Below are 55,154 nucleotides of genomic sequence, written 5' to 3' on the forward strand. Positions count from 1 at the left end.
AGCGGGCCATATTCGGGGATTTGTTCGAGATCGTGCGCCGGGACGGCGCAGCGGATATTGAGGTATTCCAGCACCTGTTCGACCGTATCAAGCCCCTTCAGGTGGCGGTGACGGTCGGCAAATTGTTGAAACTCTTCCTCATAAAATAGCTTTTTTAACAGTTTCTTTTGCCAGGGGGCGGGCCTCGCCTGAGGCCACAGGTCATCGAGTACGTTGTCGAGACTAAACATAGTGGCTCCTCCTCCGTCCTGCCCAGACAGTAGAAGGTGGAGATGTCGTTCAGATTACAGTTGGGTGAAGTTTCGGTCGCAGCAAGCGAGGTTCCCCGGATAGCGGCGCAAGCGCCTTATCCGGGCTACGGTTGGCGCCGATTTGTAGTCCCGGTAAGCGTCAGCGCCACCGGGGAGAGGCTATCGGCGTTCACCGCAGCTAAGATCAAAGCTATCGCCAGCCCAATTTGGGGGATATAGCCCGCGCTGGACATCGCGATGAAAGGTTGAAAATGGCCAATCGATCACCCGGGTGACCCAGCCATGCTTAAGTGGATTGATATGGATGTAATCAACGTGTCGGCGGTAATCATCTTCATCGCGTATGGCATGCTCCCAGAAGCGCGGTTGCCAGAGGGGTTGTCGTTTTAACGTTCTGCTAAAACAGCCTTTGATATCTCTCCAGCGTGAAGAAAAATCGTCATCATTATGAGGTAGTGTCCAGATGCAATGCAGATGTTCAGGCAACACCACCCAGGCATCAATAATAAAGGGGCGATGTTGTTTAACAACGGCGACAGAGTAGCGCAATAATTCTATGTTTTCAGTTAGGTGCATGCTTCTACGGTCTTTAAGGTTAACAGTGAAGAACCAGGTTCCCCCCTTAATGTAATAACGTCGATAAGCCACCACAGGATCTCCTGGAATTCGGTATTTATGATGTGGTTTAACACGTTAGAAGGCGAAATCCGGTACGCCAAGGAGAAGGCGCAGAAGGTGGAAAGCGGCGCGCAAAGTTTTAGCTACAGATATTGGTTAGCGCCTGTCCCCGGATAGCGGCGCAAGCGCCTTATCCGGGCTTCGGTGTGGTGGTCGCGATAAATACAGCGCACCGGAGATGAGGTTTGGTAGCCCCGGTAAGCGCAGCGCCACCGGGGAGGGGCGGGTTTAACGGAGGATCTTTTTCTCGGCCAGATCGAGGGCGAAATAGCTGAAGATCAGGTCGGCGCCTGCGCGTTTGATAGCGCCGAGGCTTTCCAGAACCACTTTCTCTTCATCGATAGCGCCCGCCTGGGCAGCAAATTTGATCATCGCGTACTCACCGCTGACCTGATAGGCGCCGAGCGGCAGATCGCTGCGTTCGCGGATATCGCGCAGAATATCCAGGTAGGCGCCAGCCGGTTTCACCATCAGGCAGTCGGCGCCCTGGGCTTCATCGAGCAGCGACTCGCGAATGGCCTCCCGGCGGTTCATCGGGCTCATCTGATAGGTTTTCCGATCGCCCTTCAGCGCGGTACCGGCCGCTTCGCGGAACGGACCGTAGAAGGAAGAAGCGAACTTGGTCGAGTAGGACATGATCGCCGTATTGGTGAAGCCGGCGGCGTCCAGCGAGCGGCGAATCGCCTGCACTTGACCGTCCATCGCGGCGGAAGGAGCGATGAAATCCGCCCCCGCGGCGGCGGCGACAACGGCCTGTTTGCCAAGGTTTTCCAGGGTCGCGTCGTTATCCACCCCGTGGTCGCACAGCACGCCGCAGTGGCCGTGGGAGGTATATTCGCAGAAGCAGGTATCGGACATGACGATCATCTCCGGCACCGTGGACTTACAAATCCGCGACATACGCGCCACCAGACCATTTTCATTCCAGGTATCGCTGCCGGTGGCATCGGTGTGATGAGAAATACCAAAGGTCATCACCGAGCGGATCCCGGCGTTGGCGATGCGTTCGATCTCGCGCGCCAGATATTTTTCCGGAATGCGCATCACGCCGGGCATGGCCTCTATCGCTTTGTAATCATCAATTTCTTCTTCAACAAAGATCGGCAACACCAGGTCGTTCAAACTCAGTGTTGTCTCTTCAAACAGGGCGCGCAGCGCAGCGGATTGACGCAGGCGGCGGGGGCGAGTGATTAAATCTGTCATGGTTTGCCTGATTTTGTGAAATGAAAGACGATAGTGTAACTGAAATGGCAGCGGGATGTTTCGCCAAAACGATCGTTATGGCGCATCGGCGAAACCTTCCCCGGGATTACTGGCTGGCCGTCTGCATGTTGGGCTGTGCGCCGCTCAGCTCGCTGACCAGGTCGTTGATGCCATCGCTCATATTGTTGAAGCGGGTTAACGGCGAGCGGGTTACCACCACAAAGGCGCCAACGTTAGCCTGCGGATTCATCGCCATATAGGTGATAAACCCGCCGCCGCCGCCGGTTTTCTGAATAATCCCCGGATGGCCGTTCTTCGGCTTCATATACACCCAGCCGAGGCCCAGCGCGTCTGCGCGGCCCGGCACGTCCATACCAATCACCCGGGTCAGCTGGTTACGCTGATAAATCAGCGTCTGCATCCGGTCGGCCTGCTGGCTGCGGGTATAGAAATCGGATGACAGGAACTGCTGCATCCAGCGCATCATATCCCCCGGCGTCGAGTAGACTCCGCCGCTGCCGATCGCCGCCAGGGTGTTGTTGCACGGGCTGGCGCCTTTTTCCGGGATCATCAGCCGCTGGCACTGATCCGGTGACGGGGTAAAGGTGGTGTCCTTCATCCCCAGCGGCCGGGTGATCTGCTCTTCAAACAGCTGCGGATACGGTTTGCCGGCGGCGGTGGCGAGCGCGTCCGCCAGTAAATCGAAGGCCAGGTTGGAGTAGGCCGCCTGCGAGCCCGGCGCGGTCTTCAGGGTCGCGGTAGAGAGCCAGTTCCAGCGCTGCTGGCGGGTCGGCCAGACAAACACCGGACGATGAGCGGCGCCGCCAGGCTGCTCGCGCGGCAGGGCGCTGGTATGGGTCGCGAGGTTAACCAGGGTGATTGGTTTTCCCTGCCAGTCAGGCACCCGGGCGCCTGGCGGGGCGTATTTGCTCAGCGGATCGTTGAGTTTCACCACCCCCTGGTCGAGCAGCTTCACCAGCATCTCGCTGGTCATCAGTTTGCTGAGGGAGGCGATACGGATCACCGAGTCGAGCTGCGGGTGCTGATTATTCCCCGGGCGGGTTTCGCCAAAGCTGCGAAAAACACGCTGATTGCCATCGATAACCACCAGCGCCATGCCGGTGGCGCCGCTGCCGTAGTAGATATGATTGGCGTAACGATCGACCACATCCGAGGCGAAAACCGGGTCAACGGTAGGCTGTGCGGCCTGCACCGAGGTCCACGACGCCGCGCACAGCGCAGCAAAAATGAGCAAACTACGTTTCAACGGAGATCATCCATTAAATAAATAAAAAGAAGAGGGTATTTATACTACGAAGTGGCGCAGAACAAAGCGGGATTCACGACATTCCTGCAGGAAAAAGGTAACGGTGCGTAAAAAAGACTTTTTTACGCTTTCGGATACCGGCTTTTTTCGCCGGCGCGTATGATGACCGTTTGGCTGAAGGTTCGTGGGAGAGAACAATGACGGCTCAACGGGTAGTGATGGTCGTGGATATGCAAAACGGCGTGTTCGCCACGCCGCGTCTGGCGCGCGAGCGCTGCGTCGCGCAAATTAATCGTCTGGTGCGCGCGGCGGACAAGGTTATTTTCATTCAGCATGATGAAGCCGACGGCCTCGAAGCCGGCAGCGAAGGCTTCGCCCTGCTTCCTGAGCTGGAGCAGCCGGCTGGCGCGCTGTATGTCACCAAAACCGCCTGCGATGCCTTCTATCACACCTCGCTGGCGCAGGTGCTGGACGAACACGACATTCAGCAGTTCGTCATCTGCGGCTGCGCCACCGATTACTGCCTCGATACCACCATTAAAAATGGCGCCAGCCGCGGGTACGGTATTGTTATCGCGGAAGATGCCCACACCACCGCCGACCGCCCCGCCGCGCAGGCCGCGACGCTTATCGCCCACTACAATGAGGTGTGGCGTACGCTGACCATTCCTGGCAATCCTTTACAGGTGAAACCCACAGAAACAATTCTGCACGCATGGCAGCAGAACTAAGCTGTTGATATCCGGTCTTATCATTCGTCTGTCCCGCGAGGGCTCATCCACGCGGCGGCCGACGTATGCGTCGTACACAGCAATAGCAGAACGATAAGAAGTTAGCAGGAGACAATGATGTTTAAATCTTTTTTCCCCAAACCGGGGCCGTTTTTTATTTCTGCCTTTATCTGGTCGTTGCTGGCCGTGATCTTTTGGCAGGCGGGCGGCGGCGACTGGCTGCTGCGGGTCACCGGGGCATCGCAAAATGTGGCGATCAGCGCGGCGCGCTTCTGGTCGCTCAACTATCTGGTGTTCTACGCTTACTATCTGTTTTGCGTCGGCGTGTTCGCGCTGTTCTGGTTTGTCTACTGCCCGCACCGCTGGCAGTACTGGTCGATTCTCGGCACCTCGCTCATCATCTTCGTCACCTGGTTTCTGGTGGAAGTCGGGGTGGCGATCAACGCCTGGTATGCGCCGTTCTACGACCTGATCCAGAGCGCGCTGGCCACCCCGCATAAGGTCAGCATCAACCAGTTTTATCAGGAAATCGGCGTCTTTCTCGGCATCGCGATCATCGCGGTGATTATTGGCGTGATGAACAACTTCTTCGTCAGCCACTACGTCTTCCGCTGGCGCACGGCGATGAACGAGCACTATATGGCCCACTGGCAGCATCTGCGCCATATCGAAGGCGCCGCGCAGCGTGTGCAGGAAGATACCATGCGTTTTGCTTCCACCCTCGAAGATATGGGCGTGAGCTTTATCAACGCGGTGATGACCCTGATCGCCTTCCTGCCGGTGCTGGTGACGCTCTCCGAACATGTTCCCGACCTGCCTATCGTCGGCCATCTACCGTATGGCCTGGTGATTGCCGCTATCGTCTGGTCGCTGATGGGTACCGGCCTGCTGGCGGTGGTGGGGATTAAGCTGCCGGGCCTGGAGTTTAAAAACCAGCGCGTGGAAGCGGCCTATCGTAAAGAGCTGGTTTACGGCGAGGACGATGAAACTCGCGCCACGCCGCCGACGGTGCGCGAGCTATTCCGCGCGGTGCGTCGCAACTATTTCCGTCTCTATTTCCACTATATGTATTTCAATATCGCCCGCATCCTCTATCTGCAGGTGGATAACGTTTTCGGCCTTTTCCTGCTGTTTCCGTCGATCGTTGCCGGTACGATTACCCTCGGGCTGATGACGCAAATTACTAACGTCTTCGGCCAGGTGCGCGGCTCGTTCCAGTACCTGATCAGCTCGTGGACAACGCTGGTGGAACTGATGTCCATCTACAAACGTCTGCGCAGTTTTGAACGCGAGCTGGACGGCAAACCGCTGCAGGAAGCGATCCCGACATTACGTTAATCAAGACAAGGAAGCATAATGGCCGCACGTTTATCGCGCATTATTCCCGTTTCATTGACGCTGCTGGCGGCCATGGCGCTGAGCGCCTGTACCAGCCAGCAGGCTCCGGCGCTGAAAGAGGGCGAGAAGCCTGTTGACGTGGCGTCGGTGGTGCGGCAGAAAATGCCGGCCAGCGTCAAGGATCGGGAGGCCTGGGCGCAAGCCATCGCCACCGCGTTTGACAGCCAGAAGCTGGCGCCGACGGAAGAAAACGTCTGCTCGGTGCTGGCGGTCGCGCAGCAAGAGTCTAACTATCAGTCCGATCCGGTGGTGCCGGGGCTGAATAAAATCGCCTGGCAGGAAATTGACCGCCGGGCGGAAAAAATGCACATTCCGCCGTTTCTGGTCCATACCGCGCTGAAGATCACCTCGCCAAACGGTAAAAGCTATAGCGACCGTCTGGACAATGTGAAGACGGAAAAGCAGTTGAGCGCCATTTTTGATGACTTTATCGGGATGGTGCCGATGGGGCAGAAGCTGTTCGGTTCCCTTAACCCGGTGCACACCGGGGGGCCGATGCAGGTCAGCATTGCTTTTGCCGAGCAGCACACCTCCGGCTACCCGTGGAAAATGAACGGCACGGTGCGCCAGGAGGTCTTCAGTCTGCGCGGTGGCCTGTGGTTTGGCACCTATCATCTGCTGAACTATCCGGCCAGTTATAGTGCGCCATTGTACCGCTTTGCCGACTTCAACGCCGGCTGGTACGCCAGCCGTAACGCCGCCTTCCAGAACGCGGTGGTGAAAGCCAGCGGGGTAAAACTGGCGCTCGACGGCGACCTTATCCGCTACGACAGCGAGGAGCCGGGCAGCACCGAGCTGGCGGTGCGTCGCCTGGCGAGCCAGCTGGGGATGAGCGACAGCGAGATCCATCGTCAGCTGAAAAAGGGCGACAGCCTGGCGTTTGAGAAGACCGATCTCTATCAGCAGGTTTTCCGTCTCGCCGAGAAAAAGGCGGGCAAAACCCTGCCACGGGAGATGTTGCCAGGGATCCAGCTGGAGAGTCCAAAAATCACCCGAAATCTGACGACGGCGTGGTTTGCGAAACGGGTTGATGAGCGGCGGGCAAACTGTATGGCGCGGCGTTAACGGCGCTGACGCCAGCGCACGATAAGCGCCAGTACCCCGATGAACGTGCAGCCGATAAGGAAAGGGATCAGACCAAAGAGGGTACCCACGGCGAGGCTGATGTCGACTTGCGGACGGCTGGCGTCCTGGGCTTGCATCAGGCGTTCAAATACCCCCGGGGCGTGGATCAGCATGCTGAGCATCTGCGCGCCGGCCCAGCAGCAGATCAACACGAACAGCCCGTAGGCGACATGGCTGCCGGTCAGCGCGCCCCTTTTTTTATTTCCCAAAAGCGATTTTGAAAAACTGAATTCAGCCATAGGCCCTCCCACATCTGCGCTGCTGGTTTTTTCTCCAGCTCTATGTCAGGTATTCTGGCAGTCAGGGGCCATCATCAGTATCAGATTGCTGGTAATTGCCGTCCAGGAATAATCCTGTTTTCGCCGTTGTGTTAACCGCGCCACAGGAGCACAAAAGGGAGAGCGGCGTCGTAATCCAGCAACATTCTCCATATCGCTACAGACCGCCGCGGGCGGCTATGCGAAGATGCGTTTTTTGCTGTTGGAGGCCGCATGAAGCTCACTGATAAAATTCGCCGCGATTGGCACTACTACGCCGTGGCGCTGGGGTTGATTTTTATTCTTAATGGCGTGGTGGGGCTGCTGGGGTTTGAAACTCAGGGGTGGCAATCCTACGCCGTCGGTCTGATCACCTGGGTCATTAGCTTCTGGATTGCGGGCTTTGTGATCCGCCGCCGCCCGGCAGAAGAGGCCTGAGGCCGCCGCTGCCAGGCGGGGTAAAACGCGTTTTAGTTCATGGAGGTTTTCAGCGCCCGGTCCGCGGCATGGCGCTCCAGCGCCAGCTCAATCAGGCGGGTGATCAGGCTGGTGTAGTCGAGACCGCTGGCCTGCCACAGCTTCGGATACATGCTGATGTTGGTAAAGCCCGGCAGGGTGTTGATCTCGTTGATCACCACCTCGTTGTCGGCGGTGAGGAACACGTCGACACGAGCCATGCCGCTGCAGCCCAGGGTCTGGTAGGCCTGCACCGCGATAGCGCGAATTTTGTCGTTGATCTCAGGGGCGATAGCGGCCGGGACTACCACCTGCGCGCCCTGATCGTCGATATACTTGGTGTCGTAGGCGTAAAACTCGCTGTTGAGGACGATTTCACCGCAGGTGCTGGCCTGCGGGTGGTCGTTACCCAGCACCGCACACTCAATTTCCCGCCCTTTAATGCCTTGCTCCACCACCACTTTATGGTCAAATTCGAAGGCCAGGGCCACCGCCTGATGGTACTGCTCTTCGTTTTTAACTTTGCTGACGCCAACCGACGAGCCCTGATTAGCCGGCTTAACGAACAGCGGCAGGCCAAGCTTCGCTTCGACATCGGCAAAGCTTAACTGCGCGCGGTTGGCGCGGGTGAGTGTGATAAACGGGGCGACGGCGAGCCCGGCGTCGCGCAGCAGACGTTTGGTCACGTCTTTGTCCATACAGGCCGCAGAGCCCAGCACATCGGAGCCGACGAACGGCAGATTCGCCATGCGCAGCATCCCCTGCAGGGAGCCATCTTCACCCAGCGTGCCGTGGACGATCGGGAAAATCACATCGATCGCCGCCAGCGGTTGGCCGCTTTCGGCGTTAATCAGCTGCTGCGCTTCGCGGCCCGGGATCTGCGCCAGAGTCACCGTGGAAGGGCGCAGGGCAATGCGGGCAGGATCCTGTGCGTTGAGCAGGTAGTTGCCGGCATCGTTGATATGCCACAGCCCCTGTTTATCAATACCCAACAGAACCACATCGAAGCGCGATTTATCAATCGCTTCCACGATATTCTTCGCTGACTGCAGCGACACTTCATGCTCCGCCGACTTGCCGCCAAAAACGATCCCAACCCTCATCTTTGCCATTTCAACTTCCATCCAGATAACATCAAAGGGCATAACATACCATGTGAAACCGCTGCCTGGCTGCCATAATATTTACCTGATCAATTGACGGGAGTGGGCGTGAGAGGAAAGACGCTGCTGGTGCTGGCCGGGCTGCTCGGCGCGGGCCTGTTGGGATACCGCAATCTGCCGCCGCACCTGGATCCGCTGGCGCCGCTGGCGCTGGACGATCCCCCAGGCTGGCTGACGTCGTTTAAGCTGCGCAGGCTGACGGCAGACCAGTGCGCCTCCCTGCTGGCGGAAGCCAATCGCCGGCGGCTTATCGCCAGCCGGCCGGTGGCCGACAGCGAGGGAAGCTGCCCTCTGCGTAACGTGGTGCGGGTGGCGAATTTTGGCTCGGTGCAGCTGAGCAGTAGTTTTCTCGCCAGCTGCCCGCTGGCGCTGAGCAGCGCGCTGTACATCGAGCAGCAGGCGAAGCCGCTGACCCGGCAGCTGATGGCGAGCGATCTGCGCCAGATCGATCATCTCGGCAGCTTCGCCTGTCGCAATATTTACCATCGTCAACAGGCGCGGCGCAGTGAACACGCCACGGCGGACGCGCTGGACGTCAGCGGTTTCCGCCTGGCGGACGGCCGACGCGTCAGCGTCCTGCAGGGCTGGCGGAGCGAGACCTCGCATCCCTGGCTGGCGGCGCTGTTGAACAACAGCTGCCATTACTTCGGTAACGCGCTGGGGCCAGAGTACAACGCGGCTCACGCCAACCATTTTCATTTCGGCATGCGCGGGCAGGGCTTCTGCTTTTGAGCATAAAGCGCTATGAGCAGCCTAAATGACCAGAAAATGCTTCGTCAGGCTCTCATCCGCAGCCATAAAACACCAAACTCACCGCCAGCGCATCTATGGTAGTACACCAGTGGGATGAAATTGCTAAGCTAGATAATAATTGGCAAATCATTAATGAATACGCGTAGTTATGGAATCCTGGAAGGTTAATCTCATCTCCGTCTGGTTTGGTTGCTTTTTTACCGGCCTGGCGATCAGTCAAATTCTCCCCTTTTTACCCCTCTACGTCTCCCAGCTCGGCGTCACCTCGCATGAAGCGCTATCGATGTGGTCGGGGCTGACCTTCAGCGTCACTTTTCTTGTCTCGGCGATCGTCTCGCCAATGTGGGGAAGCCTGGCGGACCGTAAAGGCCGCAAGCTCATGCTGCTGCGCGCCTCGTTGGGGATGGCGATTGCCATTTTACTGCAGGCCTTCGCCACCAACGTCTGGCAGCTGTTTATCCTGCGGGCGATCATGGGCTTAACCTCCGGTTATATTCCCAACGCCATGGCGCTGGTGGCCTCCCAGGTGCCGCGCGAGCGCAGCGGCTGGGCGCTAAGCACGCTGTCGACGGCGCAAATTAGCGGGGTGATCGGTGGTCCGCTGCTGGGCGGTTTCCTGGCGGACCACGTCGGGCTGCGGATGGTCTTTTTTATTACGGCGATCCTGCTGACCATCAGTTTTCTGGTGACCCTGTTTCTGATTAAAGAGGGCGTTCGCCCGCAGGTCAGCAAAAGCGAGCGTCTCACCGGGAAACAAGTCTTTGCCTCTTTGCCCTATCCGGGGCTGGTGATCAGCCTGTTCTTCACCACCCTGGTGATCCAATTGTGCAACGGCTCAATCGGCCCGATTCTGGCGCTGTTTATTAAGTCGATGGCGCCGGACAGCAACAATATCGCTTTTCTGGCCGGGATGATCGCCGCGGTGCCCGGCGTGTCGGCACTGATTTCTGCGCCACGGTTGGGTAAGCTTGGCGACCGCATCGGCACCTCGCGGATCCTGCTGGCGACGCTCTGCTGCGCGGTGGTGATGTTCTTCGCCATGTCCTTTGTCACCACCCCGCTGCAATTGGGTACGCTGCGTTTTCTGCTCGGCTTTGCCGATGGCGCGATGCTCCCGGCGGTGCAGACCTTATTGCTGAAGTACAGCAGCGACAGCGTCACCGGGCGTATCTTTGGCTATAACCAGTCGTTTATGTATCTGGGCAACGTCGCCGGGCCGCTAATTGGCGCCTCTGTGTCAGCCATGGCCGGCTTCCGCTGGGTGTTTATTGCCACCGCCATTATCGTTTTCATTAACCTCTGGCAGCTGGCGTGGATGCTGCGCCAAACCCGCCGGGCTAACGCCTGAACCTCTGCTGACGGTATTTATTGCGATACCGTCAGCATTATTCGCCTCAGCGGATTTACTATTACTTTTTGTTATCGTCATGGCGTGAACGCTATTCCATTTTATTATTTTCCAGGCAATCTGGTTATAAGCAACCCCGGTCATGATTAAACAATACTATTTATAGTGGTATTTTATTGTGGTAAAACGTTTCGCTGTATATTGGGTGTTGCGATGATTCTTAATTTAAGTAATTCTGAGGTCCGTCATCGCGTATGACATCCCAATCAAAACAGGCCTCGCATAAGGAACTGGTGCTATGAAGAATCTCATTGCTGAGTTACTGGTTAAACTGGCGCAAAAGGAAGAAGAAGCAAAGGAACTGACGGTGCAGGTTGAAGCGCTGGAGATCGTGGTCACCGCATTATTGCGCCATATGGAGCATGATGCCCAGCAGGCATTGATTCAGGATATTGAACAGGCGATTGACCAGGTGACGCCCTGTCCTCCGGTCAACGACCATGATGCGATGCTGCTGCAGCAATATCTAAAGAAGCTGTTGCGGCATCCTCGTAGCTAGTCTTTGTGACACGACAAGGATGCCGTCATTTTTCTGTCATCTCCCTTTTATAAAGTCTCCCTCGTTTTGTTTTTTTAAGTATTTTTTACATGGAGATGACAAAAGTGAAATTAAGCGCCCTGTTTATTGCCCTGATTCCTCTACTGGGCTCGCCGGTTATTCATGCAGAAACTACTGCTGCGCCGGTTCTGGAAAATCGCGCTGCGCAGGGAGATATCACCACTCCTGGCGGCGCGCGTCGTTTAACAGGCGATCAAACCGAAGCGCTGCGCGCCTCGCTAATCAATAAGCCAGCTAAAAACGTTATTCTGCTGATTGGCGATGGCATGGGTGATTCGGAAATTACCGCTGCGCGAAACTATGCCGAGGGGGCGGGCGGTTTCTTTAAAGGAATTGATGCTCTGCCGTTAACCGGGCAGTACACGCATTATTCGCTGGATAAAAAAACCGGGAAACCGGACTACGTGACCGACTCGGCGGCCTCCGCCACCGCCTGGACCACCGGCGTGAAGACTTATAACGGCGCGCTGGGCGTCGATATTCATGAGAATGCGCATCAGACCATCCTCGAGCTGGCGAAAGCGGCGGGGCTGGCCACCGGCAACGTTTCCACCGCCGAGCTGCAGGACGCCACCCCCGCGGCGTTGGTGGCGCATGTGACATCGCGTAAATGCTATGGCCCGACGGTCACCAGCGAAAAATGCCCCAGCAATGCGCTGGAAAAAGGGGGCAAAGGCTCCATTACCGAACAGCTGCTGAACGCCCGACCGGATGTCACCCTGGGCGGCGGCGCGAAGACCTTTGCCGAAACGGCGACGGCGGGCGAGTGGCAGGGCAAAACCCTGCGCGAGCAGGCGCAAGCGCGCGGCTACCAGATTGTGACCGACGCGGCTTCTCTTGCCGCCGCGACGGAAGCCAGTCAGGATAAACCGCTGCTGGGACTCTTTGCCGATGGCAATATGCCGGTACGCTGGGAAGGGCCGAAGGCGTCTTATCACGGTAATATCGATAAGCCGCCGGTGACCTGTACGCCAAACCCGAAGCGTGACGCCTCGGTGCCGACGCTGGCGCAGATGACGGAGAAAGCGATTGACCTGCTGAGTCGCAACGAGAAAGGTTTCTTCCTGCAAGTCGAAGGCGCTTCCATCGATAAGCAGGACCATGCGGCCAATCCGTGCGGCCAGATCGGCGAAACGGTTGATCTTGACGAAGCGGTGCAGAAGGCGCTGGAATTCGCGCGAAAAGACGGTAATACCCTGGTGATCGTCACCGCCGACCATGCGCATGCCAGCCAGATCATCCCGGCGGATAGCAAAGCCCCGGGGCTGACCCAGGCTCTGAACACGCACGATGGCGCGGTGATGGTGATGAGTTACGGCAACTCTGAGGAAGAGTCGATGGAGCACACCGGCACCCAACTGCGCATTGCGGCCTACGGTCCGCATGCGGCTAACGTCGTCGGCCTGACCGATCAGACCGACCTGTTCACGACCATGAAAGCTGCCCTGAGTCTCAAATAAGTCGCTGCCGGTGGCGAAATTGCGTCACCGGCTGGTTTTTTTTCTATCTGCGTCCAGACTTACAACGTTCCACTCACAGAAGGATGGTGCGATGAAAATAACTTTATTGATGACCCTACTATTTGGCTTGATCTTTATCAGCGCGGTTGGCGCGGCAGAAAAAACGCCCACTCCTCAGCAGCAAAGGATGACAGACTGCAATCAGCAAGCGTCAGCCAAAATGCTGAAAGGTGAGGAGCGCAAAACCTTTATGAGCCAGTGTCTGAAAAAAGAGACCACGACCTCGCAGGGAAAGGCGCTCACCCCTCAGCAGCAGAAAATGAGCGACTGCAGCAAAGCGGCCACGGCGAAATCACTGAAGGGTGATGAACGCAGTACCTTCATGAGTAGCTGCCTGAAGAAAGCCTGAAAAAAAGGGAGCGCACGCGCTCCCTTGTTCTTTAACCTATCAGGGCTTGAAGCCCGCCAGCTCAGCTTCAGGAGCGGCTCAATTTCTCTGATTTTTCCATACACTGGGTGATGGCTTCGATTACCGCCGAGCGGAACCCTTTCTCTTCCAGCACGCGCACGGCTTCGATGGTGGTCCCGCCAGGGGAACAGACCATATCTTTCAGCGCCCCTGGGTGTTCTCCGCTCTCCAGCACCATTTTGGCGGAACCCATCACCGCCTGGGCGGCGAATTTATAGGCCTGAGCGCGCGGCATTCCGCCGAGGACGGCGGCATCAGCCATCGCTTCGATAAACATAAAGACATAGGCCGGCGCCGAACCGCTTACCCCCACCACCGGATGGATCATCGGCTCGGCAATTTGCTCCGCCTGGCCAAAGCAACGGAAAATAGTCAGCACTTCGGCAACATCTTCGCTGCTCACCAGGGCGTTAGGCGTGACGGAGGTCATACCGGCGTTAACCAGCGACGGCGTATTCGGCATCGCGCGAATGATTTTGCGATCGTGGCCAAGGGCGCGCGCCAGCTGCTCAAGCGTAACGCCGGCGGCGATAGAGACCACCAGCGACTCTTTATTCAGGCTGGAGGCGATATCGCCCAGCACTTTGGTCATGATCCCTGGTTTAACCGCGCCGAAGACGATATCGGCAATCTGCGCCACTTCCTGGGCGCTGCCGGCAGCGTTGATGCCATACTGGTCGCGCAGAGCTGCAACCTTGTCCGGCGACGGGGTGTAGACCCAGATTTGTCCCGGCTGTACCTGACCGCTGGCGATCAGTCCGCCCAGAATGGCCTTACCCATATTGCCGCAGCCGATAAAGCCAATTTTCTTATCCATCACCATTCCCCTCTGCTTTTTTCGTTACGATCTGATTAGCTTACCATCCTGGCGCTTTCCTGGGGGAGAAAAGCAGGTAACATTGGCGTCACTTATTGCAGGTAACAGGAGCTGGCATGGCCATTTGGGTGGATGCGGACGCGTGTCCGAACGTGATTAAAGAGGTTTTGTTCCGCGCGGCAGAGCGGACCCAGACTCCGCTGACGCTGGTGGCGAACCAGCCGCTGCGCGTGCCGCCGTCGCGTTTCATCCGCACCCTGCGGGTTGAGCAGGGTTTTGACGTGGCGGATAACGAAATCGTTCGTCAGTGCGCGGCGGGAGATTTAGTGATCACCGCCGACATCCCGCTGGCGGCGGAGGTGCTGGCGAAGGGCGGGGCGGCGCTGAACCCGCGCGGGGAACGTTACAGCGAGGCGACGATCCGCGAGCGGCTGACGATGCGGGATTTTATGGAGACATTACGGGCCAGCGGCGTTCAGACCGGCGGCCCGGATAGTTTATCGCAGCGCGATCGGCAACAGTTTGCCGCCGAGCTGGAGAAGTGGTTGCTGGCGGTTAAGCGTCGCCAGGGTTAAACCCAGCTATCGTCATCGCTGCCAAAATCATCGTCGCCAAAGCCGGCGTCGAAGTCGTCGTTCCAGGTATTGTCGGCAAGGAACTGATCGTCTCCCTGGCGGAACGGATCGTCACCTGCGGTGGTGTCCTGCGCGATGCTGTCCTGCGCGGAGGCGGCATCAGGCTGCGGCTTCTCTTCGATGATATTGACGATCTCCTGCGGGTGCGAGCCGCTGAACATATTGGTCAGCATATTGCCCAGCACCACGCCGCCTGCCACGCCAGCGGCCGTTTGCAGCGCGCCCGCCATAAAGCCGCCGCCGCGTGCGGCAGCCTGCGGGGCATAGTTCTGCTGCGGTGGTGGCGTATACTGCGGCTGAGCGCTGGCCTGCGGGCGACCATATTGCTCCGCGCCCGGGATAGGGTCAGAACCGCGTGACGAGCCGCCACCGCCAAACAGGCCGGAGAGGAAGCCGCCGCTGCTGGGCTTTGCCGCCTGCAGTTGGCTGACCTGACTCTCCAGCGCCTGGATGCGATCGTTAAGCTGTTTAATCGCGGCTTCCTGGATAAGAATGGTTTGCGCCATATAGTAGGGGGCCGCCGGCTGCGCGCTCACGTGTTGGGCAATCCGCTCCTCGGCGCTGGCATCGCGCGATGCGCTGTGCGCCTCAGCCTCTTTCAGCCGGGAAAACAGTCCATCAATAAGGCGTTGTTCTTCAGATTGCATGTTACATTCCTCTGTCACACTGTCGAATAGGCATCAGGGTGCTTCTGAAACATGATGTTGTAAATATGTTGCTTCGTAAAGCTATGCATAAATGTGTTACCGTTTACGCCAGCGGTGGATAAAAAATAACGCCAAGCGGAAAGTAAAGCTGGTTAAACACTAAATGCAATGATAAGTTTACATTAATAGCCCCTCTTCTCACCGTGGTAATGGGGTGTAAAGAAGTTGTGTAATTTTTTCTTTACGTATGCATTGCGGGACAGACAGCGATAATACGTGCTTTCGTTTTCATTTTTTTGCGACAGACGGAACCAGGGGGTCTTCGGTTATGACACAGCCTATCTTTCTTATTGGGCCACGCGGCTGCGGTAAAACCACCGTCGGCCATGCGCTGGCGCGAGCGCGGCATTTTCAGTTCTCCGATACCGATCATCGGCTACAGGCCCATGAGCAGCGGACGGTGGCTGAGATCGTGCAGGCGGAAGGGTGGGCGCGTTTTCGCGAACTGGAGACCCTGTCGCTGAAGGCCGTGACCCTGCCGAATACGGTAATCGCCACCGGCGGCGGTATTGTGCTGGCGGAAGGTAACCGTCAGTTTATGCGGGAGAATGGCGTGGTGATTTATCTGCAGGCCTCGGTGTCGGCGCTGATTGACCGTCTGGAAGCCTACCCGAAAGCCGAACAGCGGCCGACGCTGACCGGAAAACCGGTGCGCGAGGAAGTGGGCGAGGTGCTGGCGCAGCGCGAAGCGTTATACCGGGACGCTGCCCACCATATTGTGGATGCCACGGCCTCGCCGGATCGGGTGGTGGAGCAGATTATGTCCATGCTGTGCAGCGCGACGGCAACCCCGGTAAGTTAAGAATTTACTTACATTAAGGCGGCGAGGGGCGCCTATACTTAATAGTTCTGCTACCAGAAGAAGGAAGAACTATGCCAAACAGGCCCCCATATCCGAGAGAAGCGCGCGTGGTTGCGGTAGAGAAAGGTCCTCAGGGTCAGACGGTGACCTGGTATCAGCTCCGTGCGGATTATCCTGAGCCTGATTCGCTTATCAGCGAACATCCTACCGAGCAGGAAGCCGTGGATGCCAAACGGCGTTATGAAGATCCTGACAAGTCGTAACCCCCTGAGCCCGAATTGCCCGCCATGCTGGCAATATCGGGCGTATCTCACATTTTTTATTTATCAGTCGTACTAATGAATATCTAACACACGGATTTTTCAGGCACGGCGCCGCCGCCCGGCAATCTTTACATTCAACCGCGGCGTGGAGCTGCTACGCTTCTCGACGGTTGATTTTTACTCACCAGGGGGGCGGATGCTGTGTGTGGAAAGCCTGTGTTGAAGCAGTGGTTGTGAAAAGGTACATGATATGAGTAGTGCAACGATGGCAATTTTGACCATCGGCGTTGTGCCGCTGGCGGGAGTATTGCCGCTCCTGACCGAACATATCAGGGAAGAACAGATCGCCCACATCAGCCTGCTGGGCGAGATGACGCCTGACGAGGTAATGGCCGAGTACGCCGTAGGTGACGGCGAGAAAGGACTCCTGACCTTGCTCAGTAATAACCAGTTGGTGATGGTGTCGCGACAGAAAATTGAACGCGATGTCCGCAGCGCGATCGCGATGCTGGATCGACAACATTATGATGTGATCCTGCTGCTCAGTTCCGAACAGCTGACCGGTTTTACCACCCACCACGCGATCCTCCTCGAGCCGCAGCGGATCATCCCGCCGCTGGTGGCATCGATCGTCGATGGGCACCAGGTAGGGGTGATCGTGCCGGTGGAAGAGATCATGCCCATGCAGCGGCAAAAGTGGCTCTCGCTGGAAAAGTCGCCATACTACGCGCTGGCCAATCCGTTTACCGGCAGCGACAGCGAGCTATTAACCGCCGGCAAAACGCTGCTGGAGCAGGGCGCCGACGTGCTGGTCCTCGACTGTCTCGGTTACTATCAGCATCATCGCGATGTGTTACAAAAAGCCCTCGATGTTCCGGTTTTGCTGTCGAATGTGCTGGTTTCCCGACTGGCGGCAGAACTATTGGTCTAATGTGTTAATTTCGCGTGACAGGGGCAAGGAGCGCCCCCTATATTGAGCCTTTAACCGACGATCAGAAGGGCTTGTTTATGCTTCAAAGCAATGAATACTTTGACGGAAAAGTGAAATCCATTGGCTTCACCAGCAGCAGTACCGGTCGCGCCAGCGTTGGCGTGATGGCGGAAGGGGAATACACCTTTGGTACGGCGCAGCCGGAAGAGATGACGGTAGTCAGCGGGGCGCTGAATGTCCTGCTGCCGGGTGAGACTGAGTGGAAAGTTTACGCTGCCGGCGAAGTTTTCAATGTGCCTGGCAACAGCGAATTTCATCTGCAGGTGGCTGAGCCAACCTCTTATCTGTGCCGCTATCTGTAAGCCAGCGTGACGCCCGGCGTCTGCCGCCGGGTTGTTTTTTCCTTCCTGCCCGGCAGGAAGGAAAGCGGCGCTTAGCGCTGCGCTTCGCCGCCGAGCCCTTCCACCAGGCTTTGGATCAGGGCAGCCAGCTCGCCGGTCATTAAGATAAAGTCGGCGTCAAAGCGCTGGGCGAAATCTTCCCGATCGATATCTTCGTTTTGGTCGCGCAGTTCATCGCAGAACTTGAGGCGCTTAATTGACGCGTCGTCGCAGATCACAAACTGAATACGCTGCTGCCAGTCCAGCGCCAGCTTGGTGACAACCTTCCCGGCCTCAATGTGTACAGCGATTTCGTCGCTAACCAGATCCTGCTTCTTGGCGCGGATCACGCCGCCATCTTCCAGCATCGCTTTCAGCTCGGCTTCGTCCAGCAGCTGGAAGCCCTGCGCCACGGTGCCGGAGCGGACCCACTCGGTCAGCGTTAGCTCAATCGGATTCTCCAGGGTCAGCGGCACCACCGGCAGCGAGCCGAGGGTTTTACGCAGCAGGGCCAGAGTATCTTCCGCTTTCTTCGCGCTGGCGCAGTCGACCATGATCAGGCCGTTGACGGTGTCGATCCACATCATTGTCTGGCTGAAGCGGCTGAAGGCGCGCGGCAGTAGCGAGTGCAGCACTTCATCTTTCAGGGAATCTTTCTCGGTCTTCTTCAGCTTGCGGCCCTGATCGGCTTCCAGCTTCTGGATCTTTGCCTCCAGCGCCTGCTTAATCACCGGCGACGGCAGGATCTTCTCTTCTTTACGCGCGCAGATAATGATCTGGCCGTTTGCCGTATGCGTCAGCGCGTCGCTGTGCGATCCCATCGGCGACACCCAACCGGTTTTCGCCATATCCTGGCTGCCACAAGGGGTAAATGTCAGCTCGGCCAGCTGTTTTTCCATCTCCTCGGCGCGCAATTCGATATCGCGGCTGAGACGGTAAACCATTAAATTTTTGAACCACAGCATGATAATTTCCACGGCTTTGTCGTTAAATCAGGCGGGCATGATAGCGAATTGTCGCTATGCTTGCATTGTTAATCGGGGTGAGGAGCTGAGCGTGCGTATTGGTATTGATTTAGGTGGAACAAAAACCGAAGTGATAGCCCTGAGCGATCAGGGAGAGCAGCTGTTTCGCCACCGGTTACCCACGCCGCGGGAGGACTACCGGCAAACCATCGAGACCATCGCCACTCTGGTGGAGATGGCCGAGCAGGCGACCGGACAGCAGGGTACCGTGGGGATGGGCATTCCTGGCTCAATTTCGCCTTATACCGGGGTGGTGAAAAACGCCAACTCGACCTGGCTCAACGGCCAGCCCTTTGATAAGGACCTCAGCCTGCGCCTTGAGCGGGAAGTCCGGCTGGCTAACGATGCCAACTGTCTGGCGGTGTCGGAAGCGGTGGACGGCGCGGCGGCGGGGGCGCAAACGGTATTCGCGGTGATTATCGGCACCGGCTGCGGCGCCGGGGTGGCGCTCAACGGGCGGGCGCATATCGGCGGCAATGGTAACGCTGGCGAATGGGGACATAACCCATTGCCGTGGATGAACGACGATGAGCTGCGCTACCGTGCGGAAGTCCCTTGCTACTGCGGCAAACAGGGGTGTATCGAAACCTTTATCTCCGGCACCGGTTTCGCCACCGACTATCAGCGGCTGAGCGGCCAAGGGTTAACCGGCAGCGAGATTATGCGCCTGGTGGGAGAAGGTGACGAAAAGGCTGAACTGGCGCTGAGCCGCTATGAACAGCGGCTGGCGAAATCGCTGGCCCACGTGGTGAATATCCTCGACCCGGACGTTATCGTGCTGGGCGGTGGGATGAGCAACGTCGAACGACTGTATCAGACGGTGCCGGACCTGGTGAAGCAGTGGGTCTTCGGCGGCGAGTGTGAAACGCCGATCCGCAAAGCGATGCACGGCGACTCCAGCGGGGTACGCGGCGCGGCCTGGCTGTGGCCGCTCCAGGGGACCTGAACCGCTTCCCCGCCCCCTAACCCTCTCCCTCGGGAGAGGGTTAGGGTGAGGGGACATCGCCATAATTCAGACCTCACTCCACCGCAAACGCTTTGTCCAGCCGGCTATAGCCCAGGCCGTTAATCTTCTTCACTTTGATCTGCACCGGAATGCGGTCTTTCATCGCCTCCACGTGGCTGATCACCCCGATAATCTTACCGCTAGCGTTAAGGGCATCCAGGGCGTCCAGCGCCGTGTCCAGCGTTTCGCTGTCGAGGGTGCCGAAGCCTTCATCAAGAAACAGGGAGTCAATCCGCGTCTTATGGCTCACCAGGTCTGACAGCGCCAGGGCCAGCGCCAGGCTGACGAGGAAACTTTCGCCGCCGGAGAGGGTGCGGGTGTCGCGCACGGCGTCGGCCTGCCAGGTATCGACAACCTCCAGCTCCAGCGCCTCGCTGGCCTTGCGCTGTAGCAGATAGCGGCCATGCAGGCGGTTGAGCTGCTGGTTTGCCAGCCAGACCAGATTATCCAGCGTCAGCCCCTGGGCGAATTTGCGGAACCGGTCGCCGGTGCTGGAGCCGATCAGCGAATTGAGATAGCCCCAGTCGTCCGCCAGCTGCGCCGCCTCTGCAATCTGCTGCCCCAGCGCCTGCTGCTGTTGACGGCTCTCTGCGTCCTGCCTGAGCTGCTGGCGGATCTCACCCTGGCGGGTAGTGTTATCCCGCAGCCGCTGGGCCAGGGCGTGCAGCTGGGTTTGCAGGGTGGGGACGTCAGCGTCCACCCCTTGCGGACGCAGCGCCAGGTGCGCCTCATGTTGCCGGGTCGCCTGCTCGCAGAGCGCGGCCGCCTGCTGAAGCTGCTGCTCCAGCGTCTGTTTTAACTGCGTCAGCCGCTGGGCGGTCTCGTCATCCAGCAGCGCGGCGAGGAACGCCTCCCGATCGCTAAAGCGGCTGGTGGCCAGGGCGGAGGTGAATTGCGCCTGCGACTGGTCCAGACGCGCCTTTTCCTGGGTTTCCTGCTGCTGCTGGGCGACAAGCTGGCTGTGCAGCGACAGGCATTCCTCGTGGATTTCGCGCCAGTTGTCCGGGATGGCCGACTCAGCTTCAACCTCTGTCTCGTCGCTGGTCGGCAGCGTCTCCAGCAGTGGCCGCAGAGCAGCGATTTGCTGCTGAATGGCATCATGTTGGGTCTGTTGCGCCTGCCACTGGGCAAATTCGCTTTCGCGAGCGTGCAGCCAGGCGGCTTCTGTCCCTTCTGCCGGCAGGCTCAGGGCCAGGGCCTGCAGGGCGCTCTCCAGTCCCTGGCGCGTGGCCGCCAGCTGCTGCTCGGCCTGGCGCTCCAGCGCCTGCTGATCGTTAAGCTGACTCTGCAACATCAGGCGCTGGCTGAGCTGATAGAGCTGCTGCTCGTAGCGCTCCTGCTCCTGCATCCAGTCGTTTATCTCTTGCGCAATATCCCGCGCGATGTGCAGAGAGGCGCAGGTCTCCTGCCACGCTTTAGTAAGCGCTTGCTCTTCCTCTGCGAGCCGCCCGGCCGCTTCGGTGTCACGCTGGAGCTGTTGCGTCAGGGCCTTGACCTGCCCGAGGATCAGCAGGCCTTCTTCTTTCAGCGCGGCGACCTCCTTTTCCAGCGCATCGCGGCGGCGCTGATTATCCGTGAGCGTCAACGAGGCGTATTGTTCAATCGCCGGGTGTTCACAGGCGCCGCACAGCGGACAGGGCTTACCCGCCTCGAGCCGGTCGCGGTAGCTTTCCAGGTCTTTAATCGTTTCTTCCCGTTGGCAGAGCGCCTTCAGGTCGAGATAGTGCTGGTTTTTGTCTTTATATTGTTCCCGGCGCAGCGTCAGGGTAGCGTTAAGTTTTACCTGCTCCGCTTGCGCCTGCTGGACGCTCTCGGCGTTCTGGCGCAGACGCTTGCGCAGCAGCTGATGCTGTTCATGCAGGGAGAGCAGGCGCTGGCGCAGCGGCCGCGATTGGGTTTGCTGTTCTATCGCTGCGGCGACGTCATCCGCGCTCAGGGTGAGAGGGCTGGCTGGCAGCGTGGCCAGCTTCTGGCGTAGCGCGGCCAGGCGGGTGCTCTGAGCCGTTAGCTGTTGTTTATCCCGCGTCAGTTGCGAGAATTGCGCTCGCCAGCCGGCGATCTCCTGACCCCATAAGCGGAAACGCTTATGGGCGGCCAGCCACTGCGCCAGATCGGCCAGTTCAGCCTGACGCTGCTGCTGAGCGCGCAAGGCGCCCTGGCGGATGCGCGCGCGCAGCGCCGTGCTGGCAAGTAAGCGAGCATTTACTTCACTGATCCGCTGCCGGGTTTGCGCCAGGCCTGCCGTCTGCTCCTGCTGGCGCTCCCACAGGGGACGCAGTTGGGCGGCGGGCTGGGCCAGCTCAAGCTTCGCCAGCGCCGGGGCGGCGTCCGCCAGTGCCTGGCGGGCCTGCTGCTGCCGGGTGGCGGCCTGCTGCTGCTGCTGCGCCAGCTCGTCGCGGCGGGTCAGCCACTGGAGCTGCTGCTGCTGGCTCTGCTGCTGGGCCAGCAGGGCTTTTTCTTCGTCAGTAAGTACCTGCAAACTTTCCTGCAGCGCCTGCTGCTGGGCCTCCGTCAACAGGACGATGCCCGCCGCCTGGGCTTCGAACTTCTCCAGCGCGTGGCGAGCGGCTTTGTGCTGTTCGTAGACCATGGCTGAAATCTGGCCGTAGATTTCCGTGCCGGTCAGCTCCTCCAGCAGCTCCGCGCGATCGCTCGGCTTCGCGTTCAGGAAGGCGGCAAATTGCCCCTGGGAAAGCAGCATCGAGCGGGTGAAGCGACCATAGTCGAGGCCGGTAAGCGTCGCGGTTTGCTCCAGCTTGTCCGAGACTTTATCGGCGAGGATTTTGCCGTCAGCGCAGCGCGCCAGCTCGACGCGGGGCGCCTGCAGATTGCCATCCGGCTGGTTACGGGCCCGGTTCTGGCTCCAGAAAGCGCGGTAGGCGATGCCTTTTACTTCAAACTCGACTTCCGCCAGACACTCGGCGGTATCGCGGGTCATCAGGTCGTTTTGCGACTGGGAGACCTTGTTCAGGCGCGGCGTTTCATGATAGAGCGCCAGGCAAATGGCATCGAGCAGCGTGGTTTTCCCGGCCCCGGTGGCGCCGGTAATGGCGAACAGGCCATTGCTGGCGAACGGCTCGGCGGTAAAGTCTATCTTCCATTCCCCTTTCAGGGAGTTGAGGTTTTTCAGACGCAGACTGAGGATTTTCATGCGTTTTCGTCCTCCGCGGTGAGCGTATGCACCGTATGGGCGAACAGCTCATGCAGCCGGGCGCGCTTCATATCGTCAATTTCGGTCAGCGCCAGCCGGCGCTCGAAAACCTCCTCCACCTTCAGTTCACTGAGCGTCTCCCGCTGGGCGTTGAGCAGTATTTTCTCGCGCTGCTCGCGGCTGCGGCGCACCAGCAGCACTTCCACCGGCAGATCCTCCGTCAGCGCCTGAATATGCCGCTGAATATCGTGCAGATAGTCCTCGGTGGTGATTTCGATATCCAGCCACACCGGCGGGTCCTGCTCGACGCCGCGCCACTGCTCCAGCTGGGCGGTGATGGCGGCCAGATCGCCTTTGATTACCGCCAGAGGCTGGGTCACGGGCACCTCCAGGGTTTCCACGGCGCTAAGTCGCCCCTCGCTAAAGCTCACCAGATGCACCGATTTCGCTTTGCCGGTTTCATCGAAGCTCAGCGGCAGCGGCGAGCCGCTGTAGCGGATATGCTCGCAGCCGCCGACCATCTGCGCCCGGTGAATATGGCCCAGCGCAATGTAGTCGGCAGGGGGGAAGTGTTGCGCCGGAAAGGCATCCAGTGTGCCGATGTAAATGTCGCGGACGGCATCGCTTTTGCTGGCGCCGACGGTGGTCAGATGGCCGCTGGCAATGATGGGCAGCGGCCGATCGCCGCGCAGCGCGCAGGCCTGCTGATACTGCTCCTGATAATAGTCGCTGATGGCGTGCAGCAGCAGCTGCTGTTTTTCCCGACCGGAGTGACCGGCCTGGCTGGTCACCAGCTCGCGCGGGCGTAAAAACGGCACCGGACAGAAGATGGCGCCCGGCGTGCCGTCGCGCAGCGGCAGCTCAATCGGCGCGTAGCCGGCGTTCGCCACCACGGTGGTGTGTAAAAAGGCGAGGATATCGCGGGATTCATTGAGCATCGCCACCGAGTCGTGGTTGCCCGCCAGCACCACCAGGCGACAGCCGGTCTGCTGCAACTGGACGACGAAACGGTTATACAGTTCGCGGGCGTAGCTCGGCGGCGAGCCGGTATCAAAAATATCGCCAGCCACGATAATGGCGTCGACTTCATGCTCCTGCGCGCGGTCCAGTAGCCAGGTAAGAAAAGCGTCGTGTTCGGCCGCGCGGCTTTTGCTGTAAAAATTCTGGCCCAGGTGCCAGTCGGAGGTGTGAAGGAGGCGCATAAATCTTCCCTAGCGAAAAAAGCATGGGCGGCAGTATACCACTTGTTAGTGAGGGGTAAGTCCGCGTCGTGCTTCAAAATACCCGATCATCAGACGGTCATTTTTTTCATAAATCTGTCACAAAAGTGACGCATAATGACGCCGCACTTCTATACTGATGGCTAAAAAACACAGGGTAAATAATGGCGAGAAGAATTCTGGTCGTTGAAGATGAAGCTCCAATCCGCGAAATGGTCTGCTTTGTTCTGGAGCAAAATGGCTTTCAGCCTGTCGAAGCGGAAGATTATGACAGCGCGGTGAATCAACTCAATGAACCCTGGCCTGATTTGATTCTCCTGGACTGGATGCTGCCGGGCGGTTCGGGGCTGCAGTTTATTAAACTGCTCAAGCGCGAGGCGATGACGCGGGATATTCCGGTAGTGATGCTGACCGCGCGTGGAGAAGAAGAGGATCGCGTTCGCGGCCTGGAGACCGGCGCGGATGACTACATCACCAAGCCTTTCTCTCCGAAAGAGCTGGTGGCGCGAATCAAAGCGGTGATGCGCCGTATTTCACCGATGGCGGTGGAAGAGGTGATCGAAATGCAGGGGCTGAGCCTCGACCCTTCATCGCACCGGGTAATGACCGGCGACAGTCCGCTGGATATGGGACCGACGGAATTTAAATTATTGCACTTCTTTATGACCCATCCGGAGCGGGTGTACAGCCGCGAACAGCTGCTGAACCACGTCTGGGGGACCAACGTTTATGTGGAAGACCGCACGGTGGACGTCCATATTCGCCGCCTGCGCAAAGCGCTGGAACACAGTGGCCATGATCGTATGGTGCAAACGGTTCGCGGCACGGGGTATCGTTTCTCCGCCCGTTTCTGAATTTTGACAGGAGTGTGACCCGTGCTGGAACGGCTGTCATGGAAAAGGCTGGCGCTGGAGCTCTTTTTAGCGTGTATTCCGGCCCTGATTCTGGGGGCGTTTGTGGGTCATCTGCCGTGGTTTTTACTGGCGGCAGTGACCGGTTTGCTGATCTGGCATTTCTGGAATTTGATGCGCCTGTCGTGGTGGCTGTGGGTGGACCGGAGCATGACTCCTCCGCCTGGCCGCGGCAGTTGGGAGCCGCTGCTGTATGGTCTGCACCAGATGCAGATGCGTAATAAAAAGCGTCGGCGCGAGCTGGGAAGCCTGATTAAACGCTTTCGCAGCGGGGCGGAATCGCTACCGGATGCGGTCGTCCTGACCACGGAAGAGGGGGCTATTTTCTGGTGTAATGGCCTGGCGCAGCAGATTCTAAACCTGCGCTGGCCGGACGACAGTGGCCAAAACATTCTTAACCTTCTGCGCTATCCCGAGTTCGCCAACTATCTGAAACAACGCGATTTTTCAAAGCCGCTCAATCTGGTGCTGAATAACGCCCGTCATCTGGAAATTCGCGTGATGCCCTACAGCGACAAGCAGTGGCTGATGGTGGCGCGCGACGTGACGCAGATGCATCAGCTGGAAGGGGCGCGGCGGAACTTTTTCGCCAACGTCAGCCATGAGTTGCGCACCCCACTGACGGTGCTGCAGGGCTATCTGGAGATGATGCAGGAGCAGGTGCTGGAGGGGGCGACCCGAGAAAAAGCCCTGCACACCATGCGGGAGCAAACTCAACGTATGGAAGGCCTGGTGAAGCAGCTGCTGACGCTGTCGCGTATTGAAGCCGCGCCGGCGCTGGCGATGAATGATCGCATCGACGTGCCGATGATGCTGCGGGTGGTGGAGCGCGAGGCGCAAACTCTCAGCCAGGAGAAACAGACGCTGATCTTCACCGTCGATGAGCAGCTCAAGGTGCTGGGTAATGAGGAGCAGCTGCGCAGCGCCATCTCCAACCTGGTCTATAACGCGGTGAACCACACCCCGCCGGGGACCGAAATTCGCGTCAGCTGGCAGCGGACCCCGCAGGGAGCGCTGTTCAGCGTCGAGGATAACGGGCCAGGCATTGCGCCAGAGCATATTCCCCGTCTGACCGAGCGTTTTTATCGGGTGGATAAAGCCCGTTCCCGGCAAACGGGGGGCAGTGGCCTGGGACTGGCGATCGTCAAACACGCGGTTAACCATCATGACAGCCGGCTGGAAATAGACAGCACGGTGGGCAAGGGAACCCGCTTTAGCTTCCTGCTCCCGGAACGATTAATTGCCAAAAATGACGCCTGATCGACGCGCTGTCAGTTTATCTTGCCAATGACCAGCTTCAGCTGGTCATTTTCATTGGCAGTCGTTTTTTCTCGCCTATTTAATGAGCGCGCGCTGCTTTTTTGTTCGCATGATAAGCCACGGGCTTTCTATCAATATGGTAAATGATACTGGTGTGAAAGACATAACCAGCATAATCATCTGCTTTTGCGATCGTGCCTTGCTTTAAAACGTTATAAGCGTTTAAATTGCGCCTGCGCAGTCGATGACAGACTGCTTTTGCGTGGTAATACCAAAAACAATTCTTTCCCACGCCGCTTCGGGAGCATATCTCGCTGAGTTTACCGGCAATGGCCGCTGTATCGTCCCTGAGAGGGGAGCGCGGTATTTTTCCATTTTTTTTACAACACCACATCCACAGGCAGTAATGAATTTATGACCCATCAGTTAAAATCTCGCGACATCATAGCGTTGGGCTTTATGACCTTCGCGTTGTTCGTTGGCGCAGGCAACATTATTTTCCCTCCGATGGTTGGCTTACAGGCGGGCGAGCACGTCTGGACGGCGGCGATCGGCTTCCTGATCACTGCGGTGGGTCTGCCGGTGCTGACGGTGGTGGCGCTGGCGAAAGTCGGCGGCGGCGTTGAAAGCCTGAGCACCCCGATTGGTAAAGTGGCCGGTATCCTGCTGGCGGTGGTGTGCTATCTCGCGGTAGGACCGCTGTTCGCGACGCCGCGTACCGCGACCGTCTCCTTTGAGGTCGGTATTGCGCCGCTGACCGGCGACGGCCCGCTGCCGCTGCTGATCTACAGCGTTATTTACTTCGCGCTGGTGATTCTGGTCTCCCTCTATCCGGGCAAACTGCTGGACACCGTGGGCAATTTCCTTGCGCCGCTGAAAATTATCGCCCTGATTGTGCTGGCGGTCGCCGCCATCATCTGGCCAGCGGGCCCGATCAGCGACGCGCTGGAAGCGTATCGTACGGCGCCATTCTCCAATGGCTTCGTCAACGGCTACCTGACCATGGATACCCTCGGCGCGATGGTGTTCGGCATCGTGATTGTTAATGCCGCTCGCTCACGCGGCGTCAGCGAAGCGCGTCTGTTGACCCGTTATACCGTCTGGGCTGGTCTGATGGCGGGCGTCGGCCTGACCCTGCTGTATCTGGCGCTGTTCCGTCTGGGCTCTGACAGCGCTACTCTCGTGGATCAGTCCGCCAACGGCGCGGCGATCCTCCATGCCTACGTGCAGCACACCTTCGGCGGGGCGGGCAGTTTCCTGCTGGCGGCGCTGATCTTCATCGCTTGCCTGGTGACGGCGGTGGGCCTGACCTGCGCCTGCGCTGAGTTCTTTGCCCAGTATCTGCCGTTCTCCTATCGCACGCTGGTCTTTGTTCTCGGCCTGTTCTCCATGGCGGTCTCCAATTTGGGCCTTAGCCATCTGATCCAGGTATCGATTCCGGTGCTGACCGCTATCTATCCGCCGTGTATCGCACTGGTTGTATTAAGCTTTACCCGCAGTTGGTGGCATAATTCGTCCCGCGTTATCGCGCCGGCCATGTTTATCAGCCTGATGTTTGGTATCATTGACGGGATTAAGTCATCGGCATTTGCCGCGATTCTGCCGGACTGGACCGCGCGTCTGCCGCTGGCGGAGCAGGGCCTGGCCTGGCTGATGCCCACCGCCGTGATGACCATTCTCGCGGTGATCTGGGATCGCGCAGCCGGACGTCAGGTGACTTCCAGCGCGCATTAACCGGCGGTGAGGACAAGCGTTTAACCACGGGACTTCGGGTTCCGTGGTTTTTTATTTTTTGTGTTAAACGGCATTGAAAAACCACGATGGAAAGTAGTAACAAGCTTAAGCGCGGGCTAAGCACCCGGCACATTCGCTTTATGGCCCTGGGTTCCGCCATCGGCACCGGGCTTTTTTACGGCTCGGCCGACGCCATTAAAATGGCCGGACCCAGCGTACTATTGGCCTACATTATCGGCGGCGTCGCGGCATATATCATTATGCGGGCGCTCGGTGAGATGTCGGTGCATAACCCTGCCGCCAGCTCATTCTCCCGCTATGCCCAGGAAAACCTCGGCGGACTGGCGGGCTATATCACCGGCTGGACCTACTGCTTTGAAATCCTGATCGTCGCCATCGCCGACGTTACCGCCTTCGGCATCTACATGGGCGTCTGGTTCCCGACGGTGCCGCACTGGATCTGGGTGCTCAGCGTGGTGCTGATCATCTGCGCCGTCAACCTGATGAGCGTCAAGGTGTTTGGCGAGCTGGAGTTCTGGTTCTCGTTCTTCAAAGTGGCCACCATTATCATCATGATCCTCGCCGGGTTCGGCATCATTATCTGGGGGATCGGCAACGGCGGCCAGCCGACGGGGATTCATAACCTGTGGAGCAACGGCGGCTTCTTCAGCAACGGCTGGCTGGGAATGGTGATGTCGCTGCAGATGGTGATGTTCGCTTACGGCGGCATCGAAATCATCGGCATTACCGCCGGTGAGGCGAAGGACCCGGAGAAATCCATTCCGCGCGCCATCAACTCGGTGCCGATGCGCATTCTGGTGTTCTACGTCGGCACGCTGTTCGTCATTATGTCCATCTACCCGTGGAATCAGGTGGGAACCGACGGCAGCCCCTTCGTCCTGACCTTCCAGCATCTGGGCATTACCTTCGCGGCCAGTATTCTTAACTTCGTGGTCCTGACGGCTTCGCTGTCGGCGATTAACTCCGACGTGTTCGGCGTGGGCCGTATGCTGCACGGCATGGCTGAGCAGGGCAGCGCGCCGAAGGTGTTCGCTAAAACGTCGCGTCGCGGTATTCCGTGGGTGACGGTGATGGTGATGACCATTGCGCTGCTGTTTGCGGTATACCTAAATTACATCATGCCGGAGAACGTTTTCCTGGTGATCGCCTCCCTGGCCACCTTCGCCACGGTGTGGGTGTGGATTATGATCCTGCTGTCACAGATAGCCTTCCGCCGCCGTCTGTCGCCCGAAGAGGTTAAGGCGCTGAAATTCAAAGTCCCTGGCGGGGTGGTGACCACGGTGATCGGCCTGCTGTTCCTGGCCTTTATTATCGCCCTTATCGGCTATCATCCGGACACCCGCATCTCGCTGTACGTCGGTATGGCGTGGATTGCGCTGTTGCTGCTCGGCTGGGTCTTTAAGACCCGCCGTGAGCGCCGCCTGGCGCAGGCTCAGTAATCGACATCGCCCCGGTCAGCATCGCGCGGCCGGGGCGGCTTGCGGTCCCGCGTCCTCCCCCGTTATCCTCCCCCAAAAAGTTCTGAGATGATGAGTTCTGCGCCCGGCGGCTATGGCAAGGTGTGCCCATTCTGCACAATGAGGATTCACGATGTTGAAGGCATGGCACCTTCCGGTTGCACCCTTTATTAAGGTGCAACAGGACCGACTGTTTATTACTCTGTGGTTAAGCGGTGAGTCGCTGCCGCAGCGGATCACGCTGCGCGCGGAAGAGGATAACGAAGAGCTGTCGCTGCCGATGCAGCGGCTCCGCCAGGCGCCGCAGCCAGGCGTGGTGGCATGGCGCGGCGAAATCTCTCTCGCCAGCGGCCAGCCGCGCCGCCGCTACAGCTTTAAGCTGCTGTGGGCCGACCATCAGCGCTGGTTTACGCCACAAGGCTTCACCCGATTCCCGCCGGCCCGACTGGAGCAGTTCGCCATTGACCTGCCGGACGCCGGCCCGCAGTGGGTGGCCGATCAGGTGTTCTATCAAATTTTCCCCGATCGCTTTGCCCGCAGCGCCGCGCGTGACGCCGACCAGGATGCGGTCTATTACCATCACGCGGCGGGACGGGAGATTGTGCGCAAGGCGTGGGACGACCCGCTTACCGGCGAGGCGGGCGGGTCGACGTTCTACGGCGGGGATCTCGACGGCATCAGCGAAAAACTTCCCTACCTGAAGCAGCTCGGCGTAACCGCTCTATATCTGAACCCGGTTTTCGCCGCCCCCAGCGTGCATAAATACGATACCGAGGATTATCGGCGCGTCGATCCGCAGTTTGGCGGCGACGCGGCGCTGCTCCGGCTGCGCCACAACACCCAGCGGGCGGGAATGCGCATGATCCTCGACGGCGTGTTCAACCATACCGGCGATTCCCATCCCTGGTTCGACCGTCACCAGCAGGGCAGCGGCGGCGCCGGCCACGATCCGGACTCCCCGTGGCGCGACTGGTTTACCTTCTCAGAGGAGGGGCAGGCGCACAACTGGCTGGGCTATGCCAGTCTGCCGAAGCTCGACTATCGGTCGACCAGCCTGGTCAACGAGATCTATGCCGGTGAAGACAGTATCGTACGCCACTGGCTGAAGGCGCCATGGAGCATGGACGGCTGGCGTCTTGACGTGGTGCATATGCTGGGCGAAGGCGGCGGGGCGCGGAATAACCTGCAGCATATCGCCGGCATTACCCAGGCGGCGAAGCAAGCGCAGCAGGAAGCTTTTGTCTTTGGCGAACATTTTGGCGACGCGCGCCAGTGGCTGCAGGCGGATGCCGAAGACGCGGCGATGAACTATCGCGGCTTCACCTTCCCGATCTGGGGATTCCTCGCCAATACCGATATCTCTTACGATCCGCAGAAAATAGACGCCCAGACCTGTATGGCGTGGATGGATAATTATCGTGCCGGGCTGTCGCATCAGCAGCAGCTGCGGATGTTCAACCAGCTCGACAGCCATGATACGGCGCGTTTTAAATCTCTTCTTGGCAAAGACGTAGCGCGCCTGCCGCTGGCGGTGGTGTGGCTGTTCAGCTGGCCGGGGGTACCGTGCATCTACTATGGCGACGAGGTGGGCGTGGATGGCAATAACGATCCGTTCTGCCGCAAACCGTTCCCGTGGGATCCGGCGCTGCAGGATACCCAGCTGCTGGCGCTGTATCAGCGGATGGCGAAACTGCGTAAGGCCCACCAGGCGCTGCGCTACGGCGGCTGTCAGGTGATTTACGCCGAGGATAACGTGGTGGTGTTTGTCCGCGTCTACAAACAGCAGCGGGTGCTGGTGGCGATTAACCGCGGGGAAGCCTGCGAGGTGGTTATCGAAGATTCCCCGCTGCTGAACGTGGCCGGGTGGACGCTGCAGGAGGGCGCCGGCGCCTTCCAGGACGGGGTGCTGACCCTCCCGGCCATCTCCGCCAACGTCTGGTCCGGCCGTTAATGGTAGAGCTGGCTCAGCAGGTCGCCGCGGAGGAGCGCCTCCCGCCACCAGCGCTGAGCCAGCCCATCATTCCCGCTGCGCCAGGCCATATAGGTAATATCCTTTTCCCGCCAGCAGGCGACGCTTTTCTCCACCAGACTGCCTTTTACCAGCCACGGGCGAGCGATATGGCGCGGCAGAAAGCCGCAGCCCAGCCCGGCGCACAATAGTTCGACTTTACTGGCGAAATCATCGACGCCGATTTGCGGCTGCTCGTCGAGGAGATTGCTGTTGAGCGGATGGCAATAGCGGGCGCTGTCGCGGATCACGATGGCCCGATGCTGGCTGAGCTGTTTATTGGCCAGTGGCTCCTTCGCCTGAGCCAGCGGGTGATGGGGGGCGACGACGAAGATGTTATCCAACGCGCCGAGGGTTTGCCATGACCACTCCGCGGAGGTGGGCGGCTCATTGATGGCGCCGAGGATAATATCCGCCCCATGATGGGTCAGCTCTTCCCACGAACCGGCGAGGGTGTGATGGCTGAAGTTCAGTCGCGTCTGTGGGTTTTGCGCGTAAAACTCGGCGATCAGCGGCAGCAGAGCCGAAAAGGGAAATGAGGCGTCAAGGGCGATGGCTAGCTCTCGCTCCCAGCCCGCGCTCAGCTGCTGGGCCTGCTTTTCCAGATCTCTGGCGGCACTTAAAAGCTGTCGCCCCTTCTCCAGCATCAGCCGGCCGGTATCGGTAAATTTTGCCCGATGGCCGGAACGATCCAACAGCACGATGTTCAGATCGCTCTCCAGCTTCTGGATCATATAGCTCAGAGCGGCGGGGGTTTTATACAGCGACTCCGCGGCGGTGGCGAAGGATCCGTGGCGGTCAAGGGCATCAAGGATCATCAAAACATCAAAGTTTACGCGCATATGAAGCTATCCATTAATTTGTTTTCTCTGTTGTACCTAAGCGCAATAATCAAAGCCAGTGAATAAATCAGAACAGTTTGGCGTAAAAATTTGATTAAAACAGGCGTGTATAAATCCTGGTCGCGGCAAAAAATATAAACCATAAAAAATCCTTAATAACTTGTTAGAAATAACTGGCTATACTCACCATGCTTTATCAGTCAGGATCCACACGACGCATTAATCATCATGTCATCTTTTTAACTAATTGATTAAGAAGGTATTTAATGTCTATTCGTGAACTGCTCGATCCCACTAATTCCGCGCTTATCTTTATTGACCATCAGCCGCAAATGTCCTTTGGCGTGGCGAATATCGATCGCCAGACCCTGAAAAATAACACCGTGGCGCTGGCGAAAGCGGGCAAAATTTTTAATGTACCGGTGATTTATACCTCCGTAGAGACCAAAAGCTTTAGCGGCTATATCTGGCCGGAATTATTGGCCGTGCATCCTGATGTCAAGCCGATTGAACGTACCTCCATGAACTCCTGGGAAGATGATGCGTTTGTGGCAGCGGTGAAAGCGACCGGCCGTAAAAAGCTGGTGATCTCCGCTCTGTGGACCGAAGTCTGCCTGACCTTCCCGGCGTTGATGGCGCTGGAGGCGGGCTACGAGGTCTATGTAGTGACGGATACCTCCGGCGGCACCTCTGTCGACGCCCATGAGCGGTCTATTGACCGGATGGTGCAGGCGGGGGCGGTGCCGGTGACCTGGCAGCAGGTGCTGCTGGAGTACCAGCGCGACTGGTCGCGCAAAGCGACCTACGATGCGGTAATGGACCTGGTGCGCGAACACAGCGGCGCCTACGGGATGGGCGTGGATTACGCTTATACCATGGTGCATGGCGCGCCGGAGCGTAAAGCGTAAATCACTCCATCCTTCAGGCTGCTGCGTTGTTGGCTGCGTTTGTCCGTCCCCAGCTACTGAATTTATTCAAGTTCACGGGGACATGCCCGCCTGCCGCTTCAACGCAGCATGAAGGATGTTGTGTCAGATCATTTATGGAGAGTGGCAGGAGAAAACCGGCCATTTCCCTGAAGCAAGGAACTCGTCATGGCGCAGCAAAAATCGGTGACCCTGGTTATCAGCCATCTGCTCGATCCGCAACACAGCCAGCGCTACGAAGAGTGGCTCGGTAAAATTATGCCCATTGCGGCAGAATTTCCCGGCCATCTTGGGGCGAATGTGATCCGGCCCGCCGCAGGGCAGAATCTGTGGAGCGTCATAATCCGCTTCGATACCCTGGAGCACCTCTACGCCTGGACGCAGTCGGAAACCCGTCGGCAACTGGTGGCTGAGATTGCCCCACTGCTGACGGAAGGCGATCGGACTGAGGTGCGGACTGAACCGGCCTTCTGGTTTACCCCGCCGACGGTGAACGTACGCCAGCCGCGGCGCTGGAAACAGTTTCTGATCACCCTGCTGGTGATTTTCCCCAGCACCAACCTGGTGCCTGCGGTGACCGGCATGCTGCTGCCGTCGCTTAAGGGGAGCCTGCTGCTGCACCTCATCAATGATGCCTGCGTGGTTGCGCTGGTGGTCTGGTTCTGGATGCCCATCGTGACCCGCCTGTTTGCTGGCTGGTTGAAGAAAAACTGAGTCAGCCTCCTCAAGGAGTGCGTTATGTCGCAAACTGCCACACTGATTCTGACCCACGGTCAGATTCATACCCTCGATCGTGCGAATCCCCTGGCGGAAGCCGTGGCCATCGCCGACGGAAAAATTGTTGCCACCGGAAGTCACGATCGGATCATGAGCTTTGCCGCCGAGGGGACGCAAATCGTCGATCTCAAAGGGCATACGGTGATCCCGGGCCTCAACGATTCTCACCTGCACCTGATCCGCGGTGGGTTGAACTACAACCTTGAGCTCCGCTGGGAGGGCGTCCCCTCGCTGGCGGATGCCCTGCGAATGCTGAAGGATCAGGCGGATCGCACGCCGTCCCCGCAGTGGGTGCGGGTGGTCGGCGGCTGGAGCGAATTTCAATTCGCCGAGCGGCGGATGCCGACCCTGGAAGAGCTGAACGAGGCGGCGCCTGATACGCCGGTGTTTGTGCTCCATCTCTACGATCGCGCGCTGTTGAACCGTGCGGCGCTGAAAGCCGTGGGGTATAGCAAAGAGACGCCGGATCCGGCGGGCGGCGAGATCGTCCGCGATAGCCACGGCAACCCGACCGGGATGCTGATCGCTAAACCGAACGCCATGATCCTTTACGCTACGCTGGCCAAGGGGCCGAAGCTGCCGCTGGATCTGCAGGTGAACTCCACCCGTCAATTTATGCGCGAGCTGAACCGACTGGGGCTGACCAGCGCCATCGACGCCGGCGGCGGCTTCCAGAACTATCCGGAAGATTACGAAATTATCGAACAGCTGCACGCGAAAGATCAGATGACCGTGCGCATCGCCTACAACCTGTTTACTCAGCGGCCGAAGCAGGAGCTGGAGGATTTCGAACGCTGGACCGACATGCTGAAGCCGGGGCAGGGGACTGACTTCTATCGCGCCAACGGCGCCGGCGAGATGCTGGTATTTTCGGCGGCGGATTTTGAAGATTTCCTGCAGCCGCGGCCGGATCTGCCGCAAGGCATGGAGGATGAGCTGGAGCGGGTGGTACGCCATCTGGTGGAGCATCGCTGGCCGTTCCGCCTGCATGCCACCTACGATGAGTCCATCAGCCGGATGCTGGACGTGTTTGAGAAGGTGAACCGCGATATCCCGTTTAATGGCCTGCACTGGTTCTTCGATCATGCCGAGACCATTACCGAGCGTAATATTGAGCGGGTGAAGGCGCTGGGGGGCGGTATTGCGGTGCAGCATCGGATGGCCTTCCAGGGCGAATATTTTGTCGATCGCTACGGCAAAGAGGCGGTGAAACATACCCCGCCGGTAGCAAAGATGCTGGCGCTGGACGTGCCGGTGGGGCTGGGCACCGATGCGACCCGCGTCGCCAGCTATAACCCGTGGACCGCGCTGTACTGGCTGGTCTCCGGGCGCACCGTTGGCGGGATGGCGATGTATGACGACGCCAACCGCCTGCCGCGCGATGTCGCGCTGGAGCTGTGGACGGCGGGCAGCGCCTGGTTCTCCAGCGAGCAGGGCAAGAAAGGCCGTCTGGCCGCCGGTCAGCTTGCCGATCTGGTGGTGCTGTCGAAAGACTACTTCAGCGTCGCGGAAGAGGAGATCAAAGGCATTGAGTCGGTGCTGACGGTGGTTGACGGCAAAGTGGTCTACGCCGCTGGTCACTTCTCGCCGCTGGCGCCGCCGCCTATTCCGGTGCTGCCGGAGTGGTCGCCGGTGGTGAAGGTCCCGGGCCATTACCGTTCCGCTCCGCCGGCGACGGCTAAAATCGGCGCCATAGTGCAGATGCACCAGTGCTGCGGTAGCTGTGGCGTCCACGGCCATCAGCATGATATTGCGCGTAAGTCGTCGATTCCGGTCTCTGACGAGCAGGCCTTCTGGGGCGTGCTGGGCTGTTCCTGCTTTGCCTTTTGATACCTGACGCCACCGCCCCGGCAGCGTCGGGGCGGTGGTTTCAGCCGCAGGCCCGGCGTCAATAGCGCTGTTCTGAGCCAAAGAGCGCTATGCGGCGGGCAATCATCTCGCGTACCGGCTGCAGTCCCTGGGCGATGACTTTCCGCGGATCGTTCACATCGTGCCCGGTGTCGGCGGCGAAAATTGCTTTCACCTGTTGGCACCAGGCGTACATATTTTCGGTATTAACGTTAATCTTGGCGGTGCCGCAGGCAATCGCCCGGCGCATATCCTCATCGGCAATTCCGGTGCCGCCATGCAGCACCAGCGGAACCTTCACCTGCTCGGCAATGGCTTTCATCTCGGTAAATCCCAGCCGGGCTTTACCTTTATACAGACCATGGGTGGAGCCCAGCGCGGCGGCGAGGCAATCCACCTGGGTTTCTGTCACCAGGGTGTAGCACTCCTGCGGATCGGCGTAGATGACTTCGGAATTGACAATGCCGTCTTCACTGCCGGCGATGGTCCCCAGTTCGGCCTCCACAGAGATACCTTTGCTGTGGGCCAGCGTCACCAGGTGGCGGGTAATGGCCAGGTTTTCCCTGAACGGCAGATGCGAGCCATCAAACATAATGGAACTGAAGCCGGCGGCGATCGCCGCTTCGCAGGCCTCCTGGGTAGTGCCGTGATCCAGATGCAGCGCCACCGGAACATCAATATGCAAATACTCCATGGCGTTAACCACGATGTCATGAATACATTTTAACCCGAGCATATGCTTAACCGTGCCGCCGGACACCCCCAAAATAACCGGTGAGCGGCACTGCTGGGCGGTGCTTAATACGGCGCCGACCCATTCCAGATTATTAATGTTGAACTGACCGACGGCGTAGCCGTCCCGCAGGGCATGCTGAAGCATGTCCTTCATCGACACTAACATATTCACCTCTTGATATTTATTAAATGCAGTTATTCTTCAAAATATTGCGTTAAGTTTCTCTCGTAGCTATTTAACGAGTGGTGGACGACCGCCAGGTCCGGCATCGATTCCCGAACCCCTTTTTTCTCAATAGAAATGGCGGCGGTCAGGCTGGCAAATAAAATAATGTTATCGATATGCCATGAGTAATGGACGCCATAGGTGAAGGCGCCGTGAAATACATCCCCGGCGCCGGTGGTATCAACGGCATTGCACAGCCAGGACGGGACGATCTGCAGCATACCGCTTTTTAAAAAAGCGCAGCCTTTTTCGCCAAGGGTAATAAATGCTTCACCGCGGCAAATTTTATTCAACTCAATCAGGGCCGCTTTAATTTCTGCTTCGGTGCTCAGTGAGCGATAGCTCATATAATCGCGGGCGAAATGTTCGCTCACTACAAAATAGTCAGTCCAGGCCGCCAGTTTAATATTGCTGGCGCGCAGTGACCCGCCGTCCATCACGACCCTGGCGTTGGGCAGTTTCTTAATTAAATATTCACTGATTTCCGCCTCATGGCCGTCAATTAAAATGGTGACCGGCTCCTCGCTGGCAATCAGTCGCTCGGCGAGGTCGTCCAGTTTGAGCTTTTGCTCGTAGGTCAGGGAAGGCGGCGTTTGCATCTTGCGGGTAATAATTGTCCGCGAACCCGTTAAGCGATTGACCAGCACCGAGGCCAGCGGGGTGATCATGTCATCGGAGAAAACCACCTGGCTGGTATCCACCCCCGCCTCGGCAAACTCATCGATAATGCGCTGACCGTAAAGGTCCTGCTGCAGATGACCAATGTAATAAACCTCCTCGCCCCATAATCCCAGCAGCCAGGCCGCATTGGCCGCCGGACCGCCGCCGCTTTCAATAAAATCATGACAAAAGTTTTTGGTATTCTCCTGGGGCCATTCATTGAGAAAGAAAAACTGATCGAAACAAGCAAATCCAATGGACAAAATAGCCATAACCACTCCTGATTATTTGTCAGCGGCGGAAAGCGTGGCCCTTCCGCCGGGAAAAATGACCTCGCTTATTCATTTTTCTGCTTCGCCGTCAGCTCCTCATAGCTGAGCGTGTTGCCCACCACCTGGACGTGACGGAAGCAGAAAGGCGCCAGCAGCGCGACGAGCAGCGCCAGACAAATCAGATAGATAGTGATCTGACCAAACTGGGTGAACGCATTCCCGATAATGATGCCCCATACCGCGAAGTCGAAATCGGCGAAGGTGCTGTTTTCAAACCCGAGGTTGCCGAGCGCCGGCAGCAGCATCGCCGGCAGGAAGGCGAGGAAGATCCCGCCGATAAAGGAGGCGATGATACATCCGCGCTTCCCCCCCAGTTTGTCGGCGAAGACGCCGGACGTGCCGCCGCAGAAGAAGTGCGGGACCATGCCGGGAATAATCAGCGCCATGCCCAGCCCGCCGAGCAAGAGCATCCCGACCAGCCCGCCCACAAAGGAGCTGATGAATCCCACCACCACCGCGGTGGGGCTAAAGGTGAAGAACACCGCGCAGTCAACGGCCGGGATGGAGTCCGGGATCAGCTTCTGGCTGATGCCCTGGAACGCCGGCACCAGATCGCCGAGGATCAGCCGCACGCCGTTATAGACAATGGCTACGCCAACGGCGAACTGCAGACCGGTCAGCACCGAGAAGATCAGCATGTTTTGGTCGGTGATGGTGCTCAGGTACGCCGACCCGGCGACAGCGCTGCAGACAAAGTAGATAACAAACATCACGATACCGGTGGTGACCGTGGTATCGCGCAGAAAGCCCCATTTTTCTGAAATTTCGGTATCGGCGAAGGAATTTGCCGGATTGCCGGTCCGGCTGGCGATCCATGCCGAGAGGTAGTAGCCGAGAGAACCGAAATGGCCCATGGCGATCCCGCCGTCTTCGGTTACCTGTCTGGTGTAACGCTGACCGATGGCCGGGGAGATGGCTGACCATGAGCCCAACAGGAATCCACCGATCAGGATCAACATCCAGCCCTGGAACTCCGCCGCCTGCAGAACGGCGGAGAACAGGCAGGCGAGAAAGAACGAATGATGGCCGGTCAGAAAGATATATTTATACTTGGTACAACGGGCGATAATCAGGTTGAAAATAAAGCCTAACAGCAAAATACTCATGGTTTCCACGCCCAGCATTTTCTGGGCGACGGAGACAATGGCTTCATTGTTCGGAATAACGCCGCGGATATTAAATCCGGCCTCGATAATACCGCCCAGCGGATTGAGATTGGCAACGATAACGCCTGCCCCAGCGCTCAACATCAAATAGCCTAAAATCGGCTTTAATGTGCCGGTAAGCAGTTTGTTACCGGGGGAGCGCAGCGCCACTAAACCAACAAAGGCGATAAGCCCCATTAAAAAGGCGGGTTGACTGAATATTTCCGTTAAGAAACTAAGAATAGCCTGCATGTTCGTTCCCTCTATGCTGATTAAGAGTGAGTCGCAGCAATTTTCATCAGCGCATCGGTAATATCCTCGGCGATCTTCGCTTTATGGACGTAGCTGCGAATGATGGCGACATGACAGTGGGCCGGAAATTGATTTGCTAGTTCTTTGATCGTGACGTAAAGGTCGGCTTTTTCCCCGACGGCGTTAGCAAAATCGACCGAGGCGACGTCCGCTTTGATGCCTAATTCGTCACAGATCTTTTTCACATTATTCGCAGCCATCAATGAGCTGCCAATACCGTTACCACAAACCGTTCTGATAACTAACATAATGACTACTCCATTTGTTTTTGAATGAAATGTAAGACTGAATTAACGTCATTTTCCTGCTGAAGAAAGGTCACAATATCTGACTCGATCAGCGAGGCTATCAGTTGGATCATTTTGATATGACTGTCAGCATCGGCGCCGGCGATCGCGATGACCACGGAAACCGGATCGAACTCATCGTGGCCGAAGGAGATTGGCGTGGCGGTGGTGACAAGTGAGAACCCGGTCTGTAATGCCCCTTTTTCCGGCCGGGCATGCGGCATGGCAATCCCGTCATCTATCACGATGGCGGCGCCAAAATCTTCATATACCGTCAGCATCTCGTTGACATATTCGGCGCTGCAAATCTGGCGCCTGGCAAGTAATGAACCCGCCAGTTCGATGGCCTCTTCCGCACGGGAAATATTCTGCTTAAGGGCGATTAACGACGGGTCAAAAATAATTTCCATCCTCAGCTCCTGAACGTATTCCTGTTCCTGAGTTAAATCATGACCAAATACATTGATGAAAATGATGGATGAGATCACATCCGCGGTTTTAAATATTGATGGGGATCACATCGACGGCAAAGTACCGGCAGAAAAAGATATAAATAATTTATAAGTTTTTCAGTCTGTTATGAAGGCTTTGTATTTTGACGCTGAAATTTGGCAGAGAAAAAGTGAGAGGTAGGGCGAATTTTTTCGCCAGAAGTATATCGCTGGTCACAAATATCGGCGGGTCATTTTCTTAAATTTTGACGCCGCTAACAAAAAAGGCCCGCCTGAGCGAGCCTTTTATTAAAACGCGTGCCGATTACAGGCTGGAAACGTTTTCGGTCAGGTATTTTGCTACGCCTTCCGGAGAGGCGGCCATACCTTCTTTTCCTTTTTCCCACTGCGCCGGGCAGACTTCGCCGTGCTCTTCGTGGAACTGCAGGGCGTCAACCATACGCAGCATTTCGTCGATGTTACGGCCCAGCGGCAGGTCGTTAACCACCTGGTGGCGTACCACGCCGTTAGCGTCGATCAGGAAAGAGCCGCGCAGCGCTACGCCTTCGTCCGGATGCTCGATACCGTAAGCTTTCTGGATTTCACGTTTGATGTCAGCAACCATCGCGTATTTAACCGGGCCGATACCGCCCTGGTCTACCGGGGTGTTACGCCATGCGTTGTGCACGAACTCGGAGTCGAAGGAAACGCCAACCACTTCCACGCCGCGTTTCTGGAATTCTTCGTAACGTTTGTCGAACGCGATCAGCTCAGACGGGCACACGAAGGTGAAGTCCATCGGCCAGAAGAACAGAACGGTAGGTTTACCGTTGGTGTGCTGTTTGAAATTGAATTTCTCAACGATCTCACCATTACCCAGCACAGCGGCTGCAGTAAAATCCGGCGCTTGACGAGTGACCAGAACCATTTGATTCTCCTGTAATTACTAAGGTTATTTGGAACGCAACGCGGGCAAGTATAGAGCCTGCCCGGCAATAACACAAAGAGGCGCTAACAATCGTTCAGCCAGCTTTTACCTATCAATGACGTGGCTATTACAGCTGTTTGTTTTCTGCCAGGCGCATCATCTGCGGATAAAAGCGCCAGAACTGCGTCTCCAGACGGTCGTAATGGATATCCAGATCCTGCCAGGAGTCGCGTAGCGCCTCGAGACGTGGACGGCGGCTGGCCATGCCGTTCAGCACGCGCTGAATAAAATCCATTTCCCGATAGCGCTCCAGCCAGCGCTCCGACCACAGATATTGATTGAGATTGACGAAGCGGGGCGGCGAGTCGGGCAGGATGGGGACGATCTGCCGCTCGGCGTAGCGTACGAACTCGTCCAGCGGCAGGTCAGGGGAGAGCTGCGCCCAGTGCTGGGACAGGAAATGATCCCACATAACGTCGAGGGTGATGGGGGCGACGCGGCGGGTCTGCGGGCGAAACCACTCCCGCGCCTCTTTGACTTCCGCCAGGTTGTCAGTCATCACGTCAATCCGCCGATGCATATAGATGCCGTCGATGATCTCCGCCGGATAGTCGCCCTGCGGGTTGCCGCGCACGAAGTCGGCCATCAGGTTGCCGGGCAGCGAACTGTCGGCGAGATGGGCCAGGTGCAGGTGGGCGAGAAAATTCATAAAACGACATCCTTTAAATACGAGCGGGCAGGTGGAAACACCGATGTTGCGCTGAACGCCGCCTCGGTGGCCGAATGGCATGCTGTCTGGCCGCGCGCGGCACCTTTGCCACCGGTAAGGCATTCGGTTGCCGCATGGCGGCATTCGGAATGATTTGGAATATAGATTATGTCATTCATCCGGAGGGGTAAAGGTTGCAGCCAGACCGCCCCGGCACTAGACTACCCGCCTCTTTATTCAGTCTGAGTTACCGTCATGCGCGTTACCGATTTTGCTTTTGAACTACCCGAATCTCTGATCGCCCACTATCCGATGCCTGAGCGCAGTAGCTGTCGCTTGCTCTCCCTGGACGGGCCGACGGGCGCGCTGACGCATGGCACCTTCACCGACATCCTCGATAAGCTCAATCCCGGCGATCTGCTGGTGTTTAACAACACCCGGGTGATCCCGGCGCGTCTGTTCGGCCGCAAGGCCAGCGGCGGCAAGATTGAAGTGCTGGTGGAGCGGATGCTGGATGATAAGCGCATCCTGGCCCATATTCGCGCCTCAAAAGCGCCGAAGCCGGGCGCCGAGCTGCTGCTGGGCGATGACGAGAGCATTAAGGCCACGATGCTGGCGCGTCATGGCGCGCTGTTTGAAGTGGAGTTTAACGACGAGCGCCCGGTGCTGGAGATCCTTAACGGGATCGGCCATATGCCGCTGCCGCCCTATATTGACCGCCCGGACGAAGACGCCGACCGCGAGCTCTATCAAACCGTCTATGGCACCAGGCCGGGCGCGGTAGCCGCCCCGACCGCCGGTTTGCATTTCGACGAACCGCTGCTGGACAAACTGCGCGCCAAAGGCGTTGAGATGGCGTTTGTCACCCTGCATGTGGGCGCGGGCACCTTCCAGCCGGTGCGCGTCGACAGCATTGAAGAGCACACCATGCACTCCGAATATGCCGAAGTGCCGCAGGAGGTGGTCGATGCGGTGCTGGCGGCGAAAGCGCGCGGCAACCGCGTGATCGCGGTGGGCACCACCTCGGTACGTTCGCTGGAGAGCGCGGCGCAGGCGGCGAAAGACGCGCTGATCGCGCCGTTCTTCGACGATACGCAGATTTTCATCTACCCGGGTTATCAGTACCAGGTGATCGATGCGCTGGTGACTAACTTCCATCTCCCTGAATCCACACTGATTATGCTGGTGTCGGCGTTTGCGGGTTATCAGCACACCATGAACGCCTATAAGGTGGCGGTTGAGCAGAAATATCGCTTTTTTAGCTACGGGGATGCGATGTTTATCACGTACAATCCGCAGGCTATTTCTGAGCGTCCCTGAAAAGGCCGGTACGCCGGCTTGTAGACGCCATAACGCATTTTTTAGCTACGGAATCATTCCGTGGCGAGTATGAAAACGTCGGACTGTTTTTCTGACGCAGGAGCAAGCATGAAATTTGAACTGGATACCACCGACGGTCGCGCCCGCCGCGGTCGCCTGGTGTTTGAGCGCGGCGTGGTGGAAACACCGGCCTTTATGCCCGTTGGCACCTACGGCACCGTCAAAGGGATGACGCCGGAAGAGGTGGAAGCCACCGGCGCGCAGATTATTCTCGGCAACACCTTTCACCTGTGGCTGCGCCCGGGTCAGGAGATCATGAAGCTGCACGGCGATCTGCACGATTTTATGCAGTGGAAAGGACCGATCCTGACCGACTCCGGCGGTTTCCAGGTGTTCAGCCTTGGCGATATCCGTAAGATCACCGAGCAGGGCGTCCACTTCCGCAATCCGATCAACGGCGATCCGATTTTCCTCGATCCGGAAAAATCGATGGAGATTCAGTACGATCTCGGCTCTGACATCGTGATGATCTTCGACGAATGTACGCCGTACCCGGCGGACTGGGATTACGCCAAGCGCTCAATGGAGATGTCTCTGCGCTGGGCGAAGCGCAGCCGCGACCGTTTCGATAGCCTTGGCAATAAAAATGCGCTGTTCGGCATTATTCAGGGTAGCGTTTACGAAGATTTACGCGATATCTCGGTGAAAGGTCTGGTAGAGATTGGCTTTGATGGCTACGCTGTCGGCGGTTTGGCGGTTGGTGAGCCGAAGGAAGACATGCACCGTATTCTGGAGCACGTCTGCCCGCAGATCCCGGCCGATAAACCACGATACCTGATGGGCGTCGGGAAGCCGGAAGATCTGGTGGAAGGGGTACGTCGCGGTATCGATATGTTCGACTGCGTCATGCCGACGCGCAACGCGCGTAACGGCCACCTGTTCGTCACCGACGGCGTGGTGAAAATCCGCAACGCGAAGCACAAAAGCGATACCGCGCCGCTGGACGCCGAGTGTGATTGCTATACATGTCGCAATTATTCACGCGCTTACTTGCATCACCTCGACCGTTGCAACGAAATATTGGGCGCGCGTCTCAATACCATTCATAACCTGCGCTACTATCAGCGTTTAATGGCTGGTTTACGCAAGGCTATCGAAGAGGGTAAATTAGAGAGCTTCGTGACCGATTTTTACCAACGTCAGGGGCACACCGTGCCTCCTTTGAACGTTGATTAATTTTAATAATGAGGGAATTTCAATGAGCTTTTTTATTTCTGATGCGGTAGCGGCAACGGGTGCACCGGCGCAGGGCAGCCCGATGTCTCTGATTCTGATGCTGGTGGTGTTCGGTCTGATTTTTTACTTCATGATCCTGCGTCCACAGCAGAAGCGCACCAAGGAACATAAGAACCTGATGAACTCCATCGCCAAAGGTGATGAAGTGCTGACCAACGGCGGTCTGGTCGGTCGCGTGACCAAAGTGGCGGAAACTGGCTACATTGCTATCGCGCTGAACGATACCACTGAAGTGGTTATCAAACGTGACTTCGTTGCTGCCGTTCTGCCGAAAGGCACCATGAAGGCGCTGTAATCTAACTTTTCCCAAAGGGAACTGCCGTGTTAAACCGTTATCCTTTGTGGAAGTACGTCATGCTGGTCGTCGTCATTGTCGTCGGCCTGATCTATGCGCTTCCCAACCTGTATGGTGAGGATCCGGCTGTTCAAATCACTGGCGCGCGCGGCGTCGCCGCCAGTGAGCAAACGCTGATCCAGGTCCAGAAAACTTTACAAGAAGAAAAAATAACCGCGAAGTCTGTGGCACTGGAAGAGGGCGCTATTCTTGCGCGCTTCGACACCACTGATACCCAGCTGCGCGCGCGCGAAGCGCTGCTTAACGTGCTGGGTGACAAATACGTCGTGGCGCTGAACCTTGCTCCGGCAACCCCACGCTGGCTGGCGGCGCTCTATGCCGAGCCGATGAAGCTGGGTCTTGATCTGCGCGGCGGCGTGCACTTCCTGATGGAAGTCGACATGGACACCGCGTTAGGCAAACTGCAGGAACAGAACATCGATAGCCTGCGCAGCGAGCTGCGCGACAAAGGCATTCCTTACGCGACCGTGCGTAAAGAAGACAACTACGGTCTGAGCATCGTCTTCCGCGACAGCGCGGCGCGCGACCAGGCTATCTCTTATCTCAGCCCTCGCCATCGCGATCTGGTTATTTCCTCTCAGGGTGACAACAGCCTGAAAGCGGTGATGACCGATGAGCGCCTGAAAGAAGCCCGTGAGTACGCGGTTCAGCAGAACATTAATATCCTGCGTAACCGTGTGAACCAGCTGGGCGTCGCCGAGCCGCTGGTTCAGCGTCAGGGCGCTGACCGCATCGTGGTTGAGCTGCCGGGTATCCAGGATACCGCGCGTGCGAAGGAAATCCTTGGCGCGACCGCGACCCTCGAGTTCCGTCTGGTCAATACTAACGTGGACCAGTCCGCCGCCGCCTCTGGCCGCGTGCCGGGCGACTCGGAAGTGAAGCAGACGCGTGAAGGCCAGCCGGTAGTGCTGTACAAGCGGGTGATCCTGACCGGGGACCATATCACCGACTCGACCTCCAGCATGGATGAGTACAACCAGCCGCAGGTTAACATCTCGCTGGACAGCGCGGGCGGTAACATCATGTCTAACTTCACTAAGGACAACATCGGCAAGCCGATGGCGACCCTGTTCGTGGAGTATAAAGACAGCGGTAAGAAAGACGCTAACGGTCGCGCTATCCTGGCGAAAGAGGAAGAGGTGATTAACATCGCCAACATCCAGTCGCGTCTGGGTAACAGCTTCCGTATCACCGGTATCAGCAATCCGAACGAAGCGCGTCAGCTGTCGCTGCTGCTGCGTGCCGGCGCGCTGATTGCGCCGATTCAGATCGTCGAAGAGCGGACTATCGGCCCAACCCTGGGAATGCAGAACATCAAGCAGGGTCTGGAAGCCTGTCTGGCCGGTCTGGTGGTCTCTATCCTGTTCATGATCCTCTTCTATAAGAAGTTCGGCCTGATTGCGACCTCGGCGCTGATTGCCAACCTGATACTGATTGTCGGCATTATGTCCCTGATCCCGGGGGCGACGCTGACCATGCCGGGCATCGCGGGTATCGTGTTAACCCTTGCGGTGGCGGTCGATGCTAACGTTCTGATCAACGAGCGTATCAAAGAAGAGCTGAGCAACGGGCGTACCGTTCAGCAGGCGATTGACGAAGGTTATCGCGGCGCGTTCAGCTCGATCTTCGACGCCAACGTGACGACGCTTATCAAAGTGATCATCCTGTACGCGGTCGGTACCGGTGCCATTAAAGGGTTTGCGATTACCACCGGTATCGGTATCGCGACCTCAATGTTTACCGCTATCGTCGGCACCCGTGCCATCGTGAACCTGCTGTACGGCGGCAAGCGCGTTAAAAAGCTGTCTATCTGAGGAGTGCGTTGTGGCACAGGAATATACTGTTGAACAATTGAACCACGGCCGTAAAGTCTGGGACTTTATGCGCTGGGACTACTGGGCCTTCGGCATTTCAGGTTTTCTGCTGATTGTGTCGATCGCCATCATCGGCGTTCGCGGGTTTAACTGGGGGCTCGATTTCACCGGCGGTACGGTGATTGAAATTACCCTTGAGAAACCGGTCGATCTGGACCAGATGCGCGATTCCCTGCAGAAAGCGGGCTTTGAAGAGCCGCAGGTGCAGAACTTTGGCAGCAGCCGCGACATCATGGTACGTATGCCGCCGGTGCATGACGCCAACGGCAGCCAGGAGCTGGGCAGCAAGGTCGTGACGGTGATTAACGAATCGACCAGCCAGAATGCGGCAGTGAAGCGTATTGAGTTTGTCGGCCCGAGCGTCGGCGCGGACCTCGCGCAAACCGGCGCCCTGGCGCTGATTGCGGCGCTGGTCTGTATCCTGATCTACGTCGGCTTCCGCTTCGAATGGCGTCTGGCCGCCGGGGTGGTTATCGCCCTGGCGCACGACGTGGTGATCACCATGGGCGTGCTGTCGCTGTTCCATATCGAGATCGACCTGACCATCGTGGCCTCGTTGATGTCGGTTATCGGCTACTCGCTGAACGACAGTATCGTGGTATCGGACCGTATCCGTGAAAACTTCCGTAAGATCCGCCGCGGTACGCCGTACGAGATCTTTAACGTGTCGTTGACCCAGACGCTGCACCGTACCTTGATCACCTCTGGTACCACTTTGATGGTGATCCTGATGCTGTTCCTGTTCGGCGGCCCGATTCTGGAAGGCTTCTCGCTGACCATGCTGATCGGTGTTTCCATCGGTACGGCTTCCTCTATCTACGTCGCCTCCGCGCTGGCGTTGAAGCTGGGCATGAAGCGCGAGCATCTGATCCAGCAGAAGGTTGAGAAAGAAGGGGCGGATCAGCCGTCTATTCTGCCGTAATCCGGTTCAGTTGAGATAAAGCTATCCCGGCCCTTGCGGCCGGGATTTTTTTTGCCCGCGACAAAACCTGCTGACAGTATGCTGTCAGGAGCCCTCCCATACACTGCCTCTGAACTCACTAACGAGCAGGAGGAAGTATGAACAACGTGATTAACTGGTTTGAAATTCCGGTCGCCGATATGGATCGCGCCGTTGCGTTTTATGAGCCGGTGATGCAAGTGTCGCTGCGTCGCGAAACCATGGATTGCGCCGAGCTGGCGGTGTTCCCGCATCAGGATCCGGCCCCCGGCGGCGCGCTGGCCAAATTTGAAGGTATCGCGCCCTCGGCGCAGGGCGCTATTATTTATCTGCATACTGATCATCTTGCCGCCACGCTGGAGCGCGTTGCCTCGGCGGGTGGGGCCTGTGTCTTCGGCCCGCTGACGCTGCCGAATGATATTGGCACCATCGCCCTGTTTACCGACAGCGAGGGCAACTGCGTCGGCCTGCACCAGCCGGCTTAACCTTAACTTTTGTGAAGTGAGACATGACCCGACGCGCCGACCGTTTATTTCAGATTGTGCAGATCCTGCGCGGCAGGCGGCTCACTACCGCCGCGCTGCTGGCGGAGCGGCTGGGCGTGTCGGAGCGTACCGTCTATCGCGATATTCGCGATCTCTCCCTCTCCGGCGTACCGGTGGAGGGCGAAGCGGGCAGCGGCTACCGGCTGCTGGCGGGCTACGATCTGCCGCCGCTGATGCTGACCACCAAAGAATCCGAGGCGCTGATCGCTGCGATTCGGCTGCTAAAAACCTGGGGCGGTGAGGCGCTGTCGCAGTCGCTGGAGTCCGCCCAGGAAAAAATGCTGGCGATCCTGCCGGAGGCGCGTCGGCGCCAGGCGGAGCAGACTCGCCTGTTTGCCCCTGACCTTGGCGCGCATCGCTATGCTAAAACCCATTTTGACGTTATCCACCAGGCCGTATCCAATCAGCAGGTATTACAGCTTCACTACCAGGATGAATCCGGTCAGGTGACGTGGCGTGAAGTGCTGCCCCTGGGGCTGTTTTTCTGGGGCGAACGCTGGCTGCTGGTGGCCTGGTGCGAACTGCGCAATGATTACCGCAATTTTCGCCTCGACCGTTGTCTGGAGGTCAGAAGGACCGAACGTCGATTCAGCGAGTGCGCCGACCGCTCGTTAAGCGATTTTCTGCGCAAGGTCCGGTGCGAGGTGCGGGAGAAATAAAAAAACCCGGGCAGCAGGAGCTGCGGCCCGGGCGCTGCCTTGCTGTATCAGCAATCAGAAGTTGTAGCCGACCACGAAGTAACCACCCCAGCCGGTCGAGCGAACGCTGAACGGACCATCGCCGAAGTTCAGCTTCGCATCATCAGCCCACTGGCCGCCGTTATGGAAGTAACGGGCGACGATAGAGTAGTGCCAGTGCGCGTAGTTCAGCGCCAGGATGTGGCTGGAGGCGATAGAGTTGCTGGTGCGCGCGTGCTTCCCGTTCAGATCGTAGAAGTTGTCATCGCCGAGGTCAGAACCCCAGTCGAAGTTGGTGAAGCCGATGTAGCTCAGCGAACCGCCCCACAGGTCGGTCAGCGGCACAAAGTATTTCACTTTGAAGCGATAGCCGTCCCATTCGTTTTCGTTGGAGGCGCCGTAGTTCTGCCACTGGTACTTGGCGTAGACGTTCAGCGACAGGCTCATTGGCAGGCCGGTATCGATATCGGTACCCAGACCCATATACCAGGTGCTCTGCTCCTGGGAGTCGTTGCGGCCCATATCGTAGATATAGTTGTTGGCGAAATACCATTCTTTGAACGGCCCGAAGCTCAGGTCGGTATTGGTCAGCTTATCGATAGAGAAACGCGGTTCGATCTCCATAAACAGCGGGGAACCTTTGTTCCAGATACCTTTTGCCGTGCTGTTGCCGCCGAAGAATACCGGGGCATCAATATAGCCGTAGAAATCAAACCAGTCTTTTTTGGCGAACGCTTCGTATTCCAGGTAGGTATCGTTACGGATCTGCGGTCCAAAACGGGTGTGGTAGCTGCCCACCACGTTAACACTCTGGTGCCACCAGTCAGACAGATACTGCGGTTTGTCGTTTTCTGCCGCGCCCGCGGCAAAAGTAGTGGAGAGCGCCACAACCGCACCCGCTGCCAGTAATGTTTTTTTCATAGTAATGCCACTGTTTAAATTGAGCCTGAAGGCGTTAAAAGAAGTGCCGAAGCGTTTCTAAATATTTCGTCTTTCTGTGGGGGTCTATTATAGGAATCATTGCTCACAAAAATACGTGTTGTTTCACATAACCAGAACATGCGTAATCGATTGCGTTCACGATTCTATGCATTTCTTGACAAAATGCTACTGAAAATCGCGCTGCAGAACGATTTCTAATGAACTCTTGCGAAAAGTTGTAAGTGGATAAGAAAGACGGGGCAGGAGGTAGCCGGGCGGGGCAGGCCCGGCTGAAGGCTTACTGGGCGGCGGCGGGCTGGATATCGTGTACGCGAATAAAACCGACTTTATCTGGCGTTACATTGAGGCGCAACGGGATATCGACATCGCTGGGGGCGAGGGTGCTGGCCGGCGCGCTAATCAGCTGATCCTGAACATTGACTTCCTGATAGCTGTGGGTGGTGCCGGTGATCTGTCCGGAAGCGACGGTGGCGGTAAAGGCCGGCAGCGGATCGTTGGATTCGCCCTGAATGCGTAAGGTCAGGCGTGACCCATCGCCATCCGGGGTAATACTGCCCACCGACATGCGCAGGGTGCCGATCTGGCTCTCCAGCCGCGCCGGGGTCTTGGCCTCCGGCAGCAGATAGACGCCGCGGGTGGATTTGGCGTTCAGCGCGTTTTGCTGGGTGATTTTGATCGTTTGCTGGTTGAGCTGGGTCATCTCCTGGCTCAGCGTACTCACGCTCTGGTGCATCTGGCGGATTTCGCTTTGCTGGGCGCAGGCGGTCAGGGTGAACAGGCAGCCCGCGATGGCGAGCTTCAGGTAACGTCTTGTCATGGTCAGGATTCCGTTTACAGAGGATGCTTAATGGTAGCCAAACCGGCCTCATCTCCCATAGATCCTTTGTCTCAAAAGCTCTTTCTTTGTAGTCCGGTCACTTCGCGGTAAACTACTCTTCAGTTTAACTACCTGTCAGGACGCGCTATGCATTGCCCTTTCTGTTTCGCCGTGGATACCAAAGTGATCGACTCTCGTCTGGTGGGGGAAGGCTCTTCCGTGCGTCGCCGTCGGCAGTGCCTGGTCTGTAACGAACGCTTTACCACCTTCGAAGTGGCGGAGCTGGTGATGCCGCGGGTGGTGAAGAGTAACGATGTGCGCGAACCCTTCAACGAAGACAAGCTGCGCAGCGGGATGCTGAAAGCGCTGGAGAAACGTCCGGTTAGCGCCGACGACGTGGAAATGGCGGTCAACCATATCAAGACTCATCTGCGCGGCACCGGCGAGCGCGAAGTGGCCAGCAAAATGATCGGCAACCTGGTGATGGAGCAGCTGAAAAAGCTGGATAAAGTCGCCTATATTCGCTTCGCGTCGGTCTATCGCAGCTTCGAAGATATTAAAGAATTCGGCGAAGAGATCGCCCGCTTACAGGACTAAGCCATGCAGGACGAAATGTACATGGCGCGTGCGCTGAAGCTTGCCGCGCGCGGTCGCTTTACTACCCATCCTAACCCTAACGTCGGCTGCGTCATTGTGAAAGACGGTGAGATCGTCGGCGAGGGGTTTCACTATCGCGCCGGCGAGCCGCATGCTGAAGTGCACGCCCTGCGCATGGCTGGCGAAAAGGCGCGCGGCGCCACCGCCTACGTCACTCTTGAGCCCTGCAGCCACCATGGCCGTACGCCGCCATGCTGCGATGCGCTGATTGCCGCCGGCGTCAGCCGCGTGGTCGCCGCGATGCAGGATCCGAACCCGCAGGTGGCGGGGCGCGGTTTGTATCGCCTGCAGCAGGCCGGCATTGAGGTCAGCCATGGGCTGATGATGAACGAAGCGGAAGCGCTGAATAAGGGCTTTCTGAAGCGGATGCGCACCGGTTTTCCCTGGGTGCAGCTGAAGCTGGGTGCCTCGCTGGACGGCCGCACGGCGATGGCCAGCGGCGAAAGCCAGTGGATCACCTCCCCGCAGGCGCGACGCGACGTGCAGCGTCTGCGCGCCCAGAGCCATGCCATCCTGACCAGCAGCGCCACCGTGCTGGCGGACGATCCGGCGCTGACCGTGCGCTGGCAGGAGCTGAGCGCCGATACCCAGGCGCTTTATCCCGAAGAGAATTTGCGCCAGCCGCTGCGCGTCGTCATCGACAGCCAGAACCGCGTCACGCCTGAGCATCGTATTGTGCAGCAGGCGGGGGAAACGCTGTTTGCCCGCCTGCGCGCCGATGAACGGCAGTGGCCGGAAAGCGCCCGCACGCTGCTGGTTCCGGAGCATAACGGCCATCTCGATCTGGTGCTGCTGATGATGCTGCTTGGCAAACAGCAGATCAACAGCGTCTGGGTTGAGGCAGGGGCTACGCTTGCCGGGGCGCTGCTGCAGGCGGGTCTGGTCGACGAGCTTATCGTCTATATTGCGCCTAAACTGTTAGGCAATGCGGCGCGTGGATTATGCGCGCTACCGGGGCTTGAAGAGCTGAGCCAGGCCCCCCATTTTAAATTCAATGAGATACGTCAGGTTGGCCCGGATGTCTGCCTGCATTTAACCACTGCGTGAGGCTTTCCTGATTATTAGGAAGCAGCGCTCAGAATAATATGATAAAATCCGCCCCCCTTGCGGGGCACATGAACCCGAAGGAAGAGTATGAACATTATTGAAGCTAACGTTGCTACCCCGGACGCTCGCGTCGCCATCACCATTGCGCGTTTCAACAACTTTATCAATGACAGCCTGCTGGAAGGCGCGATTGACGCCCTGAAACGCATTGGTCAGGTAAAAGATGAAAACATCACCGTCGTTTGGGTTCCAGGCGCGTATGAGCTGCCGCTGGCGGCTGGCGCACTGGCGAAAACCGGTAAATATGACGCGGTGATCGCGCTGGGGACGGTGATTCGCGGCGGTACCGCCCACTTTGAATATGTGGCAGGCGGTGCCAGCAATGGCCTGGCGCATGTCGCTCAGGACAGCGAAATCCCGGTAGCCTTTGGTGTTCTGACCACTGAAAGTATTGAACAAGCCATTGAGCGCGCTGGCACCAAAGCCGGTAACAAAGGTGCAGAAGCTGCGCTGACCGCGCTGGAAATGATTAACGTATTGAAAGCCATCAAGGCCTGATTTTTGTAAGGGGAATTCCGTGAAACCTGCTGCTCGTCGCCGCGCCCGTGAGTGTGCCGTTCAGGCGCTCTACTCCTGGCAGTTGTCCCACAACGACATCGCTGATGTCGAATACCAGTTCCTGGCGGAACAGGACGTAAAAGATGTTGATGTTCTGTATTTCCGCGAACTGCTGTCCGGAGTGGCGACTAACAGCGCGTACCTCGACGGCCTGATGAAGCCCTACCTGTCCCGCCAGCTGGAAGAGCTGGGCCAGGTTGAAAAAGCGGTGCTGCGTATCGCGCTGTTTGAGCTGTCCAAACGTGATGACGTACCGTATAAAGTGGCCATCAATGAAGCTATCGAACTGGCGAAAACCTTCGGCGCTGAAGATAGCCACAAGTTCGTTAACGGCGTGCTGGACAAAGCGGCTCCGGTAATTCGTCCCCACAAGAAGTAAACTGCAGGCCGGGTTTTGCGAGGGTCGCCTCGCAGCCCGGCCTTATTTATTATTTTGCTGAGGCATAACGTATGGCATGCGGCGAATTCTCCCTGATTGCCCGTTATTTTGATCGCGTTAAAAGCGCCCGCCTTGATGTTGAAACCGGCATCGGCGATGACTGCGCGCTCCTGCATATTCCCGAGAAAAAAACGCTGGCAATCAGCACCGACACCCTGGTGGCGGGCAATCACTTCTTACCCGATATCGACCCTGCCGACCTCGCTTATAAAGCGCTGGCGGTGAACCTGAGCGACCTCGCGGCGATGGGCGCGGAACCGGCGTGGCTCACGCTGGCGCTGACCTTGCCGGAGGTGGATGAAGTCTGGCTGGAAGCCTTCAGCGACAGCCTGTTTGTCCAGCTGGACTATTACGATATGCAACTGATTGGCGGCGACACTACCCGTGGCCCGCTCTCCATGACGCTGGGTATCCACGGCTTTGTGCCGCCGGGACGCGCCATGAAACGCGCAGGCGCGAAGCCGGGAGACTGGCTCTATGTCACTGGCACCCCGGGAGACAGCGCCGCCGGCCTGGCGGTGCTGCAGAACCGGCTGACGGTGGATGAACCGTCTGACGCCGACTACCTGCTGGCCCGTCATCTGCGGCCGATGCCGCGCGTGCTGCAGGGCCAGGCGCTGCGTGACCTGGCGACATCGGCTATCGATCTCTCCGACGGCCTGATCTCCGATCTGGGCCATATTCTCAAAGCCAGCGGCTGCGGCGCACGTATCGATCTCGATGCCATGCCGTACTCCGATGCGATGCTGCGCCAGGTTGATTCTGAGCAGGCGCTGCGCTGGGCGCTCGCCGGCGGGGAAGATTACGAGCTGTGCTTTACCGTACCGGAGCTGAACCGCGGGGCGCTGGACGTGGCTCTTGGCCATCTTGGCGCGCGTTTTACCTGTATCGGACAGATTGCGCCGGAGAGCGAAGGGCTGCAGTTTATCCGCGACGGTAAGCCGGTCGCGCTTGATTTAAAGGGATACGATCACTTTGCGTAGTCGAGACGAGGCGCTTAGCCGCCTGAGTATGCGTAATCCGTGGCATCTGCTGGCGACCGGCTTTGGTAGCGGCTTAAGCCCGGTGGTGCCGGGGACGATGGGCTCGCTGGCGGCGATCCCGTTCTGGTATCTGATGACCTTTCTCCCCTGGCAGCTTTACTCGCTGGTGGTGATGATGAGCATCTGTATCGGCGTCTATCTGTGCCATCGCACGGCCAAAGATATGGGCACCCATGACCACGGCAGCATCGTCTGGGACGAGTTCGTCGGGATGTGGATCACCCTGATGGCGCTGCCGACCATGGACTGGCAGTGGGTGGCCGCCGGCTTCGTGATTTTCCGTATCTTCGATATGTGGAAGCCGTGGCCGATTCGCTGGTTTGATCGCAATATCCACGGCGGAATGGGGATTATGGTCGACGACATCGTCGCCGGCGTGATCTCCGCCGGCGTGCTGTATGTCATTGGCCATCACTGGCCCATCGGTCTGCTTTAACCGCCTCTCCCCGGCAACGCTTCGCTGCCGGGGAAACCACGCCCTTCACTTAAATCCCACCACCGGATGCGGCTGATACGGCGCCTCCAGCTTGTCGATCTGTTCCGGGGAGAGCGTCAAATCCACCGCCTGCAGCAGATCATCGAGCTGTTCCTGACGCGACGGGCCGATAATCGGCGCGGCGACGCCGGGTTTGCTTAACAGCCAGGCGAGGGCGACCTGGGCGCGGCTGGCGTCGAGTTCTTCCGCCACGTCCGCGAGATTCCCGGCGATCTGCGCATCGTTTTCTTCACTGGCGCTGTAAAGCGTTTTGCCGAACTCATCTGAGACCAGCCGGGCGGTGGTCTCACCCCAGGGGCGGGTTAGCCTGCCGCGCGCCAGCGGACTCCACGGGATCACCGCTACGCCGTTACGTTGGCACAGGGGCAGCATCTCATTCTCTTCTTCCCGGTAAATCAGGTTGTAGTGATCCTGCATGGTGACG

The 55,154-nt window shown here is 58.0% G+C and carries 59 protein-coding genes and 1 pseudogene (2 of these 60 cut by a window edge); 38 read left to right on the forward strand and 22 right to left on the reverse strand.

Features of this window, described 5'->3' with window-relative positions; all coding sequences use genetic code 11:
- The 4 genes from KHQ23_RS02640 to ampH all read right to left on the reverse strand — a co-directional run.
- On the reverse strand, positions 1–230 hold the start of the coding sequence (locus KHQ23_RS02640) for a lysophospholipid acyltransferase family protein (RefSeq protein ID WP_032421060.1). The gene continues 1,489 nt to the left of window position 1, outside the view; only the first 230 of its 1,719 coding nucleotides appear in the window; it begins with the start codon at positions 228–230; the stop codon falls past the left edge of the window.
- 180 nt (positions 231–410) lie between these two features.
- The gene (locus KHQ23_RS02645) at positions 411–902 is read right to left on the reverse strand and encodes a transposase (RefSeq protein ID WP_004178721.1); all 492 of its coding nucleotides are present in this window, start codon (positions 900–902) and stop codon (positions 411–413) included.
- Between the two features lie 255 nt (positions 903–1,157).
- Positions 1,158–2,132: a porphobilinogen synthase gene (hemB, locus tag KHQ23_RS02650; protein WP_002890201.1), complete on the reverse strand. Its 975-nt coding sequence runs from the start codon at positions 2,130–2,132 to the stop codon at positions 1,158–1,160.
- A gap of 106 nt (positions 2,133–2,238) precedes the next feature.
- A complete protein-coding gene (ampH, locus tag KHQ23_RS02655; RefSeq protein WP_004147279.1) occupies positions 2,239–3,399 on the reverse strand; it encodes a D-alanyl-D-alanine-carboxypeptidase/endopeptidase AmpH in 1,161 nt (386 codons plus the stop codon).
- Between the two features lie 218 nt (positions 3,400–3,617).
- Between ampH and KHQ23_RS02660 the strand changes: the two genes are divergently transcribed.
- From KHQ23_RS02660 to KHQ23_RS02670, 3 genes are all read left to right on the forward strand, one after another.
- A complete protein-coding gene (locus KHQ23_RS02660) occupies positions 3,618–4,130 on the forward strand; it encodes an isochorismatase family protein (protein ID WP_072159388.1) in 513 nt (170 codons plus the stop codon).
- Positions 4,131–4,247: 117 nt separating this feature from the next.
- Entirely contained in the window at positions 4,248–5,468 is a 1,221-nt protein-coding gene (gene sbmA, locus KHQ23_RS02665; protein ID WP_002890204.1) for a peptide antibiotic transporter SbmA, read from the forward strand.
- 18 nt (positions 5,469–5,486) lie between these two features.
- Positions 5,487–6,593 carry a DUF1615 domain-containing protein gene (locus KHQ23_RS02670; protein ID WP_004183146.1) on the forward strand — a complete coding sequence of 369 codons (1,107 nt, stop codon included), beginning with the start codon at positions 5,487–5,489 and terminating at the stop codon, positions 6,591–6,593.
- On the opposite strand, the gene KHQ23_RS02675 is transcribed toward KHQ23_RS02670, so the two are convergent.
- The gene (locus tag KHQ23_RS02675; RefSeq protein WP_002890210.1) at positions 6,590–6,892 is read right to left on the reverse strand and encodes a YaiY family protein; all 303 of its coding nucleotides are present in this window, start codon (positions 6,890–6,892) and stop codon (positions 6,590–6,592) included. The two genes, KHQ23_RS02670 and KHQ23_RS02675, sit on opposite strands and share 4 nt — an antisense overlap.
- Positions 6,893–7,144: 252 nt before the next feature.
- Here KHQ23_RS02675 and KHQ23_RS02680 point away from each other — a divergent pair, with 252 nt between their 5' ends.
- The gene (locus KHQ23_RS02680) at positions 7,145–7,348 is read left to right on the forward strand and encodes a DUF2754 family protein (RefSeq protein WP_002890215.1); all 204 of its coding nucleotides are present in this window, start codon (positions 7,145–7,147) and stop codon (positions 7,346–7,348) included.
- Positions 7,349–7,380: 32 nt separating this feature from the next.
- Here KHQ23_RS02680 and ddlA read toward each other — a convergent pair whose 3' ends face one another.
- The gene (gene ddlA / locus KHQ23_RS02685; protein WP_211776819.1) at positions 7,381–8,478 is read right to left on the reverse strand and encodes a D-alanine--D-alanine ligase; all 1,098 of its coding nucleotides are present in this window, start codon (positions 8,476–8,478) and stop codon (positions 7,381–7,383) included.
- Between the two features lie 99 nt (positions 8,479–8,577).
- On the opposite strand from ddlA, the gene KHQ23_RS02690 reads away from it, so the two are divergent.
- The 5 genes from KHQ23_RS02690 to KHQ23_RS02710 all read left to right on the forward strand — a co-directional run bounded on the left by KHQ23_RS02690 (position 8,578) and on the right by KHQ23_RS02710 (position 13,118).
- Positions 8,578–9,261 carry an extensin family protein gene (locus tag KHQ23_RS02690; protein ID WP_032411626.1) on the forward strand — a complete coding sequence of 228 codons (684 nt, stop codon included), beginning with the start codon at positions 8,578–8,580 and terminating at the stop codon, positions 9,259–9,261.
- A 169-nt stretch (positions 9,262–9,430) separates the two neighbouring features.
- A complete protein-coding gene (locus KHQ23_RS02695) occupies positions 9,431–10,630 on the forward strand; it encodes a multidrug efflux MFS transporter (RefSeq protein ID WP_002890219.1) in 1,200 nt (399 codons plus the stop codon).
- Positions 10,631–10,928: 298 nt separating this feature from the next.
- Positions 10,929–11,189, forward strand: coding sequence for an anti-adapter protein IraP (gene iraP, locus KHQ23_RS02700; protein WP_002890221.1), 261 nt, complete (start codon positions 10,929–10,931; stop codon positions 11,187–11,189).
- 89 nt (positions 11,190–11,278) lie between these two features.
- On the forward strand, positions 11,279–12,709 hold the full coding sequence (gene phoA, locus KHQ23_RS02705; RefSeq protein WP_004232385.1) for an alkaline phosphatase: 1,431 nt from the start codon (positions 11,279–11,281) through the stop codon (positions 12,707–12,709).
- Positions 12,710–12,800: 91 nt separating this feature from the next.
- On the forward strand, positions 12,801–13,118 hold the full coding sequence (locus KHQ23_RS02710) for a PsiF family protein (RefSeq protein ID WP_002890225.1): 318 nt from the start codon (positions 12,801–12,803) through the stop codon (positions 13,116–13,118).
- Positions 13,119–13,185: 67 nt separating this feature from the next.
- Here KHQ23_RS02710 and proC read toward each other — a convergent pair whose 3' ends face one another.
- Complete coding sequence (gene proC, locus KHQ23_RS02715) at positions 13,186–13,995, reverse strand: pyrroline-5-carboxylate reductase (protein ID WP_023341086.1); 810 nt, start codon at positions 13,993–13,995, stop codon at positions 13,186–13,188.
- Between the two features lie 116 nt (positions 13,996–14,111).
- On the opposite strand from proC, the gene KHQ23_RS02720 reads away from it, so the two are divergent.
- A complete protein-coding gene (locus tag KHQ23_RS02720) occupies positions 14,112–14,570 on the forward strand; it encodes a YaiI/YqxD family protein (RefSeq protein ID WP_004893944.1) in 459 nt (152 codons plus the stop codon).
- On the opposite strand, the gene KHQ23_RS02725 is transcribed toward KHQ23_RS02720, so the two are convergent.
- The gene (locus tag KHQ23_RS02725; RefSeq protein WP_002890273.1) at positions 14,567–15,277 is read right to left on the reverse strand and encodes a DUF2076 domain-containing protein; all 711 of its coding nucleotides are present in this window, start codon (positions 15,275–15,277) and stop codon (positions 14,567–14,569) included. The two genes, KHQ23_RS02720 and KHQ23_RS02725, sit on opposite strands and share 4 nt — an antisense overlap.
- A 328-nt stretch (positions 15,278–15,605) precedes the next feature.
- Between KHQ23_RS02725 and aroL the strand changes: the two genes are divergently transcribed.
- From aroL to ppnP, 4 genes are all read left to right on the forward strand, one after another.
- The gene (gene aroL, locus KHQ23_RS02730; protein WP_002890276.1) at positions 15,606–16,139 is read left to right on the forward strand and encodes a shikimate kinase AroL; all 534 of its coding nucleotides are present in this window, start codon (positions 15,606–15,608) and stop codon (positions 16,137–16,139) included.
- A gap of 71 nt (positions 16,140–16,210) precedes the next feature.
- Positions 16,211–16,402 carry a YaiA family protein gene (locus KHQ23_RS02735; RefSeq protein WP_002890278.1) on the forward strand — a complete coding sequence of 64 codons (192 nt, stop codon included), beginning with the start codon at positions 16,211–16,213 and terminating at the stop codon, positions 16,400–16,402.
- A 250-nt stretch (positions 16,403–16,652) separates the two neighbouring features.
- Entirely contained in the window at positions 16,653–17,333 is a 681-nt protein-coding gene (locus KHQ23_RS02740; protein ID WP_004144619.1) for an AroM family protein, read from the forward strand.
- Positions 17,334–17,410: 77 nt separating this feature from the next.
- On the forward strand, positions 17,411–17,695 hold the full coding sequence (ppnP, locus tag KHQ23_RS02745) for a pyrimidine/purine nucleoside phosphorylase (RefSeq protein WP_002890284.1): 285 nt from the start codon (positions 17,411–17,413) through the stop codon (positions 17,693–17,695).
- 71 nt (positions 17,696–17,766) lie between these two features.
- On the opposite strand, the gene rdgC is transcribed toward ppnP, so the two are convergent.
- Positions 17,767–18,678, reverse strand: a complete 912-nt coding sequence (gene rdgC / locus KHQ23_RS02750; protein ID WP_002890285.1) for a recombination-associated protein RdgC — start codon at positions 18,676–18,678, stop codon at positions 17,767–17,769.
- 91 nt (positions 18,679–18,769) lie between these two features.
- Here rdgC and mak point away from each other — a divergent pair, with 91 nt between their 5' ends.
- A complete protein-coding gene (mak, locus tag KHQ23_RS02755) occupies positions 18,770–19,684 on the forward strand; it encodes a fructokinase (RefSeq protein WP_032421061.1) in 915 nt (304 codons plus the stop codon).
- A gap of 73 nt (positions 19,685–19,757) precedes the next feature.
- Here the strand turns inward: mak and sbcC are convergent, their stop codons facing one another.
- Together sbcC and sbcD are read right to left on the reverse strand one after the other, a co-directional pair.
- Positions 19,758–22,895, reverse strand: a complete 3,138-nt coding sequence (gene sbcC / locus KHQ23_RS02760) for an exonuclease subunit SbcC (protein WP_211652572.1) — start codon at positions 22,893–22,895, stop codon at positions 19,758–19,760.
- Complete coding sequence (gene sbcD, locus KHQ23_RS02765) at positions 22,892–24,097, reverse strand: exonuclease subunit SbcD (RefSeq protein ID WP_004178728.1); 1,206 nt, start codon at positions 24,095–24,097, stop codon at positions 22,892–22,894. Before sbcD ends, sbcC begins: the two co-directional genes overlap by 4 nt.
- 182 nt (positions 24,098–24,279) lie before the next feature.
- Between sbcD and phoB the strand changes: the two genes are divergently transcribed.
- The 5 genes from phoB (at position 24,280) to malZ (ending at position 31,449) form a co-directional block, all read left to right on the forward strand.
- The gene (gene phoB, locus KHQ23_RS02770; RefSeq protein ID WP_002890343.1) at positions 24,280–24,969 is read left to right on the forward strand and encodes a phosphate response regulator transcription factor PhoB; all 690 of its coding nucleotides are present in this window, start codon (positions 24,280–24,282) and stop codon (positions 24,967–24,969) included.
- 21 nt (positions 24,970–24,990) lie between these two features.
- Positions 24,991–26,286, forward strand: coding sequence for a phosphate regulon sensor histidine kinase PhoR (phoR, locus tag KHQ23_RS02775; RefSeq protein WP_002890344.1), 1,296 nt, complete (start codon positions 24,991–24,993; stop codon positions 26,284–26,286).
- 414 nt (positions 26,287–26,700) lie between these two features.
- On the forward strand, positions 26,701–28,020 hold the full coding sequence (gene brnQ / locus KHQ23_RS02780; protein ID WP_004144627.1) for a branched-chain amino acid transporter carrier protein BrnQ: 1,320 nt from the start codon (positions 26,701–26,703) through the stop codon (positions 28,018–28,020).
- Between the two features lie 86 nt (positions 28,021–28,106).
- Positions 28,107–29,480: a proline-specific permease ProY gene (gene proY / locus KHQ23_RS02785; protein ID WP_002890348.1), complete on the forward strand. Its 1,374-nt coding sequence runs from the start codon at positions 28,107–28,109 to the stop codon at positions 29,478–29,480.
- 151 nt (positions 29,481–29,631) lie between these two features.
- Complete coding sequence (gene malZ / locus KHQ23_RS02790) at positions 29,632–31,449, forward strand: maltodextrin glucosidase (protein WP_012737488.1); 1,818 nt, start codon at positions 29,632–29,634, stop codon at positions 31,447–31,449.
- On the opposite strand, the gene KHQ23_RS02795 is transcribed toward malZ, so the two are convergent.
- Positions 31,446–32,348, reverse strand: coding sequence for a LysR substrate-binding domain-containing protein (locus tag KHQ23_RS02795; protein ID WP_002890353.1), 903 nt, complete (start codon positions 32,346–32,348; stop codon positions 31,446–31,448). The genes malZ and KHQ23_RS02795 overlap by 4 nt on opposite strands.
- Positions 32,349–32,614: 266 nt before the next feature.
- Between KHQ23_RS02795 and KHQ23_RS02800 the strand changes: the two genes are divergently transcribed.
- From KHQ23_RS02800 to KHQ23_RS02810, 3 genes are all read left to right on the forward strand, one after another.
- A complete protein-coding gene (locus KHQ23_RS02800; protein WP_002890357.1) occupies positions 32,615–33,256 on the forward strand; it encodes a hydrolase in 642 nt (213 codons plus the stop codon).
- Between the two features lie 186 nt (positions 33,257–33,442).
- Positions 33,443–33,988 (forward strand): antibiotic biosynthesis monooxygenase, encoded by a 546-nt coding sequence (locus KHQ23_RS02805; RefSeq protein WP_002890365.1) that lies wholly within the window; start codon positions 33,443–33,445, stop codon positions 33,986–33,988.
- A gap of 24 nt (positions 33,989–34,012) precedes the next feature.
- The gene (locus KHQ23_RS02810) at positions 34,013–35,881 is read left to right on the forward strand and encodes an amidohydrolase (RefSeq protein ID WP_032421064.1); all 1,869 of its coding nucleotides are present in this window, start codon (positions 34,013–34,015) and stop codon (positions 35,879–35,881) included.
- Positions 35,882–35,939: 58 nt separating this feature from the next.
- Here the strand turns inward: KHQ23_RS02810 and fba are convergent, their stop codons facing one another.
- The 5 genes from fba to KHQ23_RS02835 form a co-directional block, all read right to left on the reverse strand.
- A complete protein-coding gene (fba, locus tag KHQ23_RS02815) occupies positions 35,940–36,794 on the reverse strand; it encodes a class II fructose-1,6-bisphosphate aldolase (RefSeq protein ID WP_020316516.1) in 855 nt (284 codons plus the stop codon).
- A 35-nt stretch (positions 36,795–36,829) separates the two neighbouring features.
- On the reverse strand, positions 36,830–37,792 hold the full coding sequence (locus KHQ23_RS02820) for a carbohydrate kinase family protein (RefSeq protein WP_002890372.1): 963 nt from the start codon (positions 37,790–37,792) through the stop codon (positions 36,830–36,832).
- A 65-nt stretch (positions 37,793–37,857) separates the two neighbouring features.
- Positions 37,858–39,249 (reverse strand): PTS ascorbate transporter subunit IIC, encoded by a 1,392-nt coding sequence (locus KHQ23_RS02825; protein ID WP_004151345.1) that lies wholly within the window; start codon positions 39,247–39,249, stop codon positions 37,858–37,860.
- A 20-nt stretch (positions 39,250–39,269) separates the two neighbouring features.
- The gene (locus KHQ23_RS02830) at positions 39,270–39,557 is read right to left on the reverse strand and encodes a PTS sugar transporter subunit IIB (RefSeq protein ID WP_002890376.1); all 288 of its coding nucleotides are present in this window, start codon (positions 39,555–39,557) and stop codon (positions 39,270–39,272) included.
- A gap of 5 nt (positions 39,558–39,562) precedes the next feature.
- Entirely contained in the window at positions 39,563–40,006 is a 444-nt protein-coding gene (locus KHQ23_RS02835) for a PTS sugar transporter subunit IIA (RefSeq protein WP_002890380.1), read from the reverse strand.
- Positions 40,007–40,061: 55 nt separating this feature from the next.
- Between KHQ23_RS02835 and KHQ23_RS26270 the strand changes: the two are divergent.
- A pseudogene (locus KHQ23_RS26270) lies at positions 40,062–40,229 on the forward strand (hypothetical protein).
- 123 nt (positions 40,230–40,352) lie between these two features.
- Here the strand turns inward: KHQ23_RS26270 and KHQ23_RS02840 are convergent.
- Together KHQ23_RS02840 and acpH are read right to left on the reverse strand one after the other, a co-directional pair.
- Entirely contained in the window at positions 40,353–40,955 is a 603-nt protein-coding gene (locus KHQ23_RS02840) for a peroxiredoxin (protein ID WP_004178733.1), read from the reverse strand.
- Between the two features lie 127 nt (positions 40,956–41,082).
- On the reverse strand, positions 41,083–41,664 hold the full coding sequence (gene acpH / locus KHQ23_RS02845; protein ID WP_012737492.1) for an ACP phosphodiesterase: 582 nt from the start codon (positions 41,662–41,664) through the stop codon (positions 41,083–41,085).
- Between the two features lie 74 nt (positions 41,665–41,738).
- Here acpH and KHQ23_RS02850 point away from each other — a divergent pair, with 74 nt between their 5' ends.
- The 8 genes from KHQ23_RS02850 to KHQ23_RS02885 all read left to right on the forward strand — a co-directional run bounded on the left by KHQ23_RS02850 (position 41,739) and on the right by KHQ23_RS02885 (position 48,653).
- Positions 41,739–41,855, forward strand: coding sequence for a hypothetical protein (locus KHQ23_RS02850; protein ID WP_004218831.1), 117 nt, complete (start codon positions 41,739–41,741; stop codon positions 41,853–41,855).
- Positions 41,856–41,919: 64 nt separating this feature from the next.
- The gene (gene queA / locus KHQ23_RS02855; protein ID WP_002890390.1) at positions 41,920–42,984 is read left to right on the forward strand and encodes a tRNA preQ1(34) S-adenosylmethionine ribosyltransferase-isomerase QueA; all 1,065 of its coding nucleotides are present in this window, start codon (positions 41,920–41,922) and stop codon (positions 42,982–42,984) included.
- 108 nt (positions 42,985–43,092) lie between these two features.
- Positions 43,093–44,220 carry a tRNA guanosine(34) transglycosylase Tgt gene (gene tgt, locus KHQ23_RS02860; protein ID WP_032421065.1) on the forward strand — a complete coding sequence of 376 codons (1,128 nt, stop codon included), beginning with the start codon at positions 43,093–43,095 and terminating at the stop codon, positions 44,218–44,220.
- Positions 44,221–44,242: 22 nt separating this feature from the next.
- Entirely contained in the window at positions 44,243–44,575 is a 333-nt protein-coding gene (gene yajC / locus KHQ23_RS02865) for a preprotein translocase subunit YajC (protein WP_002890398.1), read from the forward strand.
- A gap of 26 nt (positions 44,576–44,601) precedes the next feature.
- Positions 44,602–46,449: a protein translocase subunit SecD gene (gene secD, locus KHQ23_RS02870; protein WP_002890400.1), complete on the forward strand. Its 1,848-nt coding sequence runs from the start codon at positions 44,602–44,604 to the stop codon at positions 46,447–46,449.
- A gap of 10 nt (positions 46,450–46,459) precedes the next feature.
- A complete protein-coding gene (gene secF / locus KHQ23_RS02875) occupies positions 46,460–47,431 on the forward strand; it encodes a protein translocase subunit SecF (protein WP_002890403.1) in 972 nt (323 codons plus the stop codon).
- A 137-nt stretch (positions 47,432–47,568) separates the two neighbouring features.
- Complete coding sequence (locus KHQ23_RS02880) at positions 47,569–47,934, forward strand: VOC family protein (RefSeq protein ID WP_020802573.1); 366 nt, start codon at positions 47,569–47,571, stop codon at positions 47,932–47,934.
- Positions 47,935–47,957: 23 nt separating this feature from the next.
- Complete coding sequence (locus KHQ23_RS02885; RefSeq protein WP_004144646.1) at positions 47,958–48,653, forward strand: YafY family protein; 696 nt, start codon at positions 47,958–47,960, stop codon at positions 48,651–48,653.
- 54 nt (positions 48,654–48,707) lie between these two features.
- Here the strand turns inward: KHQ23_RS02885 and KHQ23_RS02890 are convergent, their stop codons facing one another.
- The gene (locus KHQ23_RS02890) at positions 48,708–49,592 is read right to left on the reverse strand and encodes a nucleoside-specific channel-forming protein Tsx (protein WP_002890412.1); all 885 of its coding nucleotides are present in this window, start codon (positions 49,590–49,592) and stop codon (positions 48,708–48,710) included.
- A 298-nt stretch (positions 49,593–49,890) separates the two neighbouring features.
- The gene (locus KHQ23_RS02895; RefSeq protein ID WP_002890414.1) at positions 49,891–50,430 is read right to left on the reverse strand and encodes a DUF3251 domain-containing protein; all 540 of its coding nucleotides are present in this window, start codon (positions 50,428–50,430) and stop codon (positions 49,891–49,893) included.
- A 147-nt stretch (positions 50,431–50,577) separates the two neighbouring features.
- Between KHQ23_RS02895 and nrdR the strand changes: the two genes are divergently transcribed.
- The 6 genes from nrdR to pgpA all read left to right on the forward strand — a co-directional run bounded on the left by nrdR (position 50,578) and on the right by pgpA (position 54,670).
- Positions 50,578–51,027: a transcriptional regulator NrdR gene (gene nrdR, locus KHQ23_RS02900; protein ID WP_002890417.1), complete on the forward strand. Its 450-nt coding sequence runs from the start codon at positions 50,578–50,580 to the stop codon at positions 51,025–51,027.
- A gap of 3 nt (positions 51,028–51,030) precedes the next feature.
- On the forward strand, positions 51,031–52,134 hold the full coding sequence (gene ribD / locus KHQ23_RS02905) for a bifunctional diaminohydroxyphosphoribosylaminopyrimidine deaminase/5-amino-6-(5-phosphoribosylamino)uracil reductase RibD (protein ID WP_004144650.1): 1,104 nt from the start codon (positions 51,031–51,033) through the stop codon (positions 52,132–52,134).
- Between the two features lie 87 nt (positions 52,135–52,221).
- Positions 52,222–52,692, forward strand: a complete 471-nt coding sequence (ribE, locus tag KHQ23_RS02910) for a 6,7-dimethyl-8-ribityllumazine synthase (protein WP_001021161.1) — start codon at positions 52,222–52,224, stop codon at positions 52,690–52,692.
- Between the two features lie 19 nt (positions 52,693–52,711).
- Complete coding sequence (gene nusB, locus KHQ23_RS02915) at positions 52,712–53,131, forward strand: transcription antitermination factor NusB (protein ID WP_002891356.1); 420 nt, start codon at positions 52,712–52,714, stop codon at positions 53,129–53,131.
- 71 nt (positions 53,132–53,202) lie between these two features.
- Positions 53,203–54,174, forward strand: a complete 972-nt coding sequence (gene thiL / locus KHQ23_RS02920) for a thiamine-phosphate kinase (RefSeq protein ID WP_032434104.1) — start codon at positions 53,203–53,205, stop codon at positions 54,172–54,174.
- A complete protein-coding gene (pgpA, locus tag KHQ23_RS02925) occupies positions 54,167–54,670 on the forward strand; it encodes a phosphatidylglycerophosphatase A (RefSeq protein WP_004178738.1) in 504 nt (167 codons plus the stop codon). Before thiL ends, pgpA begins: the two co-directional genes overlap by 8 nt.
- Before the next feature lie 45 nt (positions 54,671–54,715).
- Here the strand turns inward: pgpA and KHQ23_RS02930 are convergent, their stop codons facing one another.
- Positions 54,716–55,154, reverse strand: partial view of an aldo/keto reductase gene (locus KHQ23_RS02930; protein ID WP_004212253.1) — the end only. 536 nt of this gene lie beyond the right edge of the window; the window shows 439 of its 975 coding nt (coding positions 537–975); its start codon lies beyond the right edge, outside the window — the gene reads right to left on this strand; it ends in the stop codon at positions 54,716–54,718.

The organism is Klebsiella sp. 64, assembly GCF_018223915.1.
GTDB lineage: Bacteria > Pseudomonadota > Gammaproteobacteria > Enterobacterales > Enterobacteriaceae > Klebsiella > Klebsiella pneumoniae.

Excerpts from the sequence above, each read along its gene's own strand:
- hemB (WP_002890201.1), bottom strand. The coding sequence starts at position 2,132 with ATGACAGATTTAATCACTCGCCCCCGCCGCCTGCGTCAATCCGCTGCG.
- KHQ23_RS02660 (WP_072159388.1), top strand. The coding sequence starts at position 3,618 with ATGGTCGTGGATATGCAAAACGGCGTGTTCGCCACGCCGCGTCTGGCG.
- sbmA (WP_002890204.1), top strand. The coding sequence starts at position 4,248 with ATGTTTAAATCTTTTTTCCCCAAACCGGGGCCGTTTTTTATTTCTGCC.
- KHQ23_RS02670 (WP_004183146.1), top strand. The coding sequence starts at position 5,487 with ATGGCCGCACGTTTATCGCGCATTATTCCCGTTTCATTGACGCTGCTG.
- KHQ23_RS02675 (WP_002890210.1), bottom strand. The coding sequence starts at position 6,892 with ATGGCTGAATTCAGTTTTTCAAAATCGCTTTTGGGAAATAAAAAAAGG.
- KHQ23_RS02680 (WP_002890215.1), top strand. The coding sequence starts at position 7,145 with ATGAAGCTCACTGATAAAATTCGCCGCGATTGGCACTACTACGCCGTG.
- ddlA (WP_211776819.1), bottom strand. The coding sequence starts at position 8,478 with ATGGCAAAGATGAGGGTTGGGATCGTTTTTGGCGGCAAGTCGGCGGAG.
- KHQ23_RS02695 (WP_002890219.1), top strand. The coding sequence starts at position 9,431 with ATGGAATCCTGGAAGGTTAATCTCATCTCCGTCTGGTTTGGTTGCTTT.
- iraP (WP_002890221.1), top strand. The coding sequence starts at position 10,929 with ATGAAGAATCTCATTGCTGAGTTACTGGTTAAACTGGCGCAAAAGGAA.
- phoA (WP_004232385.1), top strand. The coding sequence starts at position 11,279 with ATGGAGATGACAAAAGTGAAATTAAGCGCCCTGTTTATTGCCCTGATT.
- KHQ23_RS02710 (WP_002890225.1), top strand. The coding sequence starts at position 12,801 with ATGAAAATAACTTTATTGATGACCCTACTATTTGGCTTGATCTTTATC.
- proC (WP_023341086.1), bottom strand. The coding sequence starts at position 13,995 with ATGGATAAGAAAATTGGCTTTATCGGCTGCGGCAATATGGGTAAGGCC.
- KHQ23_RS02720 (WP_004893944.1), top strand. The coding sequence starts at position 14,112 with ATGGCCATTTGGGTGGATGCGGACGCGTGTCCGAACGTGATTAAAGAG.
- KHQ23_RS02725 (WP_002890273.1), bottom strand. The coding sequence starts at position 15,277 with ATGCAATCTGAAGAACAACGCCTTATTGATGGACTGTTTTCCCGGCTG.
- aroL (WP_002890276.1), top strand. The coding sequence starts at position 15,606 with ATGACACAGCCTATCTTTCTTATTGGGCCACGCGGCTGCGGTAAAACC.
- KHQ23_RS02735 (WP_002890278.1), top strand. The coding sequence starts at position 16,211 with ATGCCAAACAGGCCCCCATATCCGAGAGAAGCGCGCGTGGTTGCGGTA.
- KHQ23_RS02740 (WP_004144619.1), top strand. The coding sequence starts at position 16,653 with ATGAGTAGTGCAACGATGGCAATTTTGACCATCGGCGTTGTGCCGCTG.
- ppnP (WP_002890284.1), top strand. The coding sequence starts at position 17,411 with ATGCTTCAAAGCAATGAATACTTTGACGGAAAAGTGAAATCCATTGGC.
- rdgC (WP_002890285.1), bottom strand. The coding sequence starts at position 18,678 with ATGCTGTGGTTCAAAAATTTAATGGTTTACCGTCTCAGCCGCGATATC.
- sbcC (WP_211652572.1), bottom strand. The coding sequence starts at position 22,895 with ATGAAAATCCTCAGTCTGCGTCTGAAAAACCTCAACTCCCTGAAAGGG.
- sbcD (WP_004178728.1), bottom strand. The coding sequence starts at position 24,097 with ATGCGCCTCCTTCACACCTCCGACTGGCACCTGGGCCAGAATTTTTAC.
- phoB (WP_002890343.1), top strand. The coding sequence starts at position 24,280 with ATGGCGAGAAGAATTCTGGTCGTTGAAGATGAAGCTCCAATCCGCGAA.
- brnQ (WP_004144627.1), top strand. The coding sequence starts at position 26,701 with ATGACCCATCAGTTAAAATCTCGCGACATCATAGCGTTGGGCTTTATG.
- proY (WP_002890348.1), top strand. The coding sequence starts at position 28,107 with ATGGAAAGTAGTAACAAGCTTAAGCGCGGGCTAAGCACCCGGCACATT.
- malZ (WP_012737488.1), top strand. The coding sequence starts at position 29,632 with ATGTTGAAGGCATGGCACCTTCCGGTTGCACCCTTTATTAAGGTGCAA.
- KHQ23_RS02795 (WP_002890353.1), bottom strand. The coding sequence starts at position 32,348 with ATGCGCGTAAACTTTGATGTTTTGATGATCCTTGATGCCCTTGACCGC.
- KHQ23_RS02800 (WP_002890357.1), top strand. The coding sequence starts at position 32,615 with ATGTCTATTCGTGAACTGCTCGATCCCACTAATTCCGCGCTTATCTTT.
- KHQ23_RS02805 (WP_002890365.1), top strand. The coding sequence starts at position 33,443 with ATGGCGCAGCAAAAATCGGTGACCCTGGTTATCAGCCATCTGCTCGAT.
- KHQ23_RS02810 (WP_032421064.1), top strand. The coding sequence starts at position 34,013 with ATGTCGCAAACTGCCACACTGATTCTGACCCACGGTCAGATTCATACC.
- KHQ23_RS02820 (WP_002890372.1), bottom strand. The coding sequence starts at position 37,792 with ATGGCTATTTTGTCCATTGGATTTGCTTGTTTCGATCAGTTTTTCTTT.
- KHQ23_RS02825 (WP_004151345.1), bottom strand. The coding sequence starts at position 39,249 with ATGCAGGCTATTCTTAGTTTCTTAACGGAAATATTCAGTCAACCCGCC.
- KHQ23_RS02830 (WP_002890376.1), bottom strand. The coding sequence starts at position 39,557 with ATGTTAGTTATCAGAACGGTTTGTGGTAACGGTATTGGCAGCTCATTG.
- KHQ23_RS02835 (WP_002890380.1), bottom strand. The coding sequence starts at position 40,006 with ATGGAAATTATTTTTGACCCGTCGTTAATCGCCCTTAAGCAGAATATT.
- KHQ23_RS02840 (WP_004178733.1), bottom strand. The coding sequence starts at position 40,955 with ATGGTTCTGGTCACTCGTCAAGCGCCGGATTTTACTGCAGCCGCTGTG.
- acpH (WP_012737492.1), bottom strand. The coding sequence starts at position 41,664 with ATGAATTTTCTCGCCCACCTGCACCTGGCCCATCTCGCCGACAGTTCG.
- KHQ23_RS02850 (WP_004218831.1), top strand. The coding sequence starts at position 41,739 with ATGGCATGCTGTCTGGCCGCGCGCGGCACCTTTGCCACCGGTAAGGCA.
- queA (WP_002890390.1), top strand. The coding sequence starts at position 41,920 with ATGCGCGTTACCGATTTTGCTTTTGAACTACCCGAATCTCTGATCGCC.
- tgt (WP_032421065.1), top strand. The coding sequence starts at position 43,093 with ATGAAATTTGAACTGGATACCACCGACGGTCGCGCCCGCCGCGGTCGC.
- yajC (WP_002890398.1), top strand. The coding sequence starts at position 44,243 with ATGAGCTTTTTTATTTCTGATGCGGTAGCGGCAACGGGTGCACCGGCG.
- KHQ23_RS02880 (WP_020802573.1), top strand. The coding sequence starts at position 47,569 with ATGAACAACGTGATTAACTGGTTTGAAATTCCGGTCGCCGATATGGAT.
- KHQ23_RS02885 (WP_004144646.1), top strand. The coding sequence starts at position 47,958 with ATGACCCGACGCGCCGACCGTTTATTTCAGATTGTGCAGATCCTGCGC.
- KHQ23_RS02890 (WP_002890412.1), bottom strand. The coding sequence starts at position 49,592 with ATGAAAAAAACATTACTGGCAGCGGGTGCGGTTGTGGCGCTCTCCACT.
- KHQ23_RS02895 (WP_002890414.1), bottom strand. The coding sequence starts at position 50,430 with ATGACAAGACGTTACCTGAAGCTCGCCATCGCGGGCTGCCTGTTCACC.
- nrdR (WP_002890417.1), top strand. The coding sequence starts at position 50,578 with ATGCATTGCCCTTTCTGTTTCGCCGTGGATACCAAAGTGATCGACTCT.
- ribD (WP_004144650.1), top strand. The coding sequence starts at position 51,031 with ATGCAGGACGAAATGTACATGGCGCGTGCGCTGAAGCTTGCCGCGCGC.
- ribE (WP_001021161.1), top strand. The coding sequence starts at position 52,222 with ATGAACATTATTGAAGCTAACGTTGCTACCCCGGACGCTCGCGTCGCC.
- thiL (WP_032434104.1), top strand. The coding sequence starts at position 53,203 with ATGGCATGCGGCGAATTCTCCCTGATTGCCCGTTATTTTGATCGCGTT.